The 52,131-nt window shown below is 70.3% G+C and carries 44 protein-coding genes, 3 tRNA genes and 1 pseudogene; 26 read left to right on the top strand and 22 right to left on the bottom strand.

The window, feature by feature from the left end:
• Positions 1–196: 196 nt before the first annotated feature.
• The 9 genes from ABT130_RS27390 to ABT130_RS27350 all read right to left on the bottom strand — a co-directional run bounded on the left by ABT130_RS27390 (position 197) and on the right by ABT130_RS27350 (position 6,463).
• On the bottom strand, positions 197–1,207 hold the full coding sequence (locus ABT130_RS27390; RefSeq protein ID WP_350959938.1) for a transketolase family protein: 1,011 nt from the start codon (positions 1,205–1,207) through the stop codon (positions 197–199).
• Positions 1,204–2,094, bottom strand: a complete 891-nt coding sequence (locus tag ABT130_RS27385) for a transketolase (protein WP_350959936.1) — start codon at positions 2,092–2,094, stop codon at positions 1,204–1,206. Before ABT130_RS27385 ends, ABT130_RS27390 begins: the two co-directional genes overlap by 4 nt.
• A 19-nt stretch (positions 2,095–2,113) precedes the next feature.
• Positions 2,114–3,433, bottom strand: coding sequence for an MFS transporter (locus tag ABT130_RS27380; protein WP_350959934.1), 1,320 nt, complete (start codon positions 3,431–3,433; stop codon positions 2,114–2,116).
• Between the two features lie 31 nt (positions 3,434–3,464).
• Positions 3,465–4,331, bottom strand: a complete 867-nt coding sequence (locus ABT130_RS27375) for an NAD(P)-dependent oxidoreductase (RefSeq protein ID WP_350959932.1) — start codon at positions 4,329–4,331, stop codon at positions 3,465–3,467.
• Between the two features lie 98 nt (positions 4,332–4,429).
• A complete protein-coding gene (locus ABT130_RS27370) occupies positions 4,430–5,122 on the bottom strand; it encodes a FadR/GntR family transcriptional regulator (RefSeq protein ID WP_350919817.1) in 693 nt (230 codons plus the stop codon).
• A 305-nt stretch (positions 5,123–5,427) separates the two neighbouring features.
• Positions 5,428–5,502: transfer RNA gene (locus ABT130_RS27365), tRNA-Val, on the bottom strand.
• A 17-nt stretch (positions 5,503–5,519) separates the two neighbouring features.
• Positions 5,520–5,590: transfer RNA gene (locus tag ABT130_RS27360), tRNA-Cys, on the bottom strand.
• 25 nt (positions 5,591–5,615) lie between these two features.
• Positions 5,616–5,687: transfer RNA gene (locus tag ABT130_RS27355), tRNA-Gly, on the bottom strand.
• 113 nt (positions 5,688–5,800) lie between these two features.
• A complete protein-coding gene (locus ABT130_RS27350) occupies positions 5,801–6,463 on the bottom strand; it encodes an ACT domain-containing protein (protein WP_350959930.1) in 663 nt (220 codons plus the stop codon).
• 92 nt (positions 6,464–6,555) lie between these two features.
• Between ABT130_RS27350 and dusB the strand changes: the two genes are divergently transcribed.
• The 3 genes from dusB (at position 6,556) to ABT130_RS27335 (ending at position 10,770) form a co-directional block, all read left to right on the top strand.
• Complete coding sequence (gene dusB, locus ABT130_RS27345) at positions 6,556–7,677, top strand: tRNA dihydrouridine synthase DusB (RefSeq protein WP_350959927.1); 1,122 nt, start codon at positions 6,556–6,558, stop codon at positions 7,675–7,677.
• Between the two features lie 217 nt (positions 7,678–7,894).
• A complete protein-coding gene (locus tag ABT130_RS27340; RefSeq protein WP_350959925.1) occupies positions 7,895–9,817 on the top strand; it encodes a TRAP transporter permease in 1,923 nt (640 codons plus the stop codon).
• On the top strand, positions 9,814–10,770 hold the full coding sequence (locus ABT130_RS27335) for a TAXI family TRAP transporter solute-binding subunit (protein WP_350959923.1): 957 nt from the start codon (positions 9,814–9,816) through the stop codon (positions 10,768–10,770). Before ABT130_RS27340 ends, ABT130_RS27335 begins: the two co-directional genes overlap by 4 nt.
• Before the next feature lies 1 nt (position 10,771).
• Here the strand turns inward: ABT130_RS27335 and ABT130_RS27330 are convergent, their stop codons facing one another.
• The 3 genes from ABT130_RS27330 to ABT130_RS27320 all read right to left on the bottom strand — a co-directional run bounded on the left by ABT130_RS27330 (position 10,772) and on the right by ABT130_RS27320 (position 15,341).
• On the bottom strand, positions 10,772–11,290 hold the full coding sequence (locus ABT130_RS27330) for a DUF2087 domain-containing protein (protein WP_350959920.1): 519 nt from the start codon (positions 11,288–11,290) through the stop codon (positions 10,772–10,774).
• A 103-nt stretch (positions 11,291–11,393) separates the two neighbouring features.
• Positions 11,394–13,886, bottom strand: a complete 2,493-nt coding sequence (locus ABT130_RS27325; protein ID WP_350959917.1) for a DEAD/DEAH box helicase — start codon at positions 13,884–13,886, stop codon at positions 11,394–11,396.
• A gap of 159 nt (positions 13,887–14,045) precedes the next feature.
• Complete coding sequence (locus ABT130_RS27320; protein ID WP_350959915.1) at positions 14,046–15,341, bottom strand: acyltransferase family protein; 1,296 nt, start codon at positions 15,339–15,341, stop codon at positions 14,046–14,048.
• 258 nt (positions 15,342–15,599) lie between these two features.
• Here ABT130_RS27320 and ABT130_RS27315 point away from each other — a divergent pair, with 258 nt between their 5' ends.
• From ABT130_RS27315 to rbsK, 11 genes are all read left to right on the top strand, one after another.
• Entirely contained in the window at positions 15,600–16,850 is a 1,251-nt protein-coding gene (locus ABT130_RS27315; protein WP_350959912.1) for a sensor histidine kinase, read from the top strand.
• Positions 16,841–17,488 (top strand): response regulator, encoded by a 648-nt coding sequence (locus tag ABT130_RS27310; protein WP_350919790.1) that lies wholly within the window; start codon positions 16,841–16,843, stop codon positions 17,486–17,488. Before ABT130_RS27315 ends, ABT130_RS27310 begins: the two co-directional genes overlap by 10 nt.
• 424 nt (positions 17,489–17,912) lie before the next feature.
• Complete coding sequence (locus ABT130_RS27305) at positions 17,913–18,926, top strand: LacI family DNA-binding transcriptional regulator (RefSeq protein WP_350959909.1); 1,014 nt, start codon at positions 17,913–17,915, stop codon at positions 18,924–18,926.
• Complete coding sequence (locus ABT130_RS27300) at positions 18,923–19,834, top strand: carbohydrate ABC transporter permease (protein WP_350919785.1); 912 nt, start codon at positions 18,923–18,925, stop codon at positions 19,832–19,834. Before ABT130_RS27305 ends, ABT130_RS27300 begins: the two co-directional genes overlap by 4 nt.
• Position 19,835: 1 nt before the next feature.
• Positions 19,836–20,654: a carbohydrate ABC transporter permease gene (locus ABT130_RS27295; RefSeq protein ID WP_350959906.1), complete on the top strand. Its 819-nt coding sequence runs from the start codon at positions 19,836–19,838 to the stop codon at positions 20,652–20,654.
• Positions 20,655–20,680: 26 nt separating this feature from the next.
• Positions 20,681–21,976, top strand: a complete 1,296-nt coding sequence (locus tag ABT130_RS27290) for an ABC transporter substrate-binding protein (protein WP_350919780.1) — start codon at positions 20,681–20,683, stop codon at positions 21,974–21,976.
• Positions 21,973–22,935: an ADP-ribosylglycohydrolase family protein gene (locus ABT130_RS27285; protein WP_350919777.1), complete on the top strand. Its 963-nt coding sequence runs from the start codon at positions 21,973–21,975 to the stop codon at positions 22,933–22,935. Before ABT130_RS27290 ends, ABT130_RS27285 begins: the two co-directional genes overlap by 4 nt.
• A gap of 4 nt (positions 22,936–22,939) precedes the next feature.
• Entirely contained in the window at positions 22,940–23,905 is a 966-nt protein-coding gene (locus tag ABT130_RS27280) for an ADP-ribosylglycohydrolase family protein (RefSeq protein WP_350959904.1), read from the top strand.
• Entirely contained in the window at positions 23,902–25,089 is a 1,188-nt protein-coding gene (locus tag ABT130_RS27275; RefSeq protein WP_350959901.1) for an ADP-ribosylglycohydrolase family protein, read from the top strand. The genes ABT130_RS27280 and ABT130_RS27275 overlap by 4 nt, the downstream gene beginning before the upstream one ends.
• Entirely contained in the window at positions 25,086–26,462 is a 1,377-nt protein-coding gene (locus ABT130_RS27270; RefSeq protein ID WP_350959899.1) for an ADP-ribosylglycohydrolase family protein, read from the top strand. The genes ABT130_RS27275 and ABT130_RS27270 overlap by 4 nt, the downstream gene beginning before the upstream one ends.
• Positions 26,459–27,355: a ribokinase gene (gene rbsK / locus ABT130_RS27265; RefSeq protein WP_350959897.1), complete on the top strand. Its 897-nt coding sequence runs from the start codon at positions 26,459–26,461 to the stop codon at positions 27,353–27,355. The genes ABT130_RS27270 and rbsK overlap by 4 nt, the downstream gene beginning before the upstream one ends.
• A gap of 79 nt (positions 27,356–27,434) precedes the next feature.
• On the opposite strand, the gene ABT130_RS27260 is transcribed toward rbsK, so the two are convergent.
• Positions 27,435–27,836 (bottom strand): GlcG/HbpS family heme-binding protein, encoded by a 402-nt coding sequence (locus tag ABT130_RS27260; protein WP_350959895.1) that lies wholly within the window; start codon positions 27,834–27,836, stop codon positions 27,435–27,437.
• Between the two features lie 268 nt (positions 27,837–28,104).
• Between ABT130_RS27260 and ABT130_RS27255 the strand changes: the two genes are divergently transcribed.
• Together ABT130_RS27255 and ABT130_RS27250 are read left to right on the top strand one after the other, a co-directional pair.
• Positions 28,105–28,956, top strand: a complete 852-nt coding sequence (locus tag ABT130_RS27255; protein WP_350919759.1) for a class I SAM-dependent DNA methyltransferase — start codon at positions 28,105–28,107, stop codon at positions 28,954–28,956.
• Between the two features lie 36 nt (positions 28,957–28,992).
• Positions 28,993–29,994: a phosphotransferase enzyme family protein gene (locus tag ABT130_RS27250; protein ID WP_350959893.1), complete on the top strand. Its 1,002-nt coding sequence runs from the start codon at positions 28,993–28,995 to the stop codon at positions 29,992–29,994.
• Positions 29,995–30,289: 295 nt separating this feature from the next.
• On the opposite strand, the gene ABT130_RS27245 is transcribed toward ABT130_RS27250, so the two are convergent.
• On the bottom strand, positions 30,290–32,086 hold the full coding sequence (locus ABT130_RS27245) for a tetratricopeptide repeat protein (RefSeq protein ID WP_350959890.1): 1,797 nt from the start codon (positions 32,084–32,086) through the stop codon (positions 30,290–30,292).
• A gap of 418 nt (positions 32,087–32,504) precedes the next feature.
• Here ABT130_RS27245 and ABT130_RS27240 point away from each other — a divergent pair, with 418 nt between their 5' ends.
• From ABT130_RS27240 to ABT130_RS27220, 5 genes are all read left to right on the top strand, one after another.
• The gene (locus ABT130_RS27240) at positions 32,505–33,191 is read left to right on the top strand and encodes a class I SAM-dependent methyltransferase (protein WP_350959887.1); all 687 of its coding nucleotides are present in this window, start codon (positions 32,505–32,507) and stop codon (positions 33,189–33,191) included.
• 12 nt (positions 33,192–33,203) lie between these two features.
• The gene (locus tag ABT130_RS27235; protein ID WP_350959884.1) at positions 33,204–34,136 is read left to right on the top strand and encodes a Ppx/GppA family phosphatase; all 933 of its coding nucleotides are present in this window, start codon (positions 33,204–33,206) and stop codon (positions 34,134–34,136) included.
• Positions 34,137–34,242: 106 nt separating this feature from the next.
• A complete protein-coding gene (locus ABT130_RS27230; RefSeq protein ID WP_350959881.1) occupies positions 34,243–34,992 on the top strand; it encodes a DUF1206 domain-containing protein in 750 nt (249 codons plus the stop codon).
• A 165-nt stretch (positions 34,993–35,157) separates the two neighbouring features.
• Complete coding sequence (locus tag ABT130_RS27225; protein WP_350919741.1) at positions 35,158–35,598, top strand: ATP-binding protein; 441 nt, start codon at positions 35,158–35,160, stop codon at positions 35,596–35,598.
• 172 nt (positions 35,599–35,770) lie between these two features.
• Entirely contained in the window at positions 35,771–35,974 is a 204-nt protein-coding gene (locus ABT130_RS27220) for a hypothetical protein (RefSeq protein WP_350959878.1), read from the top strand.
• Here the strand turns inward: ABT130_RS27220 and ABT130_RS27215 are convergent.
• The 8 genes from ABT130_RS27215 to ABT130_RS27180 form a co-directional block, all read right to left on the bottom strand.
• Positions 35,949–37,139: a DegT/DnrJ/EryC1/StrS family aminotransferase gene (locus ABT130_RS27215; RefSeq protein WP_350959876.1), complete on the bottom strand. Its 1,191-nt coding sequence runs from the start codon at positions 37,137–37,139 to the stop codon at positions 35,949–35,951. The two genes, ABT130_RS27220 and ABT130_RS27215, sit on opposite strands and share 26 nt — an antisense overlap.
• A complete protein-coding gene (locus ABT130_RS27210) occupies positions 37,136–38,227 on the bottom strand; it encodes a GNAT family N-acetyltransferase (RefSeq protein WP_350959873.1) in 1,092 nt (363 codons plus the stop codon). The genes ABT130_RS27215 and ABT130_RS27210 overlap by 4 nt, the downstream gene beginning before the upstream one ends.
• A gap of 260 nt (positions 38,228–38,487) precedes the next feature.
• On the bottom strand, positions 38,488–39,648 hold the full coding sequence (locus tag ABT130_RS27205) for a DegT/DnrJ/EryC1/StrS family aminotransferase (RefSeq protein WP_350959870.1): 1,161 nt from the start codon (positions 39,646–39,648) through the stop codon (positions 38,488–38,490).
• A gap of 72 nt (positions 39,649–39,720) precedes the next feature.
• Complete coding sequence (locus ABT130_RS27200) at positions 39,721–41,247, bottom strand: lipopolysaccharide biosynthesis protein (protein ID WP_350959867.1); 1,527 nt, start codon at positions 41,245–41,247, stop codon at positions 39,721–39,723.
• Positions 41,248–41,509: 262 nt separating this feature from the next.
• Positions 41,510–42,802 carry a M20/M25/M40 family metallo-hydrolase gene (locus ABT130_RS27195; RefSeq protein WP_350959864.1) on the bottom strand — a complete coding sequence of 431 codons (1,293 nt, stop codon included), beginning with the start codon at positions 42,800–42,802 and terminating at the stop codon, positions 41,510–41,512.
• Positions 42,803–42,949: 147 nt separating this feature from the next.
• Positions 42,950–43,333, bottom strand: a complete 384-nt coding sequence (locus ABT130_RS27190; protein ID WP_350959862.1) for a histone-like nucleoid-structuring protein Lsr2 — start codon at positions 43,331–43,333, stop codon at positions 42,950–42,952.
• Positions 43,334–44,505: 1,172 nt separating this feature from the next.
• On the bottom strand, positions 44,506–45,615 hold the full coding sequence (locus tag ABT130_RS27185; RefSeq protein ID WP_350959860.1) for a DUF5925 domain-containing protein: 1,110 nt from the start codon (positions 45,613–45,615) through the stop codon (positions 44,506–44,508).
• A gap of 60 nt (positions 45,616–45,675) precedes the next feature.
• On the bottom strand, positions 45,676–46,560 hold the full coding sequence (locus tag ABT130_RS27180) for a LysR family transcriptional regulator (RefSeq protein ID WP_350959857.1): 885 nt from the start codon (positions 46,558–46,560) through the stop codon (positions 45,676–45,678).
• A gap of 105 nt (positions 46,561–46,665) precedes the next feature.
• Between ABT130_RS27180 and ABT130_RS27175 the strand changes: the two genes are divergently transcribed.
• From ABT130_RS27175 to ABT130_RS27155, 5 genes and pseudogenes are all read left to right on the top strand, one after another.
• Complete coding sequence (locus tag ABT130_RS27175; RefSeq protein ID WP_350959855.1) at positions 46,666–47,595, top strand: DMT family transporter; 930 nt, start codon at positions 46,666–46,668, stop codon at positions 47,593–47,595.
• Positions 47,596–48,146: 551 nt separating this feature from the next.
• The gene (locus tag ABT130_RS27170; protein ID WP_350959852.1) at positions 48,147–48,737 is read left to right on the top strand and encodes a peptidoglycan recognition protein family protein; all 591 of its coding nucleotides are present in this window, start codon (positions 48,147–48,149) and stop codon (positions 48,735–48,737) included.
• Positions 48,738–49,077: 340 nt separating this feature from the next.
• Complete coding sequence (locus ABT130_RS27165; RefSeq protein WP_350959849.1) at positions 49,078–49,803, top strand: TetR/AcrR family transcriptional regulator; 726 nt, start codon at positions 49,078–49,080, stop codon at positions 49,801–49,803.
• A gap of 10 nt (positions 49,804–49,813) precedes the next feature.
• Positions 49,814–51,553 carry a methylmalonyl-CoA mutase family protein gene (locus ABT130_RS27160; protein ID WP_350959847.1) on the top strand — a complete coding sequence of 580 codons (1,740 nt, stop codon included), beginning with the start codon at positions 49,814–49,816 and terminating at the stop codon, positions 51,551–51,553.
• Positions 51,550–52,059 (top strand): annotated as a pseudogene (locus ABT130_RS27155) (methylmalonyl-CoA mutase family protein); the annotation flags it as partial. The gene ABT130_RS27160 and the pseudogene ABT130_RS27155, both read left to right, overlap by 4 nt.
• Positions 52,060–52,131 lie beyond the last annotated feature (72 nt).

The raw sequence follows: 52,131 nt of genomic DNA, 5'->3' as shown, positions 1-52,131 counted from the left end.
CGTGAGCCGTTTCGTGCCCACCCTCGGGCGTGTCTGCTCCCACGGATTCCAGAGCGGCAGGCTGAGGAAGCACCTGCCGGTGGGTCTGCTCACTTACATGAAACGTAGCCATCTGGATCACACCTCCAGTTCATGACGGCTAGGGCTGGTCAACGCGGGGCTTCGAAGCGCATCGCTGCGCCTCAAGCCCCCTCCTTCAGGAGGGGGTCGTTGACGCCAGCTCTTCGAGCACCTTGGCGACGACGGTGCCGGTGGCCAGGCCGTACTTCTCGTGCAGGGTGGGCAGGGCGCCGGCGTCCAGGAAGGCGTCGGGGAGGGCGATCGGGACGACCCGCCTGCCGATGCCGGCCCGCACGACCGCCGAGGCGACCGTCTCGAAGAGCCCGCCGACCACCGTGTGGTTCTCCAGCGTGACCACCAGCCGGTCGCTGTCGACCTCGGCGAGGACGGTCTCGGCGTCGAAAGGCTTGATCGTCGGAGTGTGCACCACCGCGACGTCGACATTGTGCCTGGCCAGCTCCTCGGCCGCCTGCAGGGCGCGCATCGTCATCAGGCCGCTTGACACGAACACGACGTCGTTGCCGCCGCGGAGCACGGCCGCCTTGCCGAGCCGGAAGGTGTAGTCGTACTCGTCGAGGACCGTCGGCACCCTGCCGCGCAGCAGGCGCAGGTAGGTCGGGCCGTCGGACGCGGCCAGCTGGGGCACCGCCTGCTCGATGTCGACGGAGTCGCACGGATCGACGATCGTCAGGTTCGGCATGCCGCGGAAGATGGCGATGTCCTCAGTGGCCTGGTGGCTCGGGCCGTACCCCGTGGTCAGGCCGGGCAGGCCACCGATCACGTTCACGTTCAGGTTCGGCTCGGCGATGTCCAGGCACAGGAAGTCGTACGCGCGGCGTGCCGCGAACACCGAGTACGTCGAGGCGAACGGGATGAGGCCGACCTCGGCCATGCCCGCCGCCGCCCCGAGCAGCAACTGCTCGGCCATGCCCATCTGGAAGAACCGCTCGGGGTGGGCCTTGGCGAAGACGTGCATGTCGGTGTACTTGCCCAGGTCTGCGGTGAGTCCCACGACGCGCGGGTCCTGCTCGGCCAGGGCGGCCAGGGCGTGGCCGAAGGGTGAGTTCGCGGTCCTCTGCCCGGGGTCGGCGAATGAGGCGATCATCGCCGAGGTCGTCAGGCGCTTGGCGCCCGTCGCGGTGCTCACAGTGCTTCCACTCCCTCGTACCCGGCCGTCAGCTGCTGACGGCACAGCTCCCACTCGTCCTCGTCGATCCGCATGAAGTGGGCCTTCTCGCGGGTCTCCAGCAGCGGGACGCCCCGGCCGATCCTGGTGTCGCACAGGATCACCGAGGGCCTGCCCTCCGGGCGGGCCTGCTCGGCGACGGCGTCGAAGGCCGCGAGCAGCGCCTCCACGTCGTTGCCGTCCACCCGCTGGGTGAACCAGCCCGCCGCGACCCATTTCTCCTCGGCCGGCTCGATGCGCATGACCGTCTCGGTCTTCCCGTCGGCCTGCAGGGCGTTCATGTCGACCATCGCGGTCAGCAGGCCCAGCCTGTGGTGGGCGGCGCCCATCGCCGCCTCCCAGGTCGAGCCCTCGTCCAGCTCACCGTCGGACAGGAAGTTGTAGATCCGTGAGTTCGACCCCTGGTGGCGCAGCCCGAGGGCCATGCCGACGGCGACGGTCAGCCCGTGGCCGAGTGATCCTCCGGAGATCTCCATACCGGGCGTGTAGGACGCCATTCCGGACATCGGGAGCCGTGACCCGTCGGAGCCGTAGGTCTCCAGCTCGTCGAGGGGCACGACGCCCGCCTCGGCCAGGGCCGCGTAGAGGGCGATGGCGTAGTGGCCGGTGGAGAGCAGGAACCTGTCGCGCTCGGCCCAGTGCTCGTCGTCCGCCCGGTAGCGGAGCTGGTCGACGTAGGTGACCGCCAGCATGTCGGCGACCCCGAGTGCCTGGCCGACGTAGCCCTGGCCCTGCGCCTCGCCCATGTTCAGGGTGTGGTGACGCATCCGGTAGGCCGCACCGCGCACCCTCTCCGCCCGCGCCGCCGGATCGAGGCGGCCGGCCTGCGGTTCACTGAGTGTGGTCATGTCTGTTCTCTTTCTCTCTTCAGATGGTCGCGGCCGTGGTCCTGGACGACGCCGGGGTGCCGACCTTGACCGGAGCGGTCTCCGGGGTGAGGGCGGCGGCGATCGTCGAGACCACGCCGAGCAGCATGAACAGCACCGCCGGGCCGATCCACCCGATGGATCCGTACAGGGCGGTGGCCAGGAAGGGCAGCAGGCCGGCGACCAGCGAGGCGCCGTTGTAGCCGAGGGAGATTCCCGAGGAGCGGACGTCGCGGGGGAACTGCTCGGAGAACCAGGAGGACTCCACGGCGAAGATCGGGTCGTGGCTCAGCAGCAGGCTCAGGGCGACCGCGACGACGACCATGACGACCGCACCGGTGTTGATCATGAGGAACATCGGGATGCCGAACGCGATCGTGAACAGCGACCCGATCAGGAACACCGGCTTGCGGCCGATCCGGTCGGACAGCGCGCCGTACAGCAGGTGACTGGCCAGGCCGAGCGCGGATCCGACGATGGTGCCGATCAGCACGTTCTGCTTGTCGGTCAGCTCGGCGAGCACCACGTACGAGAGCATGAAGCTGGTGGTCACGTAGTATCCGCCGGTCTCCGCGAGCCGCAGAGTCATGATCTTGAGGATCACCCGCCAGTCGCGCCTGATGACGTCCAGTGCCGGAGCCTTGCGGATCTCGTTGTTCTTCTTCATCTCCGCGAAGTCGGGCGACTCGGAGACGCCCATCCGGATGAAGATGCCGACGGCGACCATCACCACGGAGAGCAGGAAGGGCGCCCGCCACACCCAGGAGCCCTCCAGCAGGGCCTCGCTGAGCAGGAACGCGCCGTTGGCCAGCAGCAGCCCGGCCGGGATGCCGATCTGCGGGACCGCGCCGAAGAAGCCGCGGCGGCGTTCGGGGGCGTGTTCGACGGCCATCAGGACGGCTCCGCCCCACTCGGCGCCGAAGCCGATGCCCTGGAGGATCCGCAGCAGGATCAGCAGGATCGGCGCGAGCGCGCCCGCCTGGTCGTAGGTCGGCAGCACGCCCACCAGGACGGTCGCGACGCCCATGAGCACCAGCGACCACATCAGGATCGTCTTGCGGCCGACCCGGTCGCCGTAGTGTCCGGCGAGGTAGCCGCCGAGCGGGCGGAACAGGAAGCCGACGGCGAGCGTGGCGAACGACGCCAGCACGCCGACGAGCTTGTCCTCGGAGTGGAAGAACACCGTGCCGAAGTAGGCGGCCGAGGCGGTGCCGTAGATGAAGAAGTCGTAGCTCTCCACCGCGGTGCCGACCATCGAGGCGAAGGACACCTTTGCCGGGTTGTCCCGGTGAGCACCGGCGACGTTGGATGCAGCGGTCATGTGCCGCTCCTCGCTATCTTAATGATCTTGATCACTGGGGGTGTTCGTAGGTTTCGATGACCCGTGAGTCGTCACGTGTCGCAAGACCCGCGTCGGCGGCCTGCTGGTAGCGGGCCCTGGCGACGTCGAGGAGGGGGGTCCGCGCCCCGGCCGCCCGCGCGGCCTCGTATACGAGGCCGCTGTCCTTGACGAAGATGTTGATCGTGCTGGTGACGTCGACGTCGGTGCCGCGCAGCATGCGCGGCCCGCGGTCGGAGAGCATCCATGAGCCGGCGGCTCCCCGCTCCACGAGGGAGAGGACCTTCTCCTTGTCCAGCCCGAGCGCGGACGCGAGAGCGAGGGCTTCGGCCGCCGCCACGATGTGGACCGAGCAGAGGTGCTGGTTGACCACCTTGATGGCCTGACCGTCACCGAGCGCGTCTCCGACCGCTTGGACCGTTCCAAACCTGTCGAGGACGGGACGGGCGGCCTCGATGTCGGTGGCCGGGCCCGAGGCGAACATGGTGAGCTCACCGGTCCGGGCCCTGGCCACCCCGCCGGTGACCGGCACGTCGACCACGACCGCGCCGGCCACCTGTAGCCGGGAGCCCTGCTCGCGCACCGCCTCCGGGCCCACCGTGCTCATCACGATCCAGCGCTGACCGGTCACATCCACTGCCAGCGCCTCGGTGACAAGGGCTTCGAGCTGCGCCGGAGTGGCGACCATGACGACCACGAACTCGGTCTTGGGTGCTTCGGAGAACCGGGAGACCGCCCGTACGCCGGCGGCCTCGGCCCGCTCGTGCGCGGCCGGTAGCGGGTCCACCCCGGTGACCGCGTAGCCGGCGGACACCAGTTGGGTCGCCATCGGCAGGCCGATGGCGCCGATACCGACGAAAACGACTGTTGGGTCGCTCATGGACATCCTTCTGTTCTGGGTGATCCGGCCCTGTTTCCGGGCATGGCATGGCCCGCTGCCCGCGCGGGGGTGGCGTGTCGTTGTCGTGTGTGGGAGACCTAGGGTGAGTGTGTGAGGGAGGACCACACCTCGAAGTGCCTGCGCATCGCGATCCGCGCGCCCTCGCCGTCCCGTTCGCCGATGGCCTCGACGATCCCGTAGTGGACCGTGTCGATGACCCGGGTCTTGCCCGGGGTCAGGGGCTCGCGTTCCACCGCCAGCCGGCGGCGCTCGACGACCTCGCTGCGGAGCACGTGGCTGAGGCCGTCGTGGACAAGGTTGAAGACGGGGTTGTCGACGATCAGGAACAGCCGGTGGTGGAACTTCAGATCCGCTTCGAGGGCGCGCTCGCCGTCGCCGTCGCCGCTGGCCTTGACCATCTCGTCAACGAGTTCACGCAGGGCGTCGACGTCGTCCGCGGTGGCCAGTCTCGCCGCCGCCTCGGCGACGGACACCTCCAGCATCTTCCGTGCCGACGCGAACTGTTCCTGGCTCAGGTGGCCGAGCTGGACGCCCAGGTCGAAGTAGAGCTGGATGAAACCGGCGTCCGGGGTGCTCAGGTAGGAACCCCTGCCCTGCGTGCGGTCCAGGAAGCCCAGCATCTCCAGCATCGACAACTGCTCGCGCAGGGAGCCCCGGCTGACTTCCAGGGAGGTCACCAGCTCGCGCTCCGTGGGCAGGCGCAGGCGGCCGGTGGCGGGCTCAGGGCTCGCCTGCTCGGCAAGGCTCCGAACCAGGGCTGCCAGATCCATGCCCATCCCCTCTCGTGACTCTTTGGTCGAACCAATTGCATCGAGGTTAAGGTGGCGTTGCTTCCAGGTCAACAGATTGGTCAAACCTATTTTCGGGCGGGGTGCTCGGAAGGAGAGGTGGGGCCGTCGGCTGCGACCCTCGCCAAGATCTCTGGGTCAACAACGGTCTCCCCGCAACGTCGGCACCGGTGCTGACGACAACCCGGAACAGCGGACATCGCCCGGAGAAGCCAGAAGGCCGCCAAGGCCCCTGATTTGGGGCTTTGGCGGCCGTTTGATCTGGTCGGCATAGATGCCATGGATGGTGGTGGACGATACAGGGATTGAACCTGTGACCTCTTCCGTGTCAGGGAAGCGCTCTCCCGCTGAGCTAATCGTCCGCATGGGGAAAGACCAGAGGTGGAGACGGGATTTGAACCCGTGTAGACGGCTTTGCAGGCCGTTGCCTCGCCTCTCGGCCACTCCACCGGAGTGAGAGCCCGAAGACCCTTCGAGCGGAAGACGGGATTCGAACCCGCGACCCTCACCTTGGCAAGGTGATGCTCTACCACTGAGCCACTTCCGCGTGTTTCCCCCGGGTTTCGCTCCCGGTGGCGACGAGAGAACTCTAGCGGGTTTTCCGCGCGGTTGCGTAACCGTGCGTTCAGCCGCCCGTCCGGTGACCGTAGGGCGGGCGGCTCAGCCGGTCTGGTCGGTCTGGTGGCGCAACTGACGGACGACGGCGCGTTCCACTGCGGGCAGGGTGAGGAAGATCTCCAGGATGCGGGTGAGGCGGTGCACCTCGATGCGGTGGAAGGCGGGGCCGTCGGCGCGGGCCAGCAGGAAGGTCAGGGCCAGCGGGGGCAGCGGGGCGGCGATCACGTGCAGGCCGGAGTCGAGGGTGAAGGAAGTCGGGCGGGCGGGGGTCTCGGCGGGGAAGGGGACCTGCTCGGGAGCCCGCCAGCTGGAGTGGACGGTCACGCGAGGGATCTTCTCGGTCGCCGCCGCGGCCCAGTCGGCGCTGAACAGCACGGGCATGGAGTCGATCAGGGTGGCCAGCGCCCGATCGCCCGCCGTGGTGATGTATTTGAGGATCTCCAGCTCCGGGTAGGTGCCCGGTGCCTCGCGCGTGCTCCAGACACCTTCGACCGTCACCTCCGGCACGCTCTCCAACCCCTCGACCAGGGTTTCCCTGGGAGCGGAGTCGGGCCAGTAGACGGTGATGTCGTCCAGTGCCCGGCCCTCGCCGCGCTCCAGGACGACCACCTGGGTGATGTCCGCGCCCGCGACGCCGAGGACGCGGGTGACCTTCCCCAGGGAGCCCGGCCGGTCGGGCAGTGCGATCCGCAGTCGCAGTAGCATCCGCGGCCTCCCATGTCACGTCGGGTTACACCAGGTACACCATATCCAGCGGATGATTCGTCCCGCTCGTCGTGGTGCGGTAGAAAAGCCAGGTGGAGTCGTTGAAACTGGGATCGCTGGAGGTGTGGCCGCCGGTCGTCCTCGCCCCGATGGCCGGGATAACCAACACGGCGTTCCGTGCCCTCTGCCGGGAACAGGGCGGCGGCCTGTTCGTCTGCGAAATGATCACGACGCGGGCGCTGGTGGAGCGTAGCCCGAAGACGTTGAAGATGATCCGGTTCGAGCCCGACGAGCGTCCCCGCAGCCTCCAGCTCTACGGGATCGACCCGGTGACGGTCGGCAGGGCCGTCCGCATGATCGCCGAGGAGGACCTGGCCGACCACGTCGATCTCAACTTCGGCTGCCCGGTGCCCAAGGTGACCCGCAAGGGCGGCGGCTCCGCCCTGCCGTACAAGCGGAACCTGCTCCGGGCGATCCTGCGCGAGGCGGTGCGCAACGCCGGGACGCTGCCGGTGACCATGAAGATGCGCAAGGGCATCGACGACGACCACCTGACCTATCTGGACGCCGGGCGGATCGCCGTGGAGGAGGGCGTCTCCGCGATCGCGCTGCACGGCCGCACCGCGATCCAGCACTACGGCGGAACCGCCGACTGGGAGGCGATCGCGCGGCTCAAGGAGAGCGTGCCGGAGATCCCGGTGCTCGGCAACGGCGACATCTGGAGCGCCGACGACGCGCGCCGCATGATGGACGAGACCGGGTGCGACGGCGTCGTCGTCGGCCGGGGATGCCTGGGGCGCCCGTGGCTCTTCGCCGACCTGGCGGCCATGTGCGAGGGCGGCGACGAGCGGCGCCGTCCCCGGCTGGGCGAGGTCGCCGTGACCATGGACCGGCACGCCACCCTGCTGACCGAGTGCTTCGAGAGCGAGCCGCACGCCGTGGCCGACTTCCGCAAGCACGTCGGCTGGTATCTCAAGGGTTTCACCGTCGGCTCCGCCCTCCGTCGCCGCCTGGCCACCTCCGAGACCCTGGCCGGCCTGCGGGAGGGGCTCGCCGAACTCGACGCCGACCAGCCCTGGCCCGAGGGCGTGGACGTCCCCCGGGGCAAGACCAATCCGCGCGACCGCGTTCACCTGCCCGCCGGCTGGCTCGACGACCCGTACGACCTCGCGGTCCCCTGCGCCGACGCCGAGACCGACACCTCGGGCGGCTGACCCGCGACTTCCCGGGTGCCGTCGTTGAGGCGGATGGTCGACCATCGGTAGCCGTGCGCCCCGGTTCTGCCGCCTGACGTTCGCTTTCCCGCGCCGTTGGGGCAGAGGTCTCCCGCGAGGACGGGCGTGACGCGAATGTGACCCGTTCTGACAGATGAGAGTCAACCTTCTCGGTAACCTGCAGTCGAATATCGCGGCTCACACGTGGAGACGACGGTTGACGAGCACCACATCAGCGGATGAGTTGATCGCGGAGTTCGACGCGGAACGGCCCGCCCGGCGGCTTTCCGGCCGGGTGGCGCAGGCCGTCACGCTGGTCGCCCTCGGCCTGTCGCTGTACGTCCTTTACCGCGCGTTCCGGCCCGGCCCCGTTCTCCCGTACCGGATGCTCTTCCTCGCGGTCGTGCTGCCGCTCACCTTCGTCTGTTACAAGCCGGGGCGGCGGGGCACCGACCGGCCGGGCGCCGGCGACTGGGCGCTCGCCGCGCTGGCGCTCGTGGTCTGCCTCTACCCGCTGGCGGTCTTCGACGACTTCATCCGGCGCGCCTTCGAGCCGACGACCCTCGACGTGGTGGCCGGGGCGGTCATCGTCCTGCTGGTGCTCGAGGCCTGTCGGCGCACCGTCGGCTGGATACTGCCCGCGGTCTGCGTCGGGTTCGCCGCCTACGCCTACTACGGCGGCTACCTGCCCTTCGACTGGGTCGTCGGGCACCGCGGCTACGACATCGACCGGATCGTCGTCTCGTTCGTGATGGGCACCGACGGCGTGTACGGCGTGCCGCTCGACGTGGCGGCCACCTACATCATCCTGTTCACCGTCTACGGCGCCGTCCTCGACCACTCCGGGGCGGGAAAGTTCTTCGTGGACGTCTCACTGGCCGCCTTCCGCCGCTCGCGCTCGGCGCCGGGCCGCACGGTCACCCTCGCCGGTTTCCTGCTCGGCACGGTCAGCGGTTCCGGCGTCGCGACGACGGTGAGCGTGGGCAGCGTCGCCTGGCCGATTCTGCGCCGGGCCGGATACCCGCCCGAGCAGGGTGGGGGAGTGCTCGCGGCGGCGGGCATCGGAGCGATCCTGTCGCCCCCGACTCTCGGCGCCGCGGCGTTCATCATCGCCGAGTACATGCGCGTGAGCTACCTGACGGTGCTGCTCTACGCCACCATTCCCACCCTCCTGTACTACCTGGGCATCTTCCTGGCCATCGAGATGGACGCCCGCAGGTACGGGACGCGGGCGGTCGAGGTGGACGCGCCGAGCCTCTGGCCACTGGTCAGGCGGTTCGGTTACCACTTCAGCTCGCTGTTCGTGATCGTCGTCCTGATGGCGCTCGGCCAGTCGCCGTTCCGCGCCGTGGTGTACGCCACGCTGCTCGCCCTGGCGCTCTCCTTCCTCGACTCCGAGCACGCCCTGACCCCCGGCAGGGCGGCGAGGGCTCTGGCCGCGGGGGCGACCGGGGTGCTGCCGGTCGCGGCGACCTGCGCCGCCGCCGGGCTGATCGTCGCCGTCGTCACGCTCACCGGGCTGGGCCTCAAGGCGAGTTCCCTGATCGTCGGCGCCTCGGGCGGGATCCTCGCCGTCACCGCGCTGCTGTGCGCGGTCGCGGTGCTCGTGCTCGGTCTGGCGGTGCCGGTGACCGCGTCGTTCGTCATCGCCGCGGTCGTCATCGGACCCGCGCTGACGGATCTCGGTGTCAGCCAGGCCGAGGCATACATGTTCATCTTCTACTACGCGGTGCTGTCGGAGGTCAGTCCGCCCACGGCGCTGTCGGCCTTCGCGGCCTCGGCCATCACCGGGGGCAACGCCTACCGGACCATGATGACCACCTGGAAGTACACCCTTCCCGCGTTCCTGGTGCCTTTCGCCTTCGTGCTGACCCCTGGCGGGGCCGGGCTGCTGGCCCAGGGCACGTTCGGGGAGATCCTGGCGGCCACGACGGTCTCGGCGGTGGCGGTCGCCGCGCTGGCCGCCGCCACCGGCGGGCGGCTGCTCGGTCCGGCGGGGCCGGTCGAGCGGGCGCTGTGCGCGGTGGCGGCGATCCTGCTGCTGTTCCTGTCGCCCCTGCCCGCGCTCGCCGGAGCGGTGGTCCTGATCGTGGTCGTCTCCCTCCATCTGGTGACACGCGAACGAGAGGCAGAGCATTGACAGTCAGACGCGGGACCGCCGTCCTGCTGGCGGCGGGGCTGCTGTTCCTGGCCGGCTGTGGCGGAGACAGGTCGGCCGACCAGGCCGTGGGCAAGAGGCTGTCGATCGCCACCGGCAACACCACGGGCGTCTACTACGTCCTCGGCGGGGGCCTGGCCGACCAGATCGGCAAGAACATCCCCGGCTATCAGGCCACGGCCGAGGCGACCGGCGCCTCGGTGGAGAACATCCAGCGGGTCGTCAGGGGCGACTCCGACATCGCCTTCACCCTGGCCGACTCCGCCGCCGACGCCGTCACGGGCAAGGGCGCCTTCACCACGCCCCAGCCGATCCGCGCCGTCGCCCGCCTTTACGACAACCACACGCAGGTGGTCGCCACCACCGGCTCCGGCGTGAAGTCCGTCGCCGAACTCAGGGGCAAGCGGGTCTCCACCGGCTCGCCCAACTCCGGCACCGAGGTGATCGCGCTACGCCTGCTGAAGGCGGCCGGTCTCGACCCGGAGGAGGACGTCACCCGCCAGTCGCTGGGACTGCCGGAGAGCGTGCAGGCGCTCAAGGACGGCGACCTCGACGCCCTGGTCTGGTCGGGCGGCCTGCCGACACCGGGCATCACCGATCTGCTGACCTCGCTCAGGGGCCAGGTCGCCTTCGTGCCGCTGGACGGGGTGCTGCCCGCGATGCGCGCCGAGCACGGCTCGGCGTACGCCCCGGGCACGATCGCCAAGGACGTCTACGACACCCCCTCGGACGTGTCGACCATCTCGGTGCCCAACCTGCTCGTGGTGCACGAGAAGATGGACCCCGCCCTGGTGGAGAGCCTGACGAGGCTGCTCTTCGAGCGCAGAGCGGAGCTGGAGAAGATCCACCCCGTGGCCAGGGAGATCAGCCGCGACAACGCGCGGAAGACCGAGCCGGTGCCCCTGCACGACGGCGCGAGGAAGTACTACGGCTGATTCAGGCCTCGACGGAGCCGCCGCTGCGCCAGTAGACGTTGTTCTCCCTGCTGAGCATGCCCTCGTCGACCAGGTAACGGCGCAGCGCCGCGTAGTCGTCGTGGAAGGCGCGCAGCGCGACGTTGACCTCCTTCTCCGGGTAGCGGGTCCCCGGCTCGAAGACCTGGGCCACGTAGTCGAGCACGACCAACTGCTTGTCCCGCTTGCTGGGGATCGCCCGCAGCCGCCCCTCGACGAGGAAGGAGCGCAGCACCTTCTCCTCGGGAGAGACCGGGGGCGCGGGCTTGGCCGTGGTGTGCAGCAGCTCGCGGAACCGCTCGCGCCGCACCTGCCACTCGCCGCCCTCACTCCGCACGGCGAGCCTGCCGCGTTCCAGGCGGTCCAGCGCGCGCCTGACCGCCTCCCCGTCGAGGCCGGACTCCTCCTCGGGCTTGCCGCCCAGTGCCAGAGTCGCCAGCACCCGCAGAGTGTCCTCCTGGTAGAGCAGGCCGAGCACCTGCCTGATCGCTTCGTCGCTCATCCCGCCATTCTTGTCGGTTTCCGCGCCATGGACAGCCGGGAGCGAGCCCGGAGGAGTTCCTGCGGATGGCGCCGGCCTCCCCGCCCTCTCCGCCCGGAGGTCGTCAGAGGCGGTTCAGGCCGATGACGTGGACCACGGCGCGGCCCTCCTCGTCGGAGGCGGCCAGGTCGACCTGGGCGTCGATGCCCCAGTCGCCGTCGCCGGCCGGGTCGGAGACGACCTGGCGGACCCGCCAGAACTCCTTCTCCTCCTCGATGCGGAGCAGGCCGGGGCCCCGGGCGTCCGGGCCGGTGCCGATCTCCTCGTGGTCGGCGTAGTAGGCGTCGAGCGCGGCGCCCCAGTCGACGTCGGGGGCCAGTTGCTCCAGCTCCTGCTCGTTCTCCAGAGCGGCCAGCTCGATCAGGCGGAACATCGCGTTGCGGACCAGCACGCGGAACGCGCGGGTGTTGGCGGTGACCGGCTTGGTGCTCTCCTCCAGGGAGGGCGCCTCCAGCTCCCCGGTCGGATTCTGCAGCTGCTCCCACTCGTCCAGGAGGCTGGAGTCGACCTGCCGGACCAGTTCGCCGAGCCACTCGATGAGGTCGACCAGGTCCTCGGTCTTGAGGTGCTCGGGGATGGTCCGCGACAGGGTGCGGTAGGCGTCGGCGAGATAGCGAAGGACCGTGCCCTCGGACCGGGTCAGCTCGTAGAACTGCACGTAGTCGGCGAAGGTCATCGCCCGCTCGTACATGTCGCGGATGACGCTCTTGGGACTCACCGTGTAGTCGCCCACCCAGGGGTGGCCGCGCCGGTAGGTCTCGTACGCGCCCAGCAGCAGGTCGGCCAGCGGCATCGGATAGGTCACTTCGTTGAGGAGTTCCATCCGCTCCTCGTACTCGATGCCGTCGGCCTTCATCTGCGCCACCGCCTCGCCGCGCGCCTTGTTGAGCTGCGCGGACAGGATCTGGCGGGGGTCGTCGAGAATCGATTCGATGATCGAGACCATGTCCAGGGCGTAGTTCGGCGCCTCGATGTCGAGCAGTTCGAGGGTGGCCAGCGCGAAGGTGGAGAGCGCCTGGTTCAGCGCGAAGTCCTCCTGCAGGTCAACGGTCAGGCGGGCCATCCGGCCGTGCTCGTCGGGCTCGTCCAGCTTCTCCACCACGCCGCCGGCCAGCAGTGACCGGTAGATCGCGATGGCCTGGCTGATGTGCCGCCGCTGCCACTTGCGGTCCTCGTGGTTGTCGGTGAGCAGGTGGCGCATGGCCGCGTAGCAGTCGCCGGGCCGGTTGATCACCGCGAGGAGCATGGCGTTGCTGACCTTGAACCGGGAGTTCAGCGGCTCCGGTTCGGCGCTCTGCAGCTTCTCGAAGGTCTCCTCGCTCCAGCCCACGAAGCCCTCCGGGGGCTTCTTGCGGGCGAACCCGCGCCGCCTCTTGGGGTCGTCGCCGATCTTGGCCAGTGCCTTCTCGTTCTCCACCACGTGGTCGGGGGCCTGGCAGACGACGTAGCCGATGGTGTCGAATCCGGCCCGCCCGGCCCGCCCGGCGATCTGATGGAACTCTCGGGCACGCAGCCGCCGCACCTTGTTGCCGTCGTACTTCGACAGCGCGGTGAAGAGCACGGTCCTGATCGGGACGTTGACGCCGACGCCGAGCGTGTCGGTGCCGCAGATGACCTTCAGCAGGCCCGCCTGGGCGAGCCGCTCCACCAGGCGGCGGTACTTCGGGAGCATCCCGGCGTGGTGTACGCCGATGCCGTGCCGCACCAGGCGGGAGAGCGCCTTGCCGAACCGGGTGGTGAACCGGAAGTTGCCGATCATGGAGGCGATCGCCTCCTTCTCGGCCTTGGTCGACATGTTGATGCTCATCAGCGCCTGTGCCCGCTCCATGGCCGAGGCCTGGGTGAAGTGGACGACGTAGACCGGGTACTGGTTGGTGGTGAGCATCTCCTCCAGCGTCTCGTGGAGGGGGGTCATCCGGTAGGAGTAGACCAGCGGGACCGGGCGCTCGGTGTTCTTCACCACCGCGGTGGGCCTGCCGGTTCGCCGGGTGAGGTCCTCCTCGAACCTGGTGACGTCGCCCAGTGTCGCCGACATCAGGATGAACTGAACGTTCGGCAGCTCCAGGAGTGGCACCTGCCAGGCCCAGCCGCGGTCGGGCTCGGAGTAGAAGTGGAACTCGTCCATCACCACCTGGCCGATGTCGGCCTGGGCGCCGTCGCGCAGCGCGACGTTGGCGAGGATCTCCGCGGTGCAGCAGATGATCGGCGCCCCGGGGTTCACGCTCGCGTCGCCGGTCATCATCCCGACGTTCTCGGTGCCGAAGACCTCGCACAGGTCGAAGAACTTCTCGGACACCAGTGCCTTGATCGGGGCGGTGTAGAAGGTGCGGACGTCCTTGGTCAGCGCGGTGAAGTGGGCTCCGGCGGCGACCAGGCTCTTGCCCGAGCCGGTTGGGGTGGCCAGGATCAGGTTGTTTCCCGAGACCACCTCGATCAGCGCCTCCTCCTGCGCGGGGTAGAGGGTCAGCCCTCGCTCGGAGTTCCATTCGACGAAGGCGTCGAAGATGGCATCGGGATCGGCGTCGATCTCTTCTGGCAGGCGGTCTACAAGGCTCACAGTCCAATACTGCCGAAGAACTTGTGGTGGTCGAACCGGCTGCGGCAATGGATGGCATTACATTTCGTGTAAAATATGTAACATTGTGTAGTTATGATCACTTTTTTTGGCGTAAACGGCTACTAAAAGGACTTGGTGTCGGCTGGAGCGCCGGAGCCGTCAGACGTGCCGCGGGTGATCCGAGGCCGGACGCGGCCCGGGAACGCCCGCCCGTGAGGCGGGTGAGGTGCGAAAGGACGGGCCGGTGAGCGCCAGGCCCGCCACGATCGCGCCCGCCCCGAGCAGGGGAGCCGTCCCCGGGACGAAGCCGATCGCGGTGAGCGTGAGCAGCCCCAGTCCCACCAGCACGATGGCCACGACGATCCTGGCCATCCCCCCGGTGTACGGCCTGCCCGAGGGGGGCGTCTCGAACCGCGCGAGCCCCCGTAGCAGCGGCCACATCGCCAGGGTGAGCATGAGCAGCCAGTGCGGCCAGCCGGAGACCCAGGCCGGGGTGCCCGGCTCGGGGGTGGAGACTCCCAGGCCCACCACGACCATCGAGACGATGACGAACAGCGCGCTCATGTGCCACAGATAGAGGGTCATCATCCGGCCGCCGGCCCAGCCGAGCGCCCTCGACACCCCGGGCCACTCCGCGAATGAGACGATCCAGCGGCGCAGCGCCAGCGCCAGTCCGATCTGGCCGACCCCGACCGAGAGCAGCGCGAGCGTGGGCGGTGCCATGTTGGAGACGGCGGCACCCGGCATCCCGATCATGCTGAGCGGGTAGGGGCCGAAGGTCACCAGCGCCGCGGCCAGACCGTACCCGGCCAGCGCCAGGATCCAGGGGCGGCTCAGCCGCCCGTCGGCGTACAGGAAGCCGAGCTGGTGCACCGCCAGCCAGATCAGCACGATGTTGGGGAGGCCTGCCACCTCCAGGCCGCTGGTGAAGCGCAGGAGATCCACCGCCACCGCCCCCGCCGCCAGCGCGGCCGGCACCCGCCAGCCGTACGCCATGTTGAGCCTGAGCATCGGCGGGGTCAGCGCCACCGCGACAAGATAGATCACCAGGAACCAGAGAAGCTGTCCGGCCAGCCGTGAGGCGGTCATGACCGGCTGCTCCGGCACGCCGAGCGTCAGGAGCAGATGGGGGAGGGGCAACCAGACCGCCGCCAGTGGCACCACCGGCCAGGCCAGGCGGCGCAGGCGCGTCGCCAGCCAGGCGGGAGTGGCGTCACCGCGCCGTACGGCGGCGCGCCTGCTGATCGCGCCCGCCGCGCCCCCGGCGAAGAAGACCAGCGGCATCACCTGACTGATCCACGTGATCATCCAGCCGTTCCCGGTGGCCAGCGCGTTGCCGGTGGTGATCCGGCCGTCGGCGAAGGAGAGCACCGGCATGCTCCAGTGCTGGAGCACCACCAGGGCCATGCCGAACACGCGGAGCACGTCGATGAACGGGTCGCGACCGGCGGGCACCGGTGCTGTGCGGGCTGTCGGACGCGTTGCCGGGCTGGGGATCACGGCGGTCAAAGGGGTCTCGATTCTCAGGGAGGGGGAGCGAAAACCTCAGGAAAGGCTGTGTGAAAAGCCTCCCGCCGGGACCGCCGCGGCGCAGTGACGTACGCATCAGTCTTCTCGCCGGATTCCCCCACCGCTGAAGGTAGTGCTGGCCCCACCCCGACAAACGGGTGTGCAGGGTCGTCCGCGGTGGTCCGGCCTCATAACGTTGACGACATGAGAACCCTCCTCCGCCGCATCGGCACCGACACCCGCTACCTGGTCGTGGGATTCCCTCTCTCGGTCATCTGGTTCGCCCTCATGGTGGCCGGTTTCGCCGCGGGGGCGGGTTCGGCCATCACGTTCGTGGGCCTGCCCATCCTCGCGACGACGCTCCTGGTCGCCCGGGGCTTCGCGGACATCGAGCGGCGCTGGCTGCCCGAGGTGCTCGGCCGGTCCGTCGCCAGGCCGAGGTACCGGCCCGCCCCGCAGGACGCCGGATGGTTCCGCAGGATGATCAACCCGCTCACCAACGGCCAGTCCTGGCTCGACCTGCTCTACGGCGTCGTGGCCTTCCCGATCTCCATCGTCACCTTCGTGTTCGCGGTGGTCTGGTGGGCCGGGACGATCCTCGGCCTCACCTACCCGCTCTACGGGTGGATCGTCTACGCCATCCCCGGCAACGACGGCGGGCTCGGCCCGCTCCTCGGCCTGGGCGGCGCTCTCTGGGTCGAGGTGCTGATCAACACCGTCATCGGCGTGCTGTTCGCGATCACTCTCTCGCCGGTCGTGCGGGGTGCCGCGCTCATCCAGGCCGGGCTCGGCAGGGCCATGCTGACCGGGGTGGCCGAGCTGCACGATCGCATCGACGACCTGGCCGAGGGCCGGGCCGCCGCGGTGTCGGCCGAGGCCAACGCGCTGCGCCGGCTGGAGCGTGACATCCATGACGGGCCGCAGCAGCGCCTGGTCTCCCTGGCCATGGACCTGTCACGGGCACAGCGCCAGATCAGGCGCGATCCGGCGGGAGTCGAGCAGATGCTCGGCCAGGCCATCACCTCCACCCGCGAGACGCTGGACGAGCTGCGTGCCCTCTCGCGCGGCATCGCCCCTCCGATCCTCAGCGACCGCGGCCTGGCCCCCGCGCTCGCCGCGCTCGCCGGGCGCTGCACCGTCCCCGTCGAGCTGGATGTCCAGGTGGAGGGACGATTCCCCGCCGCCGTGGAGAACAGCGTCTACTTCGTCGTCGCGGAAGCCCTCACCAACGTCGCCAAGCACAGCCACGCCACGATCTGCACCGTGACGCTGACCAGGACGGGTGGCTTCCTGATGCTGACAATCGGGGATGATGGGGTCGGCGGCGCACATGTCGCCAAGGGGCATGGCCTGTCCGGTCTCGGTGACCGTCTGAAGGCGGTAGACGGCGAGCTGGTGGTCGATTCACCCGTCGGCGGGCCGACGGTCATAGTGGCGGAGGTTCCGTGCGGGTAGTCGTGGCCGATGACGCGGTGCTCATCAGGGAGGGCCTGATCAGGCTCCTGGAGGAGTTCGGCTGCCAGGTGGTCGCCGCGGTGGGGGACGGCGACCGGCTGGTGGCCGCCGTCGCCGAGCACCGGCCCGACGTCTCGGTGGTGGACGTGCGGATGCCGCCCGGCTTCACGGACGAGGGGCTGCGGGCGGCGGTGGAGGCGCGCCGGAGGGTGCCGGGCGCGCCGGTGCTGATCCTGTCCCAGTACGTGGAGGTCTCCTATGCCGACGACCTGCTCGCCGACGCCAGGGGCGCGGTGGGATACCTGCTCAAGGACCGCGTCGTGGATGTGGACGACTTCATGGCGAGCCTGCGCACCGTCGCGTCCGGCGGCACGGTCTTCGACCCCCAGGTGGTGGCACAGCTGATGGTGCGGCGCCGCCGTGACGACCCCCTCGCCCAGCTCACCCCGCGCGAGCGCGAGGTGCTCGGCCTGATGGCCGAGGGCAGATCCAACCCCGCCATCGGCCGTCAGCTGGTGATCAGCGACGGGGCCGTGGAGAAGCACATCCGCAGTATCTTCGCCAAACTCGGCCTGTACGCCGAGGACGGCGACCAGCATCGCCGCGTCCTCGCGGTCCTGGCCTACCTGCGTTCCTGACCTCGCCGGTCCCGCCCGGCGCACCTCGGCGTCGGTACGGTCACGTCGGATGCCCGCTCGACAGGCTCCGGGCACGCGAGCGGGCACGGCTCGTGACCGTCGCCCACGACTCGGGCCCGGCCACCTGCCATCGGACGACGGTCAGTTCGTCCGTTCCGGATATCCGTTGGCGACGAGCCACGCCACCGGAACTTCCGGGGACGTCCGGGAGCGTCGGGACGTATCCGCCGGCCAGGTGGTGCCGCTGTCCCCTGCCCGCAGGCTGGAACGCCGCGACAGCCGGGCCGCCGTCCACCGTGCGTGCTGTTACTTGATCGTGACTTGACGCCCTCTGTTGCGCGCGAGTTACATTCCTCTAATTCCGTAAACGTTTTCAGTAAGTCGTCAAGATCATCGTAATCGTTTACAGAAAGGCGTGGTCTCTGTGAGCGACGGGCCGACGATCACCACGATCGCGGAGCGGGCGGGCGTCTCGATCGCCTCGGTCTCCCGTGTCCTCAACGGTTTGCCGACCCGTGAGAACACCGTGCGCCGGGTGCTCAGCGCGGCTGAGGAACTGGGGTACGTCCCCAACTCGGTGGCCCGGTCGCTGAAGTCGCGCCGGACCAACCAGGTGGCCTTCGCGATGGCGGACATCGGCAACCCGGTCTACCTGGCGATGATCCGTGAGATCCAGCCGGTGCTGAAGGCCGCCGGATACCGTCTCGTGCTGCACTCCACGGACGCGGACGTCGCCGACGAGATCGACGTGCTCCGCAGCCTCGGCGAGCGCTACGTGGACGGGCTGATCATGATCCCGCTCAGGGTGAGTGAGGCGCATCTGAAGGCCATCGAGGCTGCCCGCGCCCCGGTCGTCATCATCGGCTCGGTGCCGGACGGCACGCGGGTGGACAACATCCGCACCGACTCCCGCACCGGCGTACGGCTGGCGCTGGACCACCTCCACTCCCTGGGACGCCGCCGGATCGGGTTCGTCAACGGCCCGCTGGACACGGTCCCCGGTTCGGCCCGGTCCACGGCCTACGCCGAGGCGCTCAGCGCCCTCGGCCTGCCGTATGACGAGAACCTGGTGGAGATCGGTGACTTCTACCGCGCCGAGGGCGCGGCCGCGGTGAGCCGGTTGCTGGCCAGGGCACCCGACCTGGACGCGATCATGTGCGCCAACGATCTGATCGCGCTCGGCGCCCTGGAGGTCCTGCGCCGGACCGGCCGCCGGGTGCCCGAGGACGTGGCGGTGGCCGGCATGGACGACATCGACATGGCCGCGGCCGCCTGGCCCGCCCTGACCAGCGTCTCCCTCGGCTCGGCCGAGCGGGGCAGGGCGGCGGCGGAACTGCTTCTGGACCGGCTGGGCAACGGCGAGCGGGAGCCCAGAGTGGTCACCGTGCCGCCCCGCCTGGTGGTCAGGGCCTCGACCACGGGAGAGGAGACGCCGTGACCCTCACCGCCGACCGGCCGGTCGGGACGGCGAGCCCGAGGAAACCCCGGAAGGGCGGGCGGCAGGGGCGTGAGGCGCTGCTGCTGATGCTGCCCGCGCTGGTGCCCGTGCTGGTGTTCAGCGTGGGGCCGCTGCTCTACGGGATCTTCCTGGCGTTCACCGACGCGCGCTCCGGGCGCAACTCGGTCACCTCGTTCGTCGGGCTGTCGAACTTCGGAGACCTGCTCTCCGACGGGGACTTCTGGGCGTCGTTCCGGATCGGGATGATCTGGGCGGTCTCGGTGACGGTGCTGCAGTTCCTGGCCTCGCTGGGGCTGGCCCTGCTGCTCAACCAGGATCTGCGGTTCCGGGGGTTCGCCCGGGTGCTGGCCATGGTGCCGTGGGCGATGCCGCCGGTGGTCATCGGGCTGATGTGGCGGCTGGTCTACCATCCGGACGCCGGGATCCTCAACGGCATGCTGGGCACCGAGATCGACTGGCTCAACGACTTCTCCATCGCGCTGCCCGCGGTGATCGTCGTCGGGATCTGGACCGGCATGCCGCAGACCACGGTGGTGCTGCTGGCCGGGCTGCAGGGCGTTCCCAAGGAGCTGTACGAGGCGGTCGAGGTGGACGGCGCGGGTGTCTGGCGCAGGTTCTGGAACATCACGCTGCCCCAGCTCCGCCCGGTCATCGTGGCCATCACCTCACTGGACTTCGTCTGGAACATCAACCAGTTCGGGCTGATCTACGTTCTCACGCAGGGCGGCCCGGGAGGCCAGACCCGCCTGCCCATGCTGTTCGCCTACGAGGAGGCCTTCCGGTACGGCTTCTTCGGCTACGCGGCCACCCTGGGCGTGGCGATCGTGATCGTCGTGCTGGCCGTGCTGGGCGCCTACCTCTGGCGGCAGATGCGGGAGGCGAGCTGACATGGGCAAGGCGTTGCGTTATCTGGCCCTGGCCGGTTACATCGTCTTCCTGGCGTTCCCGCTGGTCTGGCTGCTGTCCACGGCACTGAAGACGCCGCAGGAGATGGCGAGCCTGGACCCGGCGTGGATCCCGCGCTCACCGACGCCGACCAACTTCGCCGACGCCTTCGCCGAGCAGGACCTGGTCGGCAGCGGGGTGCGCAGCCTCGTCGTCGCGGTGGTCAGCGCGGTGCTCACCGTGATCCTGGCGCTGCCCGCCGCCTACGCGCTGGCCCGCTACCGCTCGCTGGTCAACCGGATCGCGATCGGATGGGTGCTGGTCAGCCAGGTCTTCCCGTTCATCCTGATCATCATCCCGCTGTTCATGGTGCTGCGCAGGCTGGACCTGGTGAACACGCTGCCCGGCCTGACCGTTGTGCACGTCACCTTCACGCTGCCGTTCGCGCTGTGGATGCTCCAGGGATATGTGCGTGCCGTACCGCGTGAGCTGGAGGAGGCCGCCGCGGTGGACGGGGCCGGGCGGGTGCGGTCGCTGCTGAGCGTCGTCGCCCCGCTGCTGGCCCCCGGTGTGGTCGCGACCCTGCTGTTCTCGTTCATCTCCTCCTGGAACGAGTTCCTGTTCGCCTTGATCGTCCTCAAGGACCCGGATGTGGCGACCCTGCCGCTGACGCTGGTGAAGTTCACCGGCGCGGAGGGGGTCGTGCGCCTCGGGCCGCTCGCCGCAGCCTCGCTTCTGGCGACGATCCCGAGCCTGGTGTTCTTCGCGTTCATCCAGCGCCGGCTGAAGTCCGGCCTGATGGCCGGGGCCGTCAAGGGATAGCCCCACCCCCCGATAGGAGAAGTCATATGCGCATGAGGGTCGTGCTGGCCGCAGGCCTCCTCGTTCTGGCCGCCGGATGCGGTTCGGAATCGCCCGCGGCCGCCCCCGATGAGCCGGTGACGATCAAATTCCAGAGCCTCGCCTGGCAGAAGGAGTCGATCGCCGCGAACAAGGAGCTGGTCGCCGAGTGGAACAAGGCCAACCCCAAGATCCAGGTCGAGTACATCCAGGGAAGCTGGAACAACGTCAACGACCAGCTCGTCACCTCCTTCGAGGCGGGCGACCCCCCGGACGTCATCCATGACGACTCCCCGGCCCTGGCCGGCTTCGCCAACCGCGGCTACCTGCTGGACCTCAAGGACAAGGTTCCGGCCGAGCTGAAGGGCGACATCCCGCAGAGCGCCTGGGACACCGTCACCTTCGGCGACGGCAAGGGCGGGGAGGGCGTGTACGGCGTGCCGTTCCTGCAGGAGTCGCAGGTCATCATCGGAAACAAGAAGCTGCTCGACAAGGCCGGCGTGCGGATCCCGGCCCCGGACAGTCCGTGGACATGGGACGAGTTCGCCGAGATCTCCAAGAAGCTCACCAAGGGCGACGCCTACGGTGTCGCCTGGCCGATGAAGTCGCCGGTCAACAAGGTGCTCAACCTCGCCCTGAACTTCGGCGGCACCTTCTTCCAGACCGATGCCGGCGGCAAGACGACGGTGAAGGTGGGCGCCGAGGAGCGCGAGGTGCTCCAGCGCATCCACGACCAGCTCCACAAGGACAGGTCCGCCGACCCGTCCGCGCTCGGCATGGGCTCCGCCGAGCCGCTGCCCGGTTTCTACGCCGGCAAGTACGCGATGCTGCCCGCTGGTGTCTACCTGCGCCAGCAGGTCGTGGAGCAGGCGCCGGACGGCTTCGAGTGGATCACCATCCCGCCGCTGAAGGGTGTCACCGCCGAGCAGGGCGCCGTCTCGCAGACGCTGTCGGTCGCCGCGGACAGCAAGTATCCCGAGCAGTCGCTGAAGTTCATCTCCTTCTTCCTCAACGGCTCCAACCAGGTCAAGCTCGCCAAGGGCGACTGGCTGTTGCCGACCTCTGTCAAGGCCGCGGGCGACCCCGCCATGACGACCGAGGAGAACGGCTGGAACGTGGCGACCGCATCGGCCAAGAACCTCGTGGTCGCGCCGTTCCTGAAGGTCAACGGCTTCGACGAGTGGAAGAGCAAGGTGGCCACGCCGGCCCTGCAGCAGTACTTCGCCAACAAGATCACCCTCGACGAGACGGCGAAGAAGCTGGTCGACGAGGGCAACAAGGTGCTGGAGCGGTACAACCAGTGACGTTGACACATCGGGGGCGCGCCCGGGGATGTCTGCTCGGCCTCGCGGCCGGCGACGCCCTCGGGCGGCCGGCGGAGAACCTCTCGCCCGAACAGATCGCCGCCCGCTGGGGGAGGCTGACCGAGATCGACGGCGGCGGCACCGACGACACCGAGTACACCGTCTTCGCGGCCTCCCTGCTCATCCGGCACGGGCACGCGCTGACCTCCCAGGACGTCGTCCAGGCCTACCAGCAGGAGATCATCCCGCTGATCGACGGACCGATGAAGGGTGCGGGCTTCTCCGAGCTCGGCGCCATCCAGGCACTCCGGCAGGGACTGCGGCCGCCGCTGACCGGCCAGTGGCACCGCCACGGCTGGTCGGACGGCCTGGCCATGCGCGCCGCACCGTACGGGATCTTCGCCGCGGGTGACCCCGGCGAGGCCGCCCGTCTGGTGGAGGTCGACGGCAGCGTGAGCAACGCGGGGGAGGGCATCCTCGGCGGCCGAGCGGTCGCCGGGGCGGTGGCCGCCGCGATGTCGGGCGCCTCCCCGGACGAGGCGGTCACGGCCGGCCTCGGCGTGATCCCCGAGGACTCGTGGACCGCCCGCAGCGTCAACCGCGCCCGCGAGGCCCTCGGCCCCGGATCCGGCGACGTCGCCGGGCGGCTGCACGAGGCGGTCGTGGTCCGGCACTACCCGTGGACGGACCTGGCTCCCGAAGCCGTCGCCCTCGCCTTCGCCGCCTACCTGATGGGCGAGGGAGAGGTCGAGGAGTCCGTGGTGATCGCGGCGAATCTGGGACGGGACGCCGACACCACCGCGGCCATCGCCGGCGCCCTCGCCGGGGCGGGACGCGGCGAGGCGGCGGTGCCGGAGCGGTGGGCACGGCAGATCGGCCCGGTCGAAGGGCGCTGCCTGCCGGTGACCGCGGGACGGCACGTACTCGACGTGGCCGATCAGCTCGTGGAAGGGAGGTAGGGCGATGATGTCGGGGGACAGGATCCTGGGGGCGTTCGCCGGTCTGGCGATGGGCGACGCGGCGGGATGGCCGTCGTCACGGCACCGGGCGGGGGTGCACGCACCGTGGAGCAGACGCCTCCACCGCGAGCTCGACGCCTTCGCCGAGGAGCATCGGGTGACCACTCTGCCGGTGCCGTTCGCGCTCAACCAGCCGGTCGCGCCGCTGGTGATGGGGCCGTCCGACGACGCCGAATGGCTCGCCTGGACCGTGCTCACCATCGACGAGGACCGCGCGGAGGCGTTCGCCGGTCTGACCGGCAGGGACGACGTCAGGGCGCGGATCTCGGTGCGGACCGCGCTGGACAACCTCGCGCGCGGCCTTGGCCCTCCCGTCAGCGGGCACGACAACCCGCACTTCTTCGACGACGCCGCGACCGTGCGGGCGGTCGCCTTCGGGGCCGCCGGGCTGGACCCCACGGCCGACGCCCAGGTCACCAACGCCGGTGACGGCGTGCTCGGAGCCGTCGCGATGGCGCGGGCGATCGGCGTCCTGGTGGATGGCGGTCCGATGGGCGAAGCCGTGCGGGCCGCGTTGGAGGCGCTTCCCGATGACACCGTCATCGGCCGCGCGACCCGCACCGCGCTCGCGGTCGCGCGTGAGGCGGGCGATCCGTTCGCGGCGGTGCCCGCGCTGGACGCGGCGCTGTTCGACCACGTCTACAGCTACGGGGTAGCCGCCGCCGAGACGCTCCCGGTGGCTCTCGCGCTGGCGGAGGTCTCAGGCGGCTCGATACGCACCGCCGTACCGGCCGCCGCCTGCCTGGCCGCCGCGGCGGACTCCGCGCCCGCGCTGACCGGCGCGCTGACCGGCGCGTTCACCGGCCACGACGCGCTGCCGCGAGGGTGGAGCACCACCCTGACGGGTTGCTGCCTACCCGAACTGGCGGGAATCGATCTACTGGATATCGCGAGGGGACGGATCGGATGAGTACAGCGGGCAGGGAGGGCACCCCGGCGAGTACGGGCGAGGGCACGCTTGAGGACAAGGCCGTGGGATGCGTGGCGGGTGCCGCGGTCGGCGACGCCCTCGGCGGCGCCACCGAGGGCTGGACGCCCGAACAGATCCACGAGCGTTACGGCGGGTACGTCGAGGGCCTGGTCCCGCCGTACTTCGAGGACTGGCGGAACGCCCGCCCCATCGCGCCCTACCACAAGGGTGACGGCCACATCACCGACGACACCCTGATGACCCACGCGCTGATCCGGGTCTACGAGCGGGTCGGGGGCCACCTGGACGCCTACGCGGCGGCCGAGCACCTGGTACCGGAGATGATGGGGGAGAAGCGCTGGATCCCGGAACTGGAGGCCGAGACGCTGCTACTGCAGCGGGTCTTCCTGGCGGAGAAGTGGCTGGTGCTGCGGCTGCACTACGGTCATGCGGACCCGCGTGAGGCAGGTGTGGGCAACATCGTCAACTGCGGTGCCGCGATGTACATGGCACCGGTCGGCGTGGTGAACGCCGCCGACCCCGACGCCGCCTACGCCGAGGCGATCGAGCTTGCCGGCGCCCACCAGTCCAGTTACGGCCGGGAGGCGGCCGGGGTGCTCGCCGCCGCGGTGGCCGAGGCCATGCGTCCGGGTGCGACGCCTGACTCGGTGGTCGCCGCCTGCCTGCGGCTGGCACGGGACGGTACCAAGGCGGCCATCGACGCGGTGTGTTCGGTGGCCCGCGGCCTCGGCCACTGGGACGGCTCCTTCGAGACGCTGCGCGCCGCCATGAAGCCCTACGACACGGTCGCCGACACCTACCGTGACCAGGGTCTCGGTGCCCGCCGCCCGAGCCGCCTGCACAGCATCGAGGAACTCCCACTCGCCCTGGCCTTCCTGCTGATCGCCAAGGGCGACTACCGCGACACCGTCCTCGGTGGCGTCAACTACGGCCGCGACGCCGACTCCATCGCCTCCATGGGCGGCGCCATCGCCGGAGCCCTCGGCGGGCGCGAGGCCGTCCCGGCCGACTGGGTGGAGCAGATCTCCACCGCCAGCCGCATCGACCTTCTCACCCCCGGCCTGAGCCTGGCCCGCGTCGCCCGCCGCATCCACGGCGCGGACCTGGAACGCCGCCGCGCCCACGAGTCCGCCTTCGCCGCCCTCGCCGGGGACGCCGGATGATCAGGCTGACCTGGGTGCAGCCGGAGGACCTGGTCGGCCACGAGCTGCGCCAGGCCGCCGAGGACGGCCGCGAGGTGACGGAGATCGCCGCGCGCTGGCAGGCCGCGGGAGGACACGACGCCCCGGCCCGGGCGGGAGCCTCGCCAGAGGCCCCTCCGGTACGGCTGCGCCGCCTGGCCGAGGACCTGCTCGACGAGCTGGCCGCGATCCCGTCCCCGCTCGCCGAGCCCTCCACTCTGGCCGAGATCGTCAAAGCCTGCCCGAGGTGGCCGTCACAAAGGGGCACGGCCACCTCGGGCACACCGGTCATGGACCGGATGCTCGGCGCGTGGCTCGGCCGGGCGGCGGGCTGCGTGCTGGGCAAGCCGGTGGAGAAGATCCCCCGGGAGGGGATCAGGGCGATCGCCGAGGCGACAGGGAACTGGCCGATCCGGGGATGGTTCACCGCCAGGGGGCTTCCCGCCGAGATCGGCCGGCGCTGGCCGTGGAACCGTCGCAGCGCCGTCAACAGCCTCGCCGAGAACATCGACGGCGTCCCCGAGGACGACGACCTCAACTTCGCGCTGCTCGCCCTGGCCCTGCTGGAGCGGCACGGCCGGGGGTTCAGCACCGACGACGTCGCGCGGCTCTGGCTGGACGAGCTGCCCGGCGGCCGGGTCTTCACCGCCGAGCGCGCCGCCTACCGCAACCTGCTGGCCGGCCTGGAACCGCCCGCCTCCCACGACCCGCGGGCTCTCTCCACGGCGACCTTCCGCAACCCGTTCCGGGAGTGGATCGGTGCGCTGATCAGGGCCGACGTCTACGGCTGGGCCAACCCCGGCGATCCGGCCACGGCCGCGGAGTTCGCCTGGCGCGACGCGCGGCTCAGCCACACCGCCAACGGGATCTACGGTTCCATGTTCGTGGCGGCGATGTGCGCCACGGCGCTGACGGCCTCCTCCGCCGAGGAGGTGGTCGCCGCCGGACTCGCCGTGATCCCGCCGGACTCCCGCCTGGCCGCCGCCGTACGGCAGGCCGCCGAGGACGCGCGCCGGGAACCGGACTTCGAACGGGTCGTCGACCGGCTCCACGCACGCCACGGGGAGCTGCACTGGGTCCACACGATCAACAACGCCGCACTGATCACGGCGGCACTGGTCCACGGCCGGGGTGACTTCACCGCCTCGATCGCCGGCGCCGTGGCGGGCGGCTGGGACACCGATTCGGCGGGGGCGACCGTGGGCTCGATCGTCGGCGCGCTGTGCGGCGCGTCGGGAATCCCGGAGGGGTGGTCGTTGAGGAACCGGCTGTCGAGTAGCATCAGCGGGTTCGACGGCATCGGCCTGGATGAGCTGGCCCGCCGTACGCTGGCCCTGGGGGCGGAGGAATCATGATCTCGGTGTTCGGCAGTGTCAACATGGACCTGGTGGCCTATGTCGATGTCGTACCCGCGCTCGGCGAGACCGTGACCGGTCGCGCCTTCAGCACGGTTCCCGGCGGTAAGGGCGCCAACCAGGCCATCGCCGCCGCGCGGGCGGGTGCCAAGGTGGCCTTCCTCGGGGCCGTGGGTGACGACGACTTCGGGACCGAGATGCGCAGGACGCTCGCCGAGGCGGGCGTCGACGTGACGGAGCTGCGCACGGTCCCCGGCCCCTCGGGCATCGCCCAGATCGTGGTGGACGGCGGCGGCGGCAACTCGATCATCGTGGTTCCCGGTGCCAACGGGACCGTGACCGCCCCCACCGAGGCCGAGATCGAGGTCATCTCCCGCTCCGACGTGCTCCTGCTGCAGCTGGAGCTGCCCATCGAGGCGGTCACCGCCGCGGCCAGGGCCGCGCGCGCCGCCGGGACCACGGTGGTCCTCACCCCCGCGCCCGTCCAGCCCCTGCCCGCTGAGCTGCTGGAGGCGGTGGACATCCTGGTGGCCAACGAGCACGAGGCCGTCGCGATCACCGGTCAGGCTGACCACGAGCGCGCCCTGGAGGAGCTGAGGGGCACGGTCGGCTGGGTGATCATCACCCTGGGGGCGCGCGGCGCGCTCACTTCCGCCGGCGACGAGGCCGCCGTGTGGGTCGAGGCGCCCAGGGTGAACGCGGTGGACACCACGGCCGCGGGCGACACCTTCGTGGGCGCCCTCGCTGCGGCCCACGTCGAGGAGCAGCCCGCCGACCGGGCCGTCCGCTTCGCCACCGCGGCGGCGGGCCTGTCCGTCCAGCGCGCGGGTGCCAGCAGCTCGATGCCCACCCGCGCCGAGATCGACCGGAGCCTTACCACGGCCGGTGCCTGACATCCGGCGGGGATTTCCCGGTCAACCTCGGGCGCGGGAGCACTGGCCGCCGCTGAGGGAGGTCTCCGACCATATCCCGCTATGACCCTTCCCAGAGGGCGGCGGCGGCCTCGGCGCATGCCACGTCCTGGCCGATGGTGCCGCCGCTGACGCCGACCGCGCCCACCACCCCGCGGCCGTTGCCGGGCTCCCCGAGCGGGATGCCGCCGCCGAGGCACACGTACCGGTCGCCGGCCAGGCCGTGCAGTTCGCCTCCAGGCAGGACCAGCGGCGCGAGGTCGGCGGTCGGCATGTGGTGGGCCACCGCGGTGTGGGCCTTGCCGGGGGCGAGGACGGGGCCGGAGATCCGCGCGCCGTCCATCCGCTGGAACGCCACCAGATGCCCGCCCGCGTCGACCACCGCGACCGAGATGAGCGCCCCCTCCCGCACGGCCTGCCGCACCGCGGCCTCACACATGCGCAGCGCGAGTTCCAGGTTCACCGGGCTCCTCACCGTTTCGAAGACCGCCGGCTCCGACCGCCGGGTGTGCGGGCGTCGCCGGTCGGGCGATCCGAGGTGTCATAACGATCCGACGCTTGCGTGAGCCTTCCGGAGGACCGGCGCGGGCCGGGACCGTCGCCCGGTGAGATGGGAGAGACCACGAGGCGACATTCCGACGATGCTTACCAAGAGTGACGTTCATCTTACTTCAGGCTACGATCTCGTCACCGGTGGGATATCGAGGTGTCGTCCAGACGTGGGGAGAGACATGCACGGTCACAGCCGCACGCGCATCGTTCACCGGCTCAGGTACGCCCTCGGCCATCCGGGAAGAGTCCCCCGGCACCTGCGACGGGTGACCAGGAACACGTGGCTGCGCCTGAGCACCCGCGACCACGTCGCCTACTACCGGGCCGTCATGAGGTCCGAGACCGCGCGCAGTCCTCGCGGGGCTGTGGGCAGTAGGTCCTACCGGCGCTGGGTCGCCCTGGGGAAGGCGCAGTTCGACTATCTGGTGCGGCACGGTCTGAAACCCGAGCACCGCATGCTGGAGATCGGCTGCGGCAACCTGCGGGCCGGGCGCCTGTTCATCGGCTACCTCGACACCGGAAACTACTACGGTCTCGACATCTCCCCGGAGATCCTGATCGCCGCCCAGGAGACCCTGGTCACCTACGACCTGCGCGACAAACTCCCCCATCTTCTGCCGGTCGCCGACCTGCGCTTCGCCGCGCTGCCCGGCGGGGCGTTCGACGTCGTCCACGCCCACGGCGTCTTCTCCCACTCCCCACCGCACGTGATCGAGGAGTGCCTGCAAAACGTCGGCCGGATCGTGCGGCCGGGGGGCTGGTTCGACTTCACCTTCGAGCGCACCGAGGGCAGGGAGCACCAGGTCCTGGGCGAGACCTTCTACTACCGGACCGAGACCCTGCTCGACCTGGCCGCCGGATGCGGCCTTCAGGCGACCCTCATGGATGACTGGGAGCGCCTTCCACAGCGGGAGTCCAAGATCCGCATCAGGTTTCCCGGCCCCGGGCCTTCGACGAGGCACGTCGTACGTGACCAGGACCGGGGCGACCTGGACCGCGCAGCCGGGCAGGCGATGTCGGATCTCGGATAGGATCTGGCGCCCTGTGCGACCGAGCTGGAGGAACCGATGCGGGCCCACGACCTGTCCGCCGGAGGCGGCGTGCTGGCCCGTGCGCATGACGTGGCACGTGCGGCGGCGCGGATCCACGGCCTGCCCGACGCCGAGGTCACGCTGATCAACGTGTCGGAGAACGCCACCTACCGGGTGGACGACCCGGCCACGGAGAGGCGCTCCATCCTGCGGGTGCACCGCCTCGGCTACCACTCCATCCCGGCGATCCTGTCCGAGCTGGCCTGGCTGGAGGCGCTCCGCGAGCAGGAGGGGATCCGCACCCCCCGGGTGCTCCAGGCTCCCGGCGGTTCCCGGGTGCTGACCGTCCCCGGCGCGGAGCCCCGAGAGTGCGTCATGTTCGAGTTGCTGCCCGGTGCCGAGCCGTCCCTGGAGAACCCGGTGCCCGGTTTCGAGCGGCTCGGCGCGCTCACGGCGCGGATGCACCGGCACGCGCGCCACTGGTCACGGCCCGAGTGGTTCACCCGCTTTCACTGGGACTACGAGGCGGCCCTCGGTGCCGGGGCGCGATGGGGCCGCTGGCAGGACGGCCTGGGCGTGGGGGCCGAGGCGCGGACCGTGCTGGGGCGGCTGGACAAGGAACTGCGCGAGCGGCTCCACCGCTTCGGCCGGGGGCCGGAGCGCTACGGCCTGATCCACGCCGACCTGCGTTCCGCGAACCTGCTCGTGGCGGGTGAGGGACCGCCCAGCGTCATCGACTTCGACGACTGCGGCTTCGGCTGGCACCTCTACGACCTGGCCGCGGCGGTCAGCTTCATCGAGCACCTCCCCGAGGTTCCCGAACTGGTCGACGCGTGGGTGCGGGGTTATCGGACCGTCCTGGACCTTTCGGCCGAGGACGAGGCGGAGATCTGGACGTTCGTCATGTTCCGCCGCCTGCTGCTGGTCGCCTGGATCGGTACCCATACCGGCGCGGACATCGCCACCGAGCTGGGCTCCGGTTACACCGAGGGCACCTGCGAGCTGGCCGAGCGCTATCTCGGCGGCTCGCTCCGCTGACCCGGTCCATCCCCGTGATACCCGCGGCGTTCCCGTAGGGGCCGTTCGGCAAAGTGGCGCGCCGTGATCGCGCATCGGGAAATCGTCCCTACCCACCCCTGGGGCGCGACGGGTCCGTGATGGCGAATAGGGCCGGCGTCCGCATCACTGTGTGTGTAACGCGTAATCCGATAATGAGATTTTCGCGATGGGGATTCCGTCTTCCCGGCCCCTGTTTTCCGACCCACTTCGCTGAATCCGGGGTGTTTTCCGGCCGCCTTCGTCTCCGTGGCCGCGGGCGGCGGTCCGGTAGGGGTCAGGATTTCAGCTCGCGCCTGATGTCCTCGTCGTCCGGCGCCAGTTCCAGCGCCCGGGTGAGGTCGGCGACCGCCTCCGTCTCCCGCCCGGCGGCGCGCAGCGCCATCGCCCGGTTGAACAGCAGCGCGGGGTCCGCTCCGGGTTCGAGGGCCCGGGTGAAGTCCGCGACGGCGCCCTCGGGGTCACCGGTCTCGAACGCCAGCAGTCCTCGGTTCGCCCAGGCGGCCGCCAGCGAGGGGGCGAGCTCCAGCGCCCTGTCGAAGGCGGTACGCGCCCTGTCGTAGCGACCCTCCGCCGTCTCCACCTGGCCCAGCGCGCACAGCAGGTACGGGTTGGCCGGATCGATGGCGAGCCCGGCCTCCGCGTCCGCCCTGGCCTTGCCGTACTCACCGAGGGCGGCCAGCAGCCCGGCCCGGTTGGCCAGGCCGTCCACGAACTCCGGGTCCAGCTCCAGCGCGTGGTCCAGGTCGCTGAGCGCACCCCGGTGGTCGCCCCTGGAGAAGCGGATCTCGGCCCGGTTGTAGTAAGGCTCGGGGAAGGGCGGGCCGACCCGCATGGCCGTCTCGTAGTCGTTGATCGCCGCGTCCATCCGGCCCAGCCGGTGCAGCAGGTTGCCCCGGTCGATGTAGTAGTCGGGGTAGACGGGGTCGGCTTCGATCACCGCGTCCAGATCCTCCAGCGCCTCCTCGGGGCGGCCCAGCATCACGGTGAGCTGCGCCCTGTTGGCCAGCAGCACCAGCCGGTGTATCGGGTGCTCGCCGGGACGCAGGTCGCGGTCGGCCAGGGCGACGGCCTCGGAGACCAGCTCCAGTGCCTTGGCGGGGCGGCCTCGCCGTACCTCCACCAGTGCCCGGCCGTTGAGGTCGAACCCCAGCTTGAACGCCCGCTCGCGCGGGTCGGGCAGCAGCGAGGAGATGGCGATCGCCTGGTTCACCAGCGCGAGCGCGGCATCCGGGTCGCGCCGGGCCTGGTCATGGTGGCGTACCTTCAGCATTCCGGTGGCGTAGGCGACCGAGGCGTGCACGGCGGGGGAGACGCTCTCCCGCCTGGCCAGGTCGAACAGGTCCTCGGACTCGTCCTCCCTGCCCAGCGCGGCCAGCGCGGTCGCGGTGCTGTGCAGGAGCCGCCACCAGGTCCCGGTGTCGCCTTCGGGGTCGGCGAGGCGCAGGGCGCGCCTGCCGAGATCCACCACGGCGTCATGGCAGCCCGCGTCCAGGCACCACTGCACCGCGAACAGGAACGCCTCCAGCGTCTTCGACGTGTCGCCGCCGCGCTCGCGGTGGTAGGGGACCGCTCCAAGTCGCGGGCCGATCGTCCCCTCCCGCTCCAGCTCGTCGGCGAGGGCGCCGTGCTCCTCCTCGCTGAGCTGGTCCTCGACGGTGGTCCCCCGGCGGGTCACCACGGTCAGCGACTCCGCGGGGACGCGGCGCCGCAGTACCGTCAGGAGTTCGAGGTCGGTGGGGTCGGCCCGGTCGACGTTCTCGACGACCAGCGTCCGTGGGCCGGTTTCGGCCAGGTGCTCACGGACGAACTCGGCCAGGCCGTTGGCCAGGCGCAGCGTGCGCCGCGGCGCGTGCACCAGGATCCGCTCCGCGCTGGGCAGGCTCGCGGCCACGGAGCGGCGCCGGTCGGGAACCAGGTCCTGCAGGTCGGGGGCCGCCGCGCGCAGCTCGATGTCGTAGCGGGCGACGAGCTCGGGCCGGGCCGTGGGCACCAGGGCGGCGACGAGCGCGCCCCCCGCGGTGTAAGGTCCGCGCAGGTACCGGTCAGCGTCCACCACAAGCGGCGGCGGCACGGGAAGAGACGGGTTTTCTGGCGGTTGGGCTCCCCGACTCACCGGACTCCTCTAAGTCGATTTAGATGATATTCGATGATATATGGCTATGTTGTGCTGGGGGCCGGCGCCCACTGCTGGACGCCGGTACTGCGATTCGTCTCAGCCGACATGCTTGGCACTCGCGGTGCCACTGAGCGTGACGGTGCCAGGTTTGTGAACGATAACGCGCTTCATTGCAGGCCTCTCTCGCGAATAAGAACAAATCGCAAGTATTCGCAATAATCGCCCATATTGACAAGATCTATTTCTTATAGTGGCCGCATCCGGACAGCCCTATGGACAGGTGGCGTGTGGTGGTATCCACGAACGCCTTCGCGGGTCCATGCTCGGCCTGGCCGCTGTGAGCGGCTCTCGCGGGGGATGAGACCCTGATCCGATGGAACAGAGAAGCCGCTGGGCGGACATCGCGGGAGATGACGCCGGGGAGCGGTACGCGGCGAGGTTCGCCAGGCTGGCCGAGTCGGGGGCGGACACGCACGGTGAGGCGCGGTTGTGCGCGGGGCTGCTGCCGCCGGGCGCGCGGGTGCTGGACGCCGGGTGCGGCACCGGGCGGGTGGCGATCCGGCTGGCGGAGCTGGGATACGACTGCGTGGGCGTCGACCTCGACGCGTCCATGCTGGAGGTCGCCCGGCGGACCGCGCCGGAGCTGCCCTGGATCCTGGCCGACCTCAGCGACCTCGGTGACCTCGGCGGCTCCGCGGAGTTCGCGGAGCAGGCCGTGTCCGGCGAGCGGCGCGGGCAGGGTGAGCGCTTCGACATGGTCGTCGCCGCGGGCAACGTCATCCCCCTGCTGGCCCCCAGGACCGAGGCGCGGACCGTCGCCGGGCTCGCGGCACTGCTGCGCCCCGGCGGGCTGCTGGTGAGCGGGTTCGGGCTGGACGCCGCGCACCTCCCACTCGCCTCCGCCACGGTCACCCTGGCCGACTACGACGCCTGGTGCCAGGCCTCGGGGCTCGCCCCGCTGCGGCGCCTGGCGACATGGGACGGCGCACCCTACGACGGCGGTGGATACGCGGTGAGTGTTCATGTACGAACCCCCGGCGGGCGAGGCTTCGAGGGGTAGTAGCTTCATCCCATGCGACTGGGCGTTCTCGATATCGGTTCCAACACGGTCCACCTGCTGGTGATGGACGCACATCGGGGGGCCCGGCCGCTGCCAGCGTACTCCCACAAGGAGGAGCTGAGGCTCTCCGAGCACATGGACGAGGGCAACCGCCTGTCGGCACAGGGCGCGACGCGGTTGCGGGAGTTCGTCGAGGAGGCGCTGCGGATCGCCGAGGACAAGGGGGTCGAGGACCTCATGGCCTTCGCGACCTCCGCGATCAGGGAGTCGGTGAACGGTGAGGAGGTCCTCGCCGGGATCAAGGCCGACACGCAGGTCGACATCGAGGTGCTGTCCGGCCAGGACGAGGCGAGGTTGACGTTCCTGGCGGTGCGCCGCTGGTTCGGGTGGTCCTCCGGGCGGCTGCTGGTGCTGGACATCGGCGGCGGGTCGCTGGAGATCGCCTCGGGGATCGACGAGCAGCCCGACGTGGCGGTGTCGCTGCCGCTGGGGGCCGGCCGCCTCACCCGCGACCGCTTCACCGCCGACCCGCCGCCGGCCGACGAGGTGCGGGCACTGCGCAGGTACGTGCGGGCCGAGATCGCCCGCGTGGTGGGCAAGGTATCGCGGTACGGCCAGGCCGATCACGCGGTGGCGACGTCCAAGACGTTCAGGCAGCTCGCGAGGATCGCCGGCGCGGCGCCCTCGCACGAGGGGGCGAACGTACGCCGGGTGCTCGGGCATGCGGACCTGGTCGGGTGGACCGACCGGCTGGCCAGGATGAGCACGGGGGAGAGGACCGAGCTGCCCGGGGTGTCGGAGGGGCGGGCGCCGCAACTGCCCGCCGGAGCCATCGTCGCCGACGCCACCATGGACCTGTTCGGCGTGGCCCAGCTGGAGGTGTGCCCGTGGGCGCTGCGCGAGGGGGTCATCCTGCGCAGGCTGGACGCCATGCCCGAGCAGTAAGGTTTATCCGGCCGTCCGCGGGTTAGTGCACATAGCCATGAACAGCCCTCAGACTCAGGTGGCAGGTGCCGCTCACAGAGCGGCCAACAGTCAGACGCTGGACAGGTTGGCACGGGTCGGTATGGCCTGCAGGGGAGTCCTCTACGGGCTGATCGGTTTTCTGGCCTTGCAGATCGCCTTCGGCGGTGGAAGCGGTGGTAAGGAGGCCGACAAGACCGGGGCCATCGAGACGGTGGCCGAGCAGCCGTTCGGCATGGTGCTGCTCTGGCTCATGGTCGTCGGTTTCACGGCCCTGGTCCTCTGGCAGCTGTCGGAGGCCGTCATCGGCCGGGGACAGACCAAGGACCGGGTGGAGTCGGCGGCGCGCGCGGTGGTCTACGGGCTGATCGTGGCCACGCTGCTCGGTGTCGTGCTGCGCGGAGACTCGGGAAGCTCAACGGACAGTCAGTCCAAGGACCTCACGGCCAAGCTGATGGAGCTGCCCGCCGGGCAGCTCATCGTGGGCCTGGTCGGCCTGGGGGTTATCGCCCTGGGGGCCTACTGGATCCACAAGGGCTGGAAGAAGCGGTTCCTCCAGGACCTGCGCACCGGCGAGATGCCGCCGAAGGCGCGTGACCTCGCCGAGAAACTCGGCATGGCCGGCTACCTCGCCCGCGGTGTGATCGCCGCGGTCGCCGGTGTCTTCGTCATCCAGGCCGCGATCACCTACGACCCCGACAAGGCCAAGGGCATCGACTCGACGCTGCGCTCGCTGGCCGACACCCCGGCCGGTCCGTGGCTGCTCGGGGTCGTCGCGATCGGCCTGCTGCTGTTCGCGGTCCACTGTTTCTTCGAGGCCCGCTGGCACCGGATGTGACGGGTGAAACCGCACGGTACGGCAGGTGCGGGCATGCAGCTGAAGGCCCGTCTGGCAAGCCCCACCTGTCTATCCGGTAAGTGATCGCATTCCTACTTTTCCGAGACATCTTCCCTTTCGAGCTCCGCGTCTTCCCAAAGGCAGGAACGGTATCGGAGGGGACATATGGACTCGTCGGAGCACGACGGAAGCGAATGGGTTCTCCGCCTTGCGGGTTCCCCGGACCAGGTGGTCAGAGCCCGCCGCCTGGTCTCGATGACCCTGGGGCGAGACCATCCCCTCCACGACGACTGTGTCCTGCTGACCAGTGAGATCGCCACCAACGCGGTGATCCACTCCCGTTCCGGGGACGGTGGGGCGTTCACGGTCACCGTGGCCTACTCGGCGACGGGCGTGCGGGTCTGCGTCCAGGACGAGGGCTCCTCACAGGCTCCCTGCGTCTGCCACGCCTCGGCGGAGGCGACGGGGGGCCGCGGCCTGCCCCTGCTGGAGGCCCTGGCCCACCGCTGGGGCCTGGTCAGGGAGGCGGGGGCCAACAAGGTCTGGTTCGAGCTGGTGCTCGAACTGGCCGGGGTGCGCGCGGGCAGCCTGGCCGGCGCCAGGTGAGAGTCCGGGGTCCGGCCGGTCGCCGAGAGGGCACCCCGCCGGGGTGCCCTCGCGTCAGCCGATGACCTCTATGAGGCTCGCCCGCCCCGGGGGTGACGGGCACTGTCCGCGGGGCACCGGTCACGTCGTGGAAGGAGCCGTCGGCCGGGTCGTAGACCAGGTAGGAGCCGAGATGACGCAGGGCGACCTGGCCGGCGCCGCCCGGGTCGTGCGAGATCCCGTCGGCGGCTGTCTCGCCGCCCGCCTGTCCGGCGGCGCAGCCGCCCTCGGAACCCTGCTGGCCGCCCGCATCGTGGAGACCCCCGGCGAGACGGCGGGCCTCCCCCCGAGGGAGGAGGCTCGCGACCTGCTCAGGCGGGCTGTTGCGACGCCGTGAACGGGCGCGTGGCGGGGCGGACGTCGAGTTCGGTCAGCAAGCCGGCCATGCGGGTGGCGCGGAGCGGATCGACGGGCAGGACGTGGCCGGTCCACCAGCGGGCGATCTCCGAGGACGGCCCCTCGGGCACCAGTTCCAGATAGTCGTCCAGCGGAGGGTCGTAGATGAAGCCGGGCACCACGCCCCGGCTCTCCAGCCGGGCGACCACCTCGTCGCGGTTCTCGACCAGCAGGGGCACCCGCAGCAGCGGCTGCGGCGCCGCGTCGCGGACACCCTCGGCCGCCCAGGGCAGGGTGCGCAGCAGTTCGACCCCGGCCACCCGCCGGTCGCGCTCGCGGTCGATCACCCGGAAGCGGGAGCGCTGGTAGCGGCGGAGCAGCGGCCCCTGGCGCATCCGCCAGTCGTCGAGGTCGATCCGCAGCCAGTGGTCCATGGCGCGCAGGTCTACCGGATCGCCGGCGAGGGCCGCGCGCAGTTCCTTCTCGCGGGGCGGGCAGCGGTGGCCGGTCCACTGGACGAGGCCGAGCGCCTTAAGGGCGTGCCACATCGGCCGGACCAGCCCGGTGCGGTAGATCGTCTCGCGCAGCACGGGCCGCAGCGTGCCGAGCAGCTGGGCGCGCGCCCCGCCGGGGAGCAGCGACTCGTCCCTGGCCCGGGCCAGCTCGGGCAGCGCGGCCGGGTCCCGCGCGGTGAGGAACCCACCGGACATCGCCCGTCCGTGCTTGGCGAGGCTGAACACCCCGGCGGTGCCGAACGTGCCCGCGGGGCGGCCGTCCACCGTCGTCTGCATGGCGTGCGCCGCGTCGTCGAGGAGGATCACACCGCGCCGGTCGCACTCGGCCCGCAGCTCGGTCACCCGGTCGGGCTGGCCGTACAGGTGCGTGGTGACGACACCGGCCAGGCCGCTCCAGTCGATGTTGGGGACGTCGATGTTGCCGTCGCGCCAGGAGACCGGCGCCATCACCGGTTCCAGCCCGGCGGCCAGCACGATGAACAGCACGGTCTCGCAGTTCGTCGGTGAGATGAGCACCCGGTCGCCGCGTTCGAACCAGTGACGCAGCGCCAGGAGCAGACCGAACCTGGCGGAGGGCACGTGCAGGCACTCCTGGCCGATCCGGTCTCGCATGGCCGCCTCAAGCTCGCGGCCGCCGTTCTGCCCGTTCACTGGGCCTTCCCCCGGGTGCGCAGCCGCCCGTACCGTTTCATGGCCCTGTCGGCGGCGCCGTACAGGGCCGGGCTGTCAAGGATGAACCGCCGCACGCGGCGGACCGGTGTGGTGCGTAGCCAGTGCGCCGCCGCGCCGGCCGAACGGCGGCGCACGATGCCCTCGGTGACTGGAACCGTCCTGCTGCACAGTGCGTCCTTGTACTCCGAGCCGTTACTGATGCCGAGGTCCAGCGAGCTGACACCGATCTTCGCGGCGGCCTCGACCATATGCAGGTGCTGGATCAGGCCGGGGGAGTACTTGGCGTAGTCGGGGTCGTACGCGGGGAACCAGCCGATCATCATCGTGCCGGTGCGCAGCCCGAAGTGGCCCGCGACGGGCTTGCCGTCCGCGTACAGCATGGACAGCGGCCCGGCGAAGTCGGGGGTGTCGACGGCGTGCAGGCGCTCGGTCAGCTCCACGACCCATGACTTGGCGAAGCGGTCGGGGCGGCCCATCCGCTGGTACTGGGCCGATTTCCACTCCCGCAGCAGCCGGAACTGCTCCGCGTCGCGCACCGCGAACTCGGAGGTGATCTCGCCTATGTCGCGGCCCAGCTTCCGTTCCTTGTACAGGGTGCTCTTGACGAACTTCGGAGAGCGTTCGCGCAGCTCGTCGAGGAAGGCCGGGTAGCCGTCGGTGAAGTCGAGGACCACGGCCTCCTGCCTGAGCGTCTCGAACGGCTGGAACCAGGGCTGGTGATCGACCATGCAGCCGAACTCCCACACGCTCAGCCCGCACTCCTTGAGCAGGGTGTTGGAGTCGAATTCGGCGCCGGGCACGTGGACCACGCCCTGGGAGAGCGAGACCCATCCGCCCAGGGCGGCGCCCACCCCGCCGCCGTGCCGCTCGAAGGGAAAGAACCCGACGGGCCCGTCCGACTCGGTGATCACCGCCACCCGCGCTTCGGTGTGGACCTCACCCATCGCGATCGTGAAGTCCGGGCTGAGGAAGGGGTTGGCAAGGTGCGCGCTGGAGCGTTGCATCTCGCGCCAGGCCGCGACCTCGCCCGGGCCCAGCTCCGCCGGCCGGATGACGTTGACCCTCATGCAGCCCCTCCCGCCGCGCCGGGGTGACCGGCGACCGTGCCTGCAGTGCGCGTCAACCTACCGTTCACGAGGAGGTGATCCTTTCTCGAAGCCCGGGCTGAGGAACTGAACGTCGTCCTCGGGGTGGAGCACGCGCGATCCGACTGGCCGATGGACATGGGTGGCGTGCGTCACGGAGCGCGGGAACCGTCCCGGAACCGGGCAGCGATCCCCCTGCCGCCGCCCAATGCAGTAAATCTACCTAAATATTGACTTACCTGCTAAGCGATATCGGAGACAGTCGGACTCGGCAGCACCGGGGGAATCCGGGGAGGGGTGGGTGGAATGGCCGGGACGAGCCGTTCGACGACCGGCAGGGCGCGGTGGGCGTAGAGCGGATCGACCGGCAGCACGTGTCGCCCCCACCAGTGCGCGATCTCGGGCTCCGGCGAGGGACTGGTGAACCCGGGCAGGTAGCTGTCGTACGGCGGGTCGTAGAGGTATCCGGTGGCGACCCCGTGTCGCTCCAGCTCGGCGATGGCCTCGTCCCGGCCCGAGACCAGCAGCGGGACCCGGAACAGCGGTTGATCCAGGTGCCGGTGGACGGCCCGCGCCACGCTGGGCAGCGCGGCCAGCGCCGAGACGCCGGCGATCCGCCGCGACCGCTGCCTGGGCAGCGTCCGCAGGCGCCTCGACTGGTACCAGCTTGAGAGGTGGCCGCGCCTGGCCCGGTAGTCGTGCAGGTCGGCCTGGACCCAGGAGTCGAACGCCGGCAGCTGCGGCGCGTACTCCAGCGCCCTGACCAGATCCGCCGGGCGCGGGGCGATCCGGTAGCCCTCGCGCTCCTCCTCCATGCCGAACGCGCGCATCGCCCTCAGTGCCGGGCGGACCATGTTCAGGCGCAGCGCGGCGTGCCGGCCCACCGAGGTCAGCACGCTGTGGATCTCCTTCCTGAAGGCGCCCGGCTGCAGCAGCCGGTCACGGTCGCGCTCCAGGGTGCGCAGGTCCTCCAGGTGCTCGACCGCGATCACCCCGCCGGAACCCGCCCCGGCGTGCTTGGACAGGCTGAACACGCCCGCCACCCCGAAGGTGCCCAGCGGCCTGCCGTGCACGCTCGTCTCCATCGCGTGCGCGACGTCCTCGATCAGGATCTTGCCCGTGAACGCCGCCACCCGGTCCGGCAGGCCGTACAGGTTGGTGGTCAGCACCGCGTCGACCGTGTCGAGGTCGACGGCGCCCGCGTCGATGTTGCCGTCGTCGGAGGAGAGCGGGGCGATGACCGGGCGCAGCCCGGCGGCGAGCACGAGAAAGAGGATCTCGTCGGCCGACAGCGGCGACATCAGCAACCGCTGGCCGGGGCTGCACCAGTGCCGCAGGGCCAGATACAGGCCCAGACGATTGGAGGGCAGTGGAAGGCAGTGGCGGCCTGTCCGCTTCGCCACAATGTGCTCAGGAGTCACTGGAGACCGTCTATCACGTGCGCGATCAAGACTGCAAACAGAGCCACGCCGTCACTAAGCTGCGACAACCTGGGACGCCTTGCCGTGGTTGATCACTCTGCGGATGTTCGGGAGGATCAGTAGCGCGACCAGGAGCTGGCTGCCGAGCATCGCGTAGCCCACCGCGGCGATTCCGAAGAGGGGGAACAGCAGGGCGATTGAGGTGAGGACCAGCACCGCCATCCCGATCTGGATGAGTGCGAGCTTGCGGGCCTCGCTCTGCGCGCGCAGCATGCTGAGGCAGATCTCGATCACCGTCTGGGGGAGCACGGCGATCGCCATCAGGCGGAGCAGCGGCGTGCCCGCCTCGGCGAACCCGGGGCCGAACACGCTCAGGATCAGGGGCGCGCCGACCACGACCACCGCGATGACCGGTCCGACGATCAGGAAGGTGCGGCGCAGCGCGTTGCGCACGCTCTGCGCCAGCTGGGCGGCGTTGAAGGACCCCTCGACCGTCAGGGACACCGCCATGTTGGCCGCCAGCAGCCCGATCATGGAGCCCAGCGTGTGGGCTATCGAGAAGTAGCCGAACGTCGGCGCGTCGTCGAGCCAGCCCGCGATGATGACCGGGACCAGATAGAGGATCAGCAGGATGGAGAACGCGCCGGGGAAGTCTCCGGCCAGGAAACGCCCCACCTCGCGCAGGCGCGGCGGGTTCGCGGCGCTCTCCTCGGTGTTCTTGACGTGCTTGGGGATGATGACGCCGAAGATGAACCAGCTGATCGGGATCAGCGCCATGGCCGTCGGCACGATCCACGAGACGAAGATCCCGCCGAAGAGGCCGCCCTCCGGCAGCGCGACCGCGAGCGCGGCGAGCATGCCCATTTTGACCAGGCCGAACGCCAGGCTGTTGACCGGCACCCAGACGGCCTTGCGCAGCCCGGCCAGGGTCACGTCCTGGAGGGTGAAGACCGTCCAGACGAGAACCGAGACGAGGAAGAACAGTCCGGGGCCGAACCCGGAGAGGTCGGCGTAGACCGCTCCCCACACCGGCAACGTCAGCAGGAACCCCAACGCCGCCACCAGGCCGGTGGCCCCGGCGATCGCGTAGCCGCGCAGGACGAACTCGGCGGTGCGGCGGCCGGCCACCGGGATGAACCTGGCCAGCGCGCCCGCGAAGGCGAGCCCGGTCAGAGAGGCGAACAGCCGCATCGCGCTGATCACGGCCTGGCCCTCACCGAACGCGGCGGCGGTGTACAGGTGCGTGGCGAGGAACCAGTAGCCGAGGCCCAGCACGGCGGTGATCCCGGTATTGATCATCAATGCGTAGCCCTGTAGGAACAGGGGATTTCTCAGATCCTTGCGCAGGCGGTCCATCAGTCCGGCCCTGCGCTCCTCGGTCACTGTCCGGTCCATCGCCTGGTCGCCTCCGTCGCGCGTCACCTCGTCATCATCGGGTGGAGCGCTTGCAGCGACCTTGCCGTCGGCTGCACGCAGGCCGGTGGCCGAGTCCGGTCGCGTCCCCGGCAGGTCCGGCCGGGTGCCCGACGGGGGGGTGCCGCCCTCGTGCCAGGCGGGCAGCCCCGTGCCGCTCTCATTCACCTCGACGCTCCCGATCCGCACCACTTTCCGGGGCGGTGCCGGATGCCCGCCCATCGCTCGCGCGGGATGGTTCGATGGCATTCCCGAGGGGAGTGGGATGGCGCCGCACCAGCGTTCGCGTCTCGTCACGAGATCGGCCGGTCACCGAGGGGTATATGAGAGTCGGCACGTGAGCCATGATGCCCCAGTTTCAGGCGGGCCGTGTCCGGCATGTATCCGGAAGTACCAGGTAGGGCTCGATCGTGATGGGGAGCGCCCTGTTTTATCCGGTATTGGTGCTGCCATCCGCGGGGGAGGCGAGGAGGCGATCCAGGACGCGGACGCCGAACTCCAGGCCCTCGACGGGAACGCGCTCGTCCACGCCGTGGAACATGCCGAAGTAGTCGAGTTCCGGGGTGAGCATCAGCGGGGCGAAGCCGTAACCCCTGATGCCGAGCCTCGCGAAGGACTTGGCGTCCGTGCCGCCGGACATCACGTACGGCACCGGTCGCGCCGCCGGGTCCTCGGCCACCAGGGCCGCGCCGAGCCGCTCGAAGAAGGGCGAGTCCATCGGGGCGGAGGGGGCGTCCTCCAGGTTGACGAACTCCCTCCTCACCCGGGGGCCGAGCAGGCGGTCGATCGTCTCCAGGAACTCCTCACGGCCCCCCGGCAGGAACCGCCCGTCGACGTGGCCCACGGCGGTGCCGGGAACCACGTTGACCTTGTAGCCCGCCTGGAGCATCGTCGGGTTCGCCGAGTTCCGGATCTGTGCCCCGAACAGGGAGCCGATCCGGCCGAGCCGTTCGGCCTCCTCCTCCAGCCGGTCGAGGTCGATGCGCTCGCCGAGGATGTCCGACAGGCTCTCGATCAGCGTCGCCACCTCGGGCGTCAGCCGCACCGGCCAGCGGTGAGAGGCGATCCGGGACATGGCATGGCAGAGCTCGGCCACCGCGTTGTCCACCGGTGGGCGGGAGCCGTGGCCCGCGACGCCGGTCGCGGTGAGTTTCATCCAGGCGGTGCCGCGCTCGCCCACCGCGACCGGGTAGATCCGTGCTCCGGGAGCCTCGACGCTGTAACCGCCGGACTCGCTGATCGCCTCGGTACAGCCGTCGAACAGCTCGCGGTGGTGTCGCACCGCGTATCGCGCGCCGTACTCGCCGGTGGCCTCCTCGTCGGCGAGGAAGGCCAGCACCACGTCCCGCCCAGGCCGTACCCCGCGCCGTGCCCACTCGCGGACCAGGGTGAGCGTCATGGCCAGGGTGCCCTTCATGTCGACCGCGCCCCGGCCCCAGACACAGCCGCCGGAGACCTCCCCGGAGAACGGATGAACCTGCCAGTCGGAGGCGTGGGCGGGGACCACGTCGAGATGGCCGTGGATCAGCAGGGCGTCGGGTGAGTCACCGGGGATCCTGGCGACCACGCTGGTCCTGTGCCTGGCCGACTCGAACACCACCGGTTCGATGCCGGCCTCCGACAACAGGGTGGCGACGTGCTCGGCCGCAGGGCGTTCGCCGGGGCCGGGATTGGTGGTGTCGAATCTGATCAGGTCCGAGCAGATCTGTGTGACCTCACTCATCGAAGAACGCCCCCCGGAGACTATGGCCCAAATATAGGACCAAGGGTGCATACCCCTCCGGAGCGCGAAGGGCACCTCGAGGTTCGCCTCATGTACTCCCGGTCGGCTGTGACGCCGCTACCTCCAGGAGGGGCCGGGAGCTGGCCGCTACTGGCCGGATGTGGTCTGCGGGGCCTTCTTGGCCGCCGCCTTGGCCACGCTGGGGTCGCCCGCCGCGAAGGCCGCGGCGACCTTTCCCCCGATGCGCCCGCGCTCACTCACCTCGATTCCGTGGGACTTCGCCCACGCCCGGATCTCGGCGCTCCGCTCGCGGCTGCCGCCGGAACCCTTCGCCCTGCCCTTGCGGCCCAGGGAGGTGCTCGCCTTGCGGGCGGCGGACTGGAAGGGCTTGAGGGCCTCGCGGAGTTTTGTGGCGTTCTTCGCGCTCAGGTCGATCTCGTAGGCGGTCCCGTCCAGGCCGAACGAGACGGTCTCGTCCGCCCGCTTCCCGGTGATGTCATCGGTGAACGTGACGACTTGCTGACGTGCCATTGTGTCACTCCTTAATCTTGGCGCCAGAGTGTGCGGCTGTGAACCCGGCCGACGATGGCTCCCGCGTCTCTTCCCCGGTAGTAAAACTCTAGCCTCTCCTTTCGCTGTCGCGCCGGGAAACCCTGTCCGCCGGAGATCCACTGGCTCAGGTTAATTACCCAAGGCTGAACTCCGGCGTCTCCACGTCATTGGGAAATGCTTCCCGCCGGCGAGGGATTAAAAACGACGGCGGCGCCGGGATCCCCTTGGTGTCTTGTATCCCGGGATCTGTCGGTTGCCCCGGCGGGTTTTCTGGAGGAGGTGTCCGAGCGCTTTGGAGTTTCGTGACCTCCGGGTGGTTTCCACCCTGGTCACCGTGAAAAAAATCGACTTCGGCCACTTGGGGGCGTTCGAGGCCATCGTTCCACTGTCGTTCGTTTCGAGGGCTCCGCCGTGTCGGCCGTGCCGTCCTCCCGGTGTGCGGGTGTGTCCTCCGCCCCGTTTTCGCTGGTCGAGGCGGTTGCCGGGATGAGATCCCGGCGGGGAGCGGCGAGCGGACCGGATCCGCCGGGAGGAGGACGGCGGCGGAGGGGCGCTGTGGGACCCGCTCCGGAGGTTCGTCGGACAATTCACGCATGCCCGGTGTCTGTCACCGAACGTGTTGCAGGATTTCCGTGGGACAAATGACTTCCTCGCGCTCTGGAATGCGGGCCGGGTGTCCCCGGTTTTGCCGGCCGGCTGGATCCGGATGCGTTCGAAGGTGGTCACCGACACGTGGCCGATCACATTGGGGCGTGGTCTCGACACTCTCGGGTGAGGCAAGGCGCGCCGCGCGGACCGCATGATTTCGGGCGTCTCGCATTGTGAGCGAGCGGGAGTCGTAGATCCCGTTTGCCCCTTGACCGCCATTGGCCCGTTCCATCGTCCGGGCGGACCAACAAGCGGTGTTCCCCGAATTGTTCGCGTAACGGCCGGAGAGTGATACGGGCATTGCCCGTTCCCTCAGGGGCGGGCGTGTCGTCGCGGCTCGTCCCGTTCCGTTCCGCACGGGTGGGAACCGTGCGCCGCCGAGCCTCACACCGTCTCGCCCCGGACGGACGGGACGGTGCGCCGCCGCGGCCTGTCATGTCGTCTGGTCACGGATGGACGTGCCGGGCCCCGCCGGTCTGCCACACCTCCCGCACGGCGGGAGGTCAGAGGTAGAGGCCGGTGTTCTCGGGGACGGCCGTGGTGCGGCTGAACGCGCCGTCGCGGAGCGCGAAGAGCTCGGCGAGGGTCGCACCGGCCGGAGAGAGCCCTTCGGTGCCGCCGAGCCAGTGGGCGGCCTCGTCGTAGGGGAGAGGACCGATCTCGATCTGGGCGAGGCAGCGGCCCGGGCGGGTGACGGCCGGGTGGAGACGGGCCAGGTCCTCGTTGGTGGTGATGGCCACCAGGACGTCACGGCCCTGGCCGAGGAGCCCGTCGGTCAGGTTGAGCAGGCGTGACAGGCCCTGTCCTGTGGCCTCCTTGGCGCCGGATCTGATCAGCTCGTCGCAGTCCTCCAGCACCAGGAGCCGCCACCGCTTACCGTCGTCGTCGTCAAAGCCGACCGCGACCTCCATGAGGTAGCCGGGGGAGTGGAACAGCCGTTCCGGGTCGAGTACGCAGTCGACCTGGCACCACGACCGCCACTCGTGGGCGAGCGTGCGCAGCAGCGTTGTCTTGCCGGTGCCCGGCGGGCCGTGCAGCAGGACCAGCCTGCCGTGCGCGTCGGAGTCGGTGACGGACATCAGCCGCGACAGCCGCTCGCCGACCGACCTGGCGTAGTTGCCGGAGATCTCCGCCCAGGGGGTGGCGGTGATCGGCTTCTCCGAGCGGTGGCCGCCGTGGGGTCCCTGCCACCAGAAGCCCATCTCGACGTGGTCGCTCTCGGGAACGGGCTCCTCGGCGTCCTTGATGATCTCGTCGATCACCGAGCGGGCCAGTTCCTCGTCGACCGCGGTCACGCTGACCGTGGCGGCGCGGTTGCGGTGGCGGACCACGCGCAGCGTCCAGCCCTCCCCGCACAGCAGCCGCGAGTCACGGCCGTCCTTCTCGATCGCCGCCCGGAGGAGCGCCCCGGAGGCGGGGGTGAGGGAGGCGTCGGGGCGGACCCGCTCCAGGTTCGCGGTGCACGACCACGGCTGGACCCCGGTGGCGAACGGCGACAGCGCGAGGGCGTCGATCACATCCACCGCGGAGTCGGCGTCGTCGAGCCAGATCCTCATCGGCAGCTCCACCGGGCGGGGCTCCGGGGAGAAGTGGACCTCCTTGAGTACGGACATGGCGGTAATGATCCTCTTGGGGCGTCCGCCGGTCGATGGGTTTTCGCAAGGGGGCCGGACTCAGGGGGCCGCCGGCGGCGCGGGAGCCTCGGGGGCGGTGCGGAGCAGGGCGTCGACCAGGGGGCTCGGCGGGCGGGTCAGCGGGCCGGTGAGGACGAGGGCGCGGGTCAGGGACGGCTTCAGCGGGATCATGACGAGCCCGGGGGTGAGAAGACCGCGGCCGAGGTCGGGAACCGTCGAGACGCCGATACCCGCGGCGATCATGCCGATGAGCGTGCCGAGCTCGCGCACATGCTGGGCCGGAGCGTAGGGGACGCCCGCCAGGGAACACAGGATGCGGGTCTGCGGCTCGCAGCCCCCCTTGGAGACGAGCAGTGGATCCTCCACCAGCTCGGCCATCGTGATGTGTTCCTGACCGGCCAGGGGGTGGTCGGCGCGGACCACCGCGTGGAAGGCGTCGCGGCCCACCACCACATGCGCGGGAGGCGGGGGCACCGGATCGACGAGGACCGCGGCGTCGACGACTCCGGTCTCCAGCCAGGGGGACAGCTCGTCGTCGTCGCCCTCGAAGACCTGCACCTCGACACCGGGGAGCTCCGCGCGCCACGTCCGCATGAGCTGGGGGAGCAGCCCGCAGCAGACCGTGGGCGGGGCGGCGACGCGGACGACTCCGGTGTGCTGCCCCAGATGTGCGGAGACGGCCTCGTCGATGGCGGCGACCGAGGCGAGCGCCGCCTGGGCGTACGGCAGGATCGTCGCCCCCAGGGCCGTGGGTCCCACGCCTCCGTGCCGCAGCACCAGCGGTGCGCCGAGAGCGCGCTCGAGCGCGGCGAGTGCGTGGGAGACCGCCGACTGGGACATGCCCAGCTCCTCGGCGGCCACGCCGAATCCGCCGTTCGCGATCACGGCGGTGAAGACTCGGAGCTGCGCGACCGTGGCACTCATGAGGACATCTCATCACACTGCCGGGATAACTCATTGGACACATGACCTGGGCCTGGTGAGACTGCTCCGGTGACCCGTGAAGGAACCTCCTCAGCATCTCCACAGGTGCGGGCGATCGACGCCGTACCGTCCCCGGCGAGCCGGTCCGTGCTTGCCCAATATCTCGCGCTGGCCCTGACCTGGGGGGCCAGCTTCCTGTTCATCAAGGTCGCTCTCACCGGGCTGTCTCCCGTTCAGACGGTGCTGGGCCGTCTCGCGCTGGGAGCGCTCACGCTCAACGTGATCATGTTGGTCACCCGCCGGCGGTGGCCGAGGCAGGCGAGACTCTGGGCGCATCTGGGGGTGGTTGCACTGCTGCTGTGCGTGGTGCCGTTCCTGCTGTTCGCCTGGGCCGGGCAGTACATCCCCTCGGGACTCTCCAGCATCTACAACGCCACGACACCGCTGATGACGATGCTCGTGACCCTGGCCGCGCTCCGGCAGGAGCGCCTGGGGGCGGCGGGGGTGCTCGGTCTGCTGCTGGGTGCGGCCGGTGTCGTCGTCGTCCTGGCCCCGTGGAACCTGACCGGAGCCGCCGGCCCCGGGTGGGCGCAGGCGGCCTGCCTGGGAGCGACGTTCTGCTACGGCGTGGCCTTCGCCTACACGCGGCGTTTCGTGGTCTCCTACGGCTACGACGCCCCCACGATCGCCGCCGCCCAGATCAGCGTGGCGGCCCTGGTCATGCTCGCGCTGAGCCCGCTGCTGGCCACCGGTCCCGTACGTCTGGACCTGCCCGTCGTGGCGAGCATGGCCGCCCTGGGCATCCTGGGCACGGGGCTCGCCTACATCTGGAACACCACGGTCATCGCCCGCTGGGGGGCGACGGCCGCCTCGACGGTGACGTACCTGACCCCGCTGGTGGGTGTCGTCCTCGGGGTGCTCGTCCTGGGCGAGGCGCTGACGTGGAACCAGCCGCTGGGAGCGGTGGTGGTCGTGGTCGGCATCATGACCGGCCAGGGCGTGTTCGGTTCCCGGCCCGGTCGCCGGTCTCGGTGACCAGGCCGGGGACGTCCTTCGAGGTGCAGGTCGGGGCGTTGTCCTCGGGCCTGGGCCACACGGTGCCCGGAACGCGGCCGGCGTCGGAGCCGGGGGCGATCAGGGGTGAGGAGGCCGCGACGACGAGGGCAAGGCCATCCATGCCCGCCCGGAGCGGGAGGTGTCGCGGGGAGGAGAGGCCCACGGGCGCTTTTCTGGTTTAGGGCGCCCGGCTGCGGTCAGGGGGATGGCTGTTTCGCTGCCCGACGACCACCCGGAACGTTCCCACATCACGATACGACGATAGATCAGTTGATTAACAGCACCATACGGTGTCGTATCAACCATTACGCTCCGGTAGGGCAACATCACTCAGACAGTGGAGACGTTCCGTGGCCATCGATCTTGTTACTCGCCGAGAGTGGGGCGCTCGCCAGCCGCGCGGTTCCTACAGCAGGCTCAGTTCCACCCGGGGAGTGAAGGTCCACTACACGGGCGGCCAGGTCAGCCCGGATATCGTGAACGACCACGCCAAATGCGTTGCTCTGGTGAAATCCATCCAGAATCACCACATGGACGGCAATGGCTGGATTGACGTTGGTTATTCCATGCTGGTCTGTCCGCATCGGAAGGTCTTCGAGGGCCGGGGGCCGAATCGTGTGCCGGCCGCCAACGGCGCCGGTCTCAACAGCGACCATTACGCGGTGCTCGGCCTGGTCGGCTCGTCGGGGCTCACCAAGCCGACCGACGGCATCCTGCACGGCATCCTCGACGCCGTCGAATACCTCAGGGACAAGGGCGGGGCGGGTAAGGAGATCAAGGGTCACCGCGACGGCTACTCGACCAGCTGCCCCGGCGAGCCCCTGTACGCGTGGGTCAAGCGGGGTGCCCCCCGTCCCGGCGGCGGGACCACCAACCCGCCGGAACCGCACCCCTCCTTTCCCGGCCGCACGCTCAAGCAGCCGCCGATCATGGAGGGTGCGGACGTCCGCACCTGGCAGCGGCGGATGCGCGACCGGGGCTGGAACATCGACGTCGACGGTCTGTACGGTCCCGCCTCCAGCGATGTCTGCAAGAAGTTCCAGAAGGAGAAGGGGCTGCCCGTCACCGGCGCCGTCGACCGCGCCACCTGGGACGCGGCCTGGCAGGAACCTGTCAGCTGACCAGCGACTCCCGCTGCACGGGGGCCTGCGGATCGTACGGGCCACCCGCTGGTCGGGGCCGATCCGCCGCATGAGCGGTTCCTTCGCGGCGCACCCGGGCGCCGCCGCCGGGCAACGGGTCCGGAAGCGGCACGTCACCGGGGACGGGGCTCCCCGCTCACTCCTTGAAAAGGAAGGCCCGGTTCCCGCCGGCCTCCTTTCCTCCAGGTAGCCCCCGAGGGTGATTCGCCGATAGTGCTATCGGTGAAAAATCGCACAAGTCTCTGAGGGGGGAGGTTCGCGCCGGGTGTGAGCGGGGGTTCACCGGTAGGATTATCGGTGAATGGAAAGCGAGGCGGCAGTGACGAGCACACCCCTGAGCAGGAGCGAGGCCAAGGATCTGACCAGGCGTCGCCTCATTCGCGCCGCGTTCGCGATCCTCGACGAGGAGGGTGAGGCAGGGCTGACCACCGTCAAGGTCTCAAAGGCGGCGGGGATCGCCCAGTCCAGCTTCTACGTGCACTTCAAGGACAGGCAGGAGTTGCTGCGGGCGCTCGGAGAACAGGCGGGGGAGCGGCTGCGGGGGGCGATGCGCGAGGCGCGGCGCAGGGCTCGCGAGGCACCCGACGACAGGGAGCGCCACCGCGAGGCCTTCCGGATACCGCTGGAGGCCATCTGCAGGCACCCCGCGCTCTTCCGCCTCGGCCTGCGCACCCGGCACGACCCGTCGTCGCCGCTCCAGGAGTTCGCCGTCGAGACCGCCGCCGCCTACCGGGCACACCTGGTCGCGGACCTGGCCTCGTTCGGCTTCCCGACCGAGCGGGAGAGCGACAGGCGCCGCCTGGAGATGATCGCCGACGGGATCGGCGCGCTGACCAACGCGATGGCGATCGGCCACATCGACGGGCGCTACCCCGACCTGGAGGAGGCGGTCGACGTGCTGGTCGCCTTCTCGTACGGCTACCTCGGGCTGCTGCGTAAGGATTCTTCCGCATGGTCCGGGAATCCCCCTTCGGCTCCTTTCGACGGCCCTCCTGTTGATGTTTGTCCAGAGCCCGGAGGGAGTTCGAAAAACGGCAACCTTTAGTATCCGGTGCATGACGGTGTCGCCTGAGGAACCCCGACCGGCCGCCGAGTTCCCACCGACCACGCGTGAGCGGTGGCGGGAGCTGGCGCTCGGGGTATTGCGCAAGTCCGGGGTCGAGACCGGCTCCCCGGAGGAGGCGTTGGCCTCCACCACCTATGACGGTGTGACGATCGCACCGCTCTACGACGCGTCCGATCTGCCCGGCGATCCCGGCCTTCCCGGCTCCGCCCCCTACATCAGGGGCTCTGCCCCCGAGGGGGGCTGGGAGGTGCGGCAGCGCCACGAGGTGCCTGATTCCGAGGCGATCCTCACGGACCTGGAGAACGGCGTCACCTCACTGTGGCTCACCCTCGACCCCGAGGACCTGCCGCAGGCCCTGGAGCGGGTCCACCTGGAGCTGATCTCGGTCACGCTCGACGCGGGCAAGCGGACCCGCGAGGCGGCTGAGGTGCTCCTCGGGCTGGCGGGTGAGAAGGCCGGCACGCTGAAGGGGAACCTGGGAGCCGACGCGCTCGCCGACGCGGAGACCGCGATCGAGCTGGCCCGCCGCTGCGTTCGGGACCACCCCGGCCTCAGGGCCGTCACGGTGGACGCCACCGTCTATCACGACGCGGGAGGCGGTGACGCCGAGGAGCTCGGTTGCTCCCTCGCCGCCGGAGTCGCCGCGCTGCGTACCCTGACCGGCGCCGGCCTGACCGTGCCCGAGGCGTTCGGGCAGCTGGAGTTCCGGTACGCGGCCACCGCCGACCAGTTCCTCACCATCGCCAAGCTCCGGGCCGCCCGCAGGCTCTGGGCGCGTGTCGCCGAGGTGTGCGGCGCCCCCGACGAGGGACAGCGGCAGCACGCGGTGACCAGCTCGGCCATGATGACCGCCCGCGATCCGTGGGTGAACATGCTCCGCACCACGCTCGCCTGTTTCGCGGCCGGGACCGGCGGGGCCGACGCGGTGACCGTCCAGCCCTTCGACGCCCGCCTCGGCCTGCCGGACGCCTTCGCCCGCCGTATCGCGCGCAACACCCAGTCGCTGCTCGTCGAGGAGGCCGGTGTGGCCCGGGTGATCGACCCGGCCGGCGGCTCCTGGTACGTCGAGCGGCTCACCGAGGACCTGGCCTCCAGAGCCTGGGAGTGGTTCCAGGAGATCGAGCGCGCCGGGGGCGTCGGGGCGGCCGAAGGCTCCGCGCTCGTCGCCGGACGGCTCGCCGCCACCTGGGAGCGGCGCTCGGCCGACATCGCCAGGCGCCTCGACCCGATCACCGGCGTCAGCGAGTTCCCCGACCTCGCCGAGCGGCCCCTGGTCAGGCAGGCCCGGTCCACCGGGAGTGCCGGGGTGCACTACGCGCAGGAGTTCGAGGCGTTGCGCGACCTGGCCGACGCCCAGGCGAGCCGGCCGAAGGTCTTCCTGGCGACCATCGGCCCGGTGGCCGCGCACACCGCCAGGGCCTCGTTCGCGGCCAACCTGTTCCAGGCGGGCGGCATCGCCACCGTGGCCGGTGGTGCCATGACGGACCCCGCGGAGATCGCCGCCGCGTTCTCCGCCTCCGGTACCGAGGTCGCGTGCCTGTGCTCCAGCGACCGGCTGTACGCCGAACACGCCGAGGCGGTGGCCGCCGCGCTGAGGGCCGCGGGGGCGCGCAGGATCTGGCTGGCAGGAAAGGGCGGCTTCGAGGGCGTGGACGCCAACCTCTACACCGGGTGCGACGCGCTCGGTGCGCTCCGGACGACCTTCGACGACCTGGGGGTGGCTCGATGATTCCCGACTTCTCCGAGATCGAACTCGGTGCGCGACCGGCGGTGCCCGGCCCCGCCGCGGGGGACGGACCTCGTGGCCCGGTGTGGGAGACGCCCGAGGGGATCGACGTCAAGCCGCTCTACACCGCCGCCGACACCGACGGTCTCGACTTCCTGGAGACCTACCCCGGCGCCGCGCCCTATCTGCGCGGCCCGTACCCGACCATGTACGTCAACCAGCCGTGGACCATCCGGCAGTACGCCGGTTTCTCCACCGCGGCCGAGTCCAACGCCTTCTACCGGCGTAACCTGGCAGCCGGGCAGAAGGGACTGTCGGTCGCCTTCGACCTGGCGACCCACCGGGGCTACGACTCCGACCACCCGCGCGTCGCCGGGGACGTCGGTATGGCGGGCGTGGCCATCGACTCCATCTACGACATGCGGCAGCTGTTCGACGGCATCCCCCTCGACAAGATGAGCGTGTCGATGACCATGAACGGCGCGGTGCTGCCGGTGCTCGCGCTCTACCCACACCGACGGGCGGGGCGGGCCAGGGCAGCGCGACGGTGCCCTCCTACACCCGGCCCGAGGTGACGTCGG

The sequence above is a fragment of the Streptosporangium sp. NPDC001681 genome (genome assembly GCF_040298085.1).
In the GTDB taxonomy this organism is placed as follows: domain Bacteria; phylum Actinomycetota; class Actinomycetes; order Streptosporangiales; family Streptosporangiaceae; genus Streptosporangium.
The sequence above is the reverse complement of the archived record's forward strand: the minus strand, read 5'-3'. Positions and strand labels throughout refer to the sequence as shown.

Coding starts and splice junctions, on each gene's coding strand:
- ABT130_RS27270 (WP_350959899.1), top strand. CDS start 25,086: ATGATCAGGCTGACCTGGGTGCAGCCGGAGGACCTGGTCGGCCACGAG.
- ABT130_RS27240 (WP_350959887.1), top strand. CDS start 32,505: ATGGAACAGAGAAGCCGCTGGGCGGACATCGCGGGAGATGACGCCGGG.
- ABT130_RS27210 (WP_350959873.1), bottom strand. CDS start 38,227: ATGAGGGTCAACGTCATCCGGCCGGCGGAGCTGGGCCCGGGCGAGGTC.
- ABT130_RS27220 (WP_350959878.1), top strand. CDS start 35,771: ATGACGCAGGGCGACCTGGCCGGCGCCGCCCGGGTCGTGCGAGATCCC.
- ABT130_RS27280 (WP_350959904.1), top strand. CDS start 22,940: ATGATGTCGGGGGACAGGATCCTGGGGGCGTTCGCCGGTCTGGCGATG.
- ABT130_RS27295 (WP_350959906.1), top strand. CDS start 19,836: ATGGGCAAGGCGTTGCGTTATCTGGCCCTGGCCGGTTACATCGTCTTC.
- ABT130_RS27350 (WP_350959930.1), bottom strand. CDS start 6,463: ATGCTACTGCGACTGCGGATCGCACTGCCCGACCGGCCGGGCTCCCTG.
- ABT130_RS27190 (WP_350959862.1), bottom strand. CDS start 43,333: ATGGCACGTCAGCAAGTCGTCACGTTCACCGATGACATCACCGGGAAG.
- ABT130_RS27195 (WP_350959864.1), bottom strand. CDS start 42,802: ATGAGTGAGGTCACACAGATCTGCTCGGACCTGATCAGATTCGACACC.
- ABT130_RS27185 (WP_350959860.1), bottom strand. CDS start 45,615: ATGTCCGTACTCAAGGAGGTCCACTTCTCCCCGGAGCCCCGCCCGGTG.
- ABT130_RS27290 (WP_350919780.1), top strand. CDS start 20,681: ATGCGCATGAGGGTCGTGCTGGCCGCAGGCCTCCTCGTTCTGGCCGCC.
- ABT130_RS27250 (WP_350959893.1), top strand. CDS start 28,993: ATGCGGGCCCACGACCTGTCCGCCGGAGGCGGCGTGCTGGCCCGTGCG.
- ABT130_RS27180 (WP_350959857.1), bottom strand. CDS start 46,560: ATGAGTGCCACGGTCGCGCAGCTCCGAGTCTTCACCGCCGTGATCGCG.
- ABT130_RS27225 (WP_350919741.1), top strand. CDS start 35,158: ATGGACTCGTCGGAGCACGACGGAAGCGAATGGGTTCTCCGCCTTGCG.
- ABT130_RS27370 (WP_350919817.1), bottom strand. CDS start 5,122: ATGGATCTGGCAGCCCTGGTTCGGAGCCTTGCCGAGCAGGCGAGCCCT.
- ABT130_RS27380 (WP_350959934.1), bottom strand. CDS start 3,433: ATGACCGCTGCATCCAACGTCGCCGGTGCTCACCGGGACAACCCGGCA.
- ABT130_RS27160 (WP_350959847.1), top strand. CDS start 49,814: ATGACGGTGTCGCCTGAGGAACCCCGACCGGCCGCCGAGTTCCCACCG.
- ABT130_RS27315 (WP_350959912.1), top strand. CDS start 15,600: ATGAGAACCCTCCTCCGCCGCATCGGCACCGACACCCGCTACCTGGTC.
- ABT130_RS27170 (WP_350959852.1), top strand. CDS start 48,147: ATGGACGGCAATGGCTGGATTGACGTTGGTTATTCCATGCTGGTCTGT.
- ABT130_RS27255 (WP_350919759.1), top strand. CDS start 28,105: ATGCACGGTCACAGCCGCACGCGCATCGTTCACCGGCTCAGGTACGCC.
- ABT130_RS27275 (WP_350959901.1), top strand. CDS start 23,902: ATGAGTACAGCGGGCAGGGAGGGCACCCCGGCGAGTACGGGCGAGGGC.
- rbsK (WP_350959897.1), top strand. CDS start 26,459: ATGATCTCGGTGTTCGGCAGTGTCAACATGGACCTGGTGGCCTATGTC.
- ABT130_RS27385 (WP_350959936.1), bottom strand. CDS start 2,094: ATGACCACACTCAGTGAACCGCAGGCCGGCCGCCTCGATCCGGCGGCG.
- ABT130_RS27330 (WP_350959920.1), bottom strand. CDS start 11,290: ATGAGCGACGAAGCGATCAGGCAGGTGCTCGGCCTGCTCTACCAGGAG.
- ABT130_RS27235 (WP_350959884.1), top strand. CDS start 33,204: ATGCGACTGGGCGTTCTCGATATCGGTTCCAACACGGTCCACCTGCTG.
- ABT130_RS27375 (WP_350959932.1), bottom strand. CDS start 4,331: ATGAGCGACCCAACAGTCGTTTTCGTCGGTATCGGCGCCATCGGCCTG.